Below are 56,161 nucleotides of genomic sequence, written 5' to 3'. Positions count from 1 at the left end.
CGCGACACGCGCTGCTCGACCGGCAACGCGCTCACGTCATCGCCGCGATAGCGGATTGTGCCGGCTGCATGGCCGTGCGTCGGCAATGCCCCCATCACCGCGTTGAGCAGCGTCGACTTGCCCGCACCATTCGGGCCAATCACTGTGACGATCTGCCCCGCTTCGACCTTCAGCGCCGCGCGATGCAGCGCCTCGACCTTGCCGTAACGCACCGACAAATCCCGCACCTCGAGAACCGGCGTCGTCGACTGATCCATCACTCCACCCCGCCGAGGTAAGCTTCCAGCACCGCCGGATCCTTCTGCACATCCTGCGGCAAGCCTTCTGCAATTCGTGCGCCGAACTCCATCACGACCAGCCGATCGGTCAGGTTCATCACGAAATCCATGTCGTGTTCGACGAGCAGCACGCTCATTCCCTCCGCCTTCAATTTGCGCAACAGCTCGGCCAACTGCTGTTTCTCCTGATAACGCAGGCCCGCTGCGGGCTCGTCGAGCAGCAATAGCGTCGGATCGCTGCACAGCGCGCGGGCGATCTCGAGAATCCGCTGCTGGCCGAGCGCGAGGCTGCCAGCCTCGTCATACATGTGCGCTTCAAGCCCGACGCGCCGGATCTGCTTCGCCGCTTCGGCCATCAGCCGCGCCTCCTCGTTCGCATTCAGTCTGACGATGCTGCGCCAGATGCCGGCCGTGCCGCGCAAGTGCGCACCGATCGCGACGTTCTCCAACGCCGTCATTCCAGGCAGCAGTTTTACGTGCTGGAATGTGCGGCCAATGCCCCTCTTCACGATTTCACGTGAAACAAGTTCGTCGATCCGCTCGCCGCGGAACGTGATCTCTCCGCTCGTCGGCCGTAGCACGCCCGTCACGAGGTTGAACGTCGTCGACTTGCCTGCGCCGTTCGGGCCGATCAAGCCGAGGATCTGCCCCGCCAGCACGTTGAAGCTCACGTCGTTCACCGCGACGAGCCCGCCGAACTGCTTGCGCACATTTTCGACGACGAGCAGCGCTTCGCCGGCCTGCGGCCGCGCGCGCTGCGGCAGCGGCTTCGCATGCTCCGGCGCCCGCGCGACCGGCTCGTGCGGAAAGCGCCGCGCAACGAAGGGCCAAACGCCGTGCCGCGCGTACTGCAGCAGCAACACCATCAGCACGCCGAACACGATGATCTCGAAGTTGCCTTCGACGCCGAGCAGCTTTGGCAGCAGCGTCTGCAGGTAGTCCTGCAACACGGTGACGATCACCGCGCCGATCACCGCGCCCCACACGTGCGCGACGCCACCGACCACCGCCATGAACAGGAACTCGATTCCGTGATTCAGCCCGAACGGCGTCGGATTCACCGCACGCTGCAGATGTGCATACAGAAAGCCCGAGATCGACGCGAGCACCGCCGCATAAACGAAGATCGCAACGCGCATCCATCCGGTGTTCACGCCCATCGCCTCAGCCATCACGCCGCCGCCGCGCAGCGCGCGGATCGCGCGTCCGGGTCGGCTATTAAGCAGATTCTGAACAGAGACGATCGCCGCGAGCACGACGATCCAGATCACGTAATAGAGGCTGCGGCCCGTATCGAGCGTTTGACCGAACACGGCGAGCGCGGGGATGCCGTTGATCCCGTCGTACTTGCCGAGCCAATCGAGATTGCCAAACAGGAAGAACAGCGCGAGCCCCCATGCGATCGTCCCGAGCGGCAGGAAATGACCGGACAGACGCATCGTGACGGCGCCCAGCACGAGCGCAACGAGCGCCGTCAGCGCGATGCCCGCAATCAGTCCGAGCCACGGCGACGCACCGTACGTCGTCGTCAGATACGCGGTCGCGTACGCGCCGATGCCGACGAACGCCGCCTGCCCAAAACTCGTCATTCCGCCGATCCCGGTCAGCATCACGAGCCCGATCGCGACGATCGCATAGAGCCCGATATAGTTCAGCAGCGTGATCCAATACTCAGGCACGCGCACCGCGCCGGGCAGCGCCGGCAGCACGAACAGCACGAACAGCACGACGAGAAACAACCAGAACGCCTTGTTGCGTAAGATCGCCTTCATCGCGTCACGCCTCCTCGTCTTCCGTTTGCGGCGCCGCAAGGCTGCGCCACAGCAGCACCGGCACGATCAACGTGAAAACGATCACTTCCTTGTACGCGCTCGCCCAGAACGACGAATACGATTCGAGCACGCCGACGAGCAGCGAGCCCGCAGCCGCAAGCGGATAGCTGACGAGCCCGCCGATGATCGCGCCGACGAAGCCCTTCAGGCCGATCAGGAAGCCCGAGTCGTAGTAGATCGTCGTCAGCGGCCCGACGAGCACGCCAGACAGCGCACCGAGCCCCGCCGCGAGCGTGAACGCGAGCCGCCCGGCCTCGGACGTGCCGATGCCGACGAGCCGCGCGCCGAGACGGTTCACCGACGTCGCGCGCAGCGCCTTGCCGGACAGCGTGCGCTCGAAATACAGATAGAGCGCGGCGATCAACACAAGCGCGGCACCGACCACCCAGACGCTCTGCCTCGAGACCGACAGGCTGCCGAGCCCGAACGATGCGTCGGAGAACGCGGTCGTACGCGAACCTTCCGCGCCGAACATCACGAGCCCGAGTCCGACCAACGCGAAATGCACGGCGACTGACACGATCAGCAGCAGCAGCGTCGTGCCTTCGGCGATCGGCTGATACACGAGCCGATAGATGAACGGTCCGAGCGGCACGACGATCGCGAGCGTGAGCGCGATCTGCGCAATCATCGGCAGCGGCTGCGCGGCGACGCTTCTCGTCACCGAGTAGATCGCGAGCGGCAGCAGCACGTAGCGGCTCGCGAGCGTCGTCAGCGTGCGGGCGACCTGGTGACGACGGGCGCGATATCGGATCAACCCGCCTACTTCGAGCATGAAGCACGCGATGCCCGCGACGAACAGCAGCCAGCAGGTCGCCGGAAACTTCTGAGCTTGCAGCGCCGCAAGCGTCAGCGCGCCGTAGGTGACGAATTCGCCCTGTGGGATGAAAATTACGCGCGTGACGGAGAAGACGAGCACGAGCGCGAGCGACAACAGCGCGTAGATCGCGCCCGTCGTGATGCCGTCCTGCGCGAGAATCGCCGCGATAGAGAAATCCATGTGGTCTCTTCGGTTGAGAATGCGTCGACGGAAAAAACGGAAATCCGGCCTGCACGACAGGCGCTGTCGCAAAGCGGCGCGACTCGCCGCCGTGCCGGACGACTTCCATCATCCGGCAAACGGACGGGGCGCGCCGCTCGCCCATATCGGAGCGACGTGAAACCAATGCAGCAGGACGCGATACGCCAAGCGAGGCCCATGAGCCCCCTCGCCGCCGCGCGTGCTGCCCTACGTCCCGCGCAGCACGCACGATGCGCCGCTCGCCACGCTACCCCGCAGCGGCAGCCGCAACCGCAATTTAATCAGCCTGCAGCTTCCACTTGTCGCCGACGATCTGCACGATCACGCGAGCTCGCGCATCGAAGCCGTTGTGATCGGCGGGCGTCGTGTTGATCACGCCGTGCGACACCGGCAAATCCTTGACGTTCTCGAGCGCCGCCCGCAACGCTTCGCGAAACGCCGGCGTCCCGGGCTGCGCCTTCTTCAGCGCGTCGGGAATCGCGCGCTGAAGCATCAAGCCTGCGTCCCACACGTGGCCGCCGAATGTCGACACCGCACCCGCGCCGTACGCCTTCTCATACGCGGCCTTGTACGCAAGCGCCGGCTGCTTCGCCGGATTCGAATCGGGCAGCTGGTCGGCGACGAGCACGGGCCCCGCCGGCAGCAGTTCGCCATCGCAATCCTTGCCGCATACGCGCAGGAAATCGTTGTTCGCGACGCCGTGGGTCTGATAAACCTTGCCCGTGTAGCCGCGCTCCTTCAGCGTCTTCGCGGGCAGCGCAGCCGGCGTGCCCGCGCCCGCGATCAGCACCGCGTCCGGACGCGCGCCCAGCGTCTTCAGCACCTGGCCCGTCACCGACGCGTCGGTGCGGTTGTAGCGCTCGTTCGCGACGATCTTGAGCCCGTTCGCCGCCGCGGCCGCGCTGAATACGCCATACCAGCCGTCGCCGTACGCATCGGCGAAGCCGATGAAGCCGACCGTCTTCACGCCGTGCTTCGCCATGTAGCCGGCGAGCGCGTCGGCCATCAAGCGGTCGTTTTGCGGTGTCTTGAACACCCATGCGCGCTTCGCGTCCATCGGCCCGATGATGTGCGCGCTCGCGGCAAGAGAAATCGTCGGCGTCTTGCCTTGCGCGACGACGTCGATCATCGCGAGCGCATTCGGCGTGATCGACGAGCCGACGATCGCGTCGACATGATCCTCGTCGATCAGCTTGCGCGTGTTCTGCACCGCGCGGCTCGTGTCCGACGCGTCGTCGAGCACGATGTACTCGATGCGCTTGCCGCCGATCTCCTTCGGCAGCAGCGCGACCGTGTTCTTTTCGGGAATGCCGAGCGACGCGGCGGCGCCCGTCGCCGACACCGTGACGCCGATCTTCACCTGCGCCGACGCGAGCGTGGCGGTACATAAGCAGCCGGCCGCAAACACGGCCTCGATCCATCGATTCATTTTCATTGTGTGTCTCCAAACGCTGCGCGAAACGCGATCGATCGCGCCGCTGCGACACGGCGCGCCGATCGAACCTGCACGCCACCGCGGCCGGTTTCACGTTCCACCGTGAATCGACGCGGGGCGCGTTCTGTTGCGCTCCCCTGCGCGCGCATATCGCACGCGCCCATCTGCTGCTACTGCGGCAATCGTCCGACGGATCCCGCCCGCCGCGCGCGGTTACAAAAAAGCGCGGCCGATCGCACGCGCCTTTCGCCGCCCTGTCCGCCGCGCAATGCCCCGCGCTCGGTTCCGGATGCGCTTTCACTGACCGCCGGCGATCTCGACCTTCACGCGCGCACGTTCGTCGAGACCGGCGTGGCCGGCGGCGCTCACGTCGAACACGCCGTGCGGGCCGGCGACGTCCTGTGCGTTCTCGCGCGCCATGCGCAGCGCGCTTCGAAATCCCGGCGTGCCGGGCTGGCCGCTCTCCAGCGCGATCGGAATCGCGCGCTGCAAAAGCAGCGCCGCGTCCCACGCGTGGCCGCCGAGCGTCGACACCGTGCCGTCGCCGTATGCGTTCTCGTACGCGCGCTCATACGCGAGCGTGGACGGCTTGACGGGATTCGAATCAGGAAACTGATCAGCGACGACGATCGGGCCGGCGGGCAGATACGTGCTTTCGCGGTCCTTGCCGCATACGTGCAGGAAATCGTTGTTCGCGACGCCATGCGTCTGATGGATCGCGTCCGTGTAGTCGCGTGCCTTCAGCGTCTTCTGCGACAGCGCGGCCGGCGTGTCCGCGCCCGCGATCAGCACCGCATCGGGCCACGTCGATAGCGCCTTCAGCACCGGCCCCGTCACCGACGTGTCAGTGTGCGCGAAACGCTCGGTCGCGACGAGCGCGGTCCGCTTCACGGCCGCGGCCTTGCCGAATTCCTTGAGCCAGCGCTCGCCGTATGCGTCGCCGAAACCGACGAACGCGACCGTCTTCGCGCCGCGCTTCGCCATGTGCCCGGCGATCGCGCTCGCCGTCAGGCTGTCGTTCTGCGGCGTCTCGAAGACCCGTGTGCGCTTCGCATCAAGCGGCTCGACGATCGACGCGGACGACGCCATCGAGATCGTCAGCGTCGATGTCTGCGCGGCGACGTCGGTCATCGCGAGCGCGTTCGGCACGATGGTCGAGCCGATCAGCGCGTCGACCTTGTCCTCGCTCGTAAGCTTGCGAGCGTTCTTCACAGCCTGCGTCGAATCGGTCGCATCGTCGAGAACGACGTAGCTCATTTTCTTCCCGCCGATTTCCTTCGGCAGCAGCGCGATCGTGTTCTTTTCGGGGATGTCGAGCAACGTGGCGGGGACGATGGCGGAGACAGTGCCGCCGATCTCGACGTCCGCGAACGCGGGGCCCACGACGGCCGCCCATGCGACTGCCGCGCCGAATCCCCAGAATCGCCACGCCTCTTTCATCGAGTTCGTCTCCGTGTCTTGCGCTCGGCCAGTCCCGACCGATGGGTCGGGGAACGGCGAGTGTAGCGGACGCGTTGCGCGCGCGGCAACCGGGTTAGCCCGCAGCGGCAGCGGCCATCCAGTGCTCGCGAACGGCCAGGGACGGCAACGGAATCGGCGTTATTTGGCGAAGACGAGGCTTCGGGCAACCGCGAACGCGCAAATAAAAAGCGCTGTTGGAACGAATCCAACAGCGCTTTGGGTCGGGCACTCAGTGCCTCGAATGTCTCCTCGTTCTCCACCTGCAAATTCGTTTCGCGGTGCATCAGAACTGAGACGAAGGTTAATGCAAGCCTGCACAGCGCGACAACCTAGCATTTACCCCTATGGTGCATCGCCGCACGAAATTGGGGCACGTCACAGCCAGGCTGGATCCGTGTTTGCCGTTCATATTAGATCGGATTCCAAACGATCGTTGCGCACCGCACGATCGCTCAGGACGCCCGCAGCGGCCGCACTCGAGCGATCACCTCGCCGACGATCCCGCGCCGGAACGCGAGCACGCACGCAATGAAGATGAGGCCCGTGACGATCGTTGCGGACTCGCCGAGGGAGCGGAACCAGTCGATGCCCGTCGCCGACGCGAGCCAGCCGCCGATGTCGCCGAGCCGATCCTCGAGCGCGACGATCAGCGCCGCGCCGACGAGCGGGCCGAACAGCGTGCCCATGCCGCCCACGAGCGTCATCAGCACGACGAGGCCCGACATCGTCCAGTATGCGTCGCTCAGCGTCTCGAAGCCGAGCACGACGACCTTCAGCGCGCCCGCGAGGCCCGCAAGCCCGGCCGACAGGATGAACGCGAGCAGCTTGAAGCGATCGGTATCGTAGCCGAGCGACGTCGCGCGGGGCTCGTTCTCCTTGATCGCGACGAGCACCTGCCCGAACGGCGAATGCACGATGCGCACGATGAAGAAACATGCGCACGCGATCACGACGAGCACGACGTAATAGAGCACGAGATCCGACGACAGATCGAGGAGTCCGAACAGTCGGCCGCGCGGCACGCCCTGCAGGCCGTCCTCGCCGTGCGTAAACGGCGCCTGCAGATAGACGAAGTACACCATCTGCGCGAACGCGAGCGTGATCATCGCGAAATAGATGCCCTGCCGCCGGATCGCGAACAGCCCGACGACGAGGCCGAGCAAGGTTGCCGCCGCGGTGCCCGCGAGCACGCCGAGCTCGGGCGTCGTGCCGAGCGACTGCATCGCGTAGCCCGTCACGTAGCCCGCGGTCGCGAGGAACATCGCGTGGCCGAACGACAGCAGGCCCGTGAAGCCGATCAGCAGATTGAACGCGGCCGCGAAGAGCGCGAAGCACAGCACCTTCATCACGAACAGCGGATACGCGCCGACGAACGGCGCGACGAGCAGGCCGATCAGCAGCAGCCCATAGAGCGCTTTTCTCTGCATCATCTTTCCTTGCCGAATAAACCCGCCGGACGGATCAGCAGCACGATCGCCATGATCACGAAGACGACCGTCGCCGACGCTTCCGGATAGAACACCCGCGTCAAACCCTCGATCACGCCGAGCATCAGGCCCGTCAGGATCGAGCCGAGAATCGAGCCCATCCCGCCGATCACGACGACCGCGAACACGGTGATGATCATCGGCTGCCCCATCAGCGGCGACACCTGGATCACCGGCGCGGCGAGCACGCCGGCGAATGCGGCGAGCGCGACGCCGAAGCCGTAGGTCAGCGTGACCATCATCGGCACGTTGACGCCGAACGCCTCGACGAGCTTCGGATTCTCGGTGCCCGCGCGCAGGTACGCGCCGAGCCGCGTCTTTTCGATGACGAACCACGTCGCCATGCACACCGCGAGCGACGCGACGACGACCCATGCACGATAGTTCGGCAGGAACATGAAGCCGAGATTCGTCGCGCCGGACAGGAGCTCGGGCACGTCGTACGGCTGCCCGGACGAGCCGTAGATCGCGCGGAACACGCCTTCGACGACGAGCGTGAGCCCGAACGTCAGCAGCAGGCCGTACAGGTGATCGAGCTTGTAGAGCCAGCGCAGCATCGAGCGTTCGATCAGGATGCCGAACAGCCCGACGATGACGGGCGCGAGCACGAGCATCGCCCAGTACGGCAGGCCGAGATACGTGAGCCCCATCCACGCGAGCATCGCGCCCAGCATGAAGAGCGCGCCGTGCGCGAAGTTGATCACGTTGAGCAGCCCGAAGATCACCGCGAGCCCGAGGCTCAGGATCGCGTAGAACGAGCCGTTGACGAGTCCGAGCAACAACTGGCTCAGCATCGCCGACATCGGAATGCCGAAGATGTCCATCGAATCTGCCGTCAGTCAGTCAGGTTTGAATCGTTGCGCATGCAACCAAATGGGCGCAACGGCCGCGTTGGAGCCGCCGTTGCGCGTGCGTTCGCCGCGCCGAAACGCGCGCGGCGAACGCGCCACATCACTTCCACAACGCGCAGCGCGTCTCCTGCTTCGTCGTGAACGCCTGCTCGCCCGGGATGGTCGCGACAACCTTGTAGTAGTCCCACGGCTCCTTCGACTCGGACGGCTTTTTCACTTCCATCAGATACATGTCGTGAATCATGCTGCCATCCGTGCGGATGTAGCCCTTCGCGTAGAAGTCGTCGATCTTCATCTTCTTGAGCTGCGCCATCACCTTGTCGGAATCGGTCGAGCCCGCCGCCTGCACCGCCTTCAGGTACGTCGTCACCGACGAATAGTCAGCCGCCTGCAGGCTCGACGGCATCTTCTTCATCTTCGCGAAGTAGCGCTGCGCCCATTGCCGCGACGCCTGATCGCGATTCCAGTACCAGCTGTCCGTCAGCACGAGACCCTGCGTCGTCTCGAGGCCGAGTGCGTGGACATCGTTGATGAACATCAGCAGCGCGGCCAGCTTCATCGTCTTCGTGATGCCGAACTCCTTCGCCGCCTTGATCGCGTTCACCGTATCGCCGCCCGCGTTCGCGAGGCCGAGGATCTGCGCTTTCGACGACTGCGCCTGCAACAGGAACGACGAGAAGTCCGACGCCGACAGCGGATGCCGCACTTCGCCGAGCACCTTGCCGCCGTTCGCCTTCACGACTTCCGCGGTGTTCTTCTCGAGCGCCTTGCCGAACGCGTAGTCGGCGGTCAGGAAGAACCACGTCTTGCCGCCCTGCTTCACCACGGCCGAGCCCGTGCCTTTCGCGAGCGCCATCGTATCGTACGCGTAGTGGACCGTGTACGGCGTGCACTGCTCGTTCGTCAGCGTATCCGCGCCCGCGCCGATGTTGATGTAGACCTTCTTCTTCTCGGCGGCGACCTGGTTCATCGACAGCGCCGTCGCCGAGTTCGTGCCGCCGACGAGCAGATCGAGCCCGCCGCGGTCCATCCATTCGCGCGCCTTCGACGCGGCGATGTCCGCCTTGTTCTGGTGATCGGCGTACACGACTTCGATCGGCTTGCCGTTGACCTTGCCGCCGAAATCGGCCACCGCCATCTTGATCGCCTCGAGGCCGCCCTGTCCGTCGATGTCCGCATAGAGGCCGGACATGTCGGTGATGAAGCCGATCTTCACGGTGTCCGCGGCCTGCGCGGCGCCCACCGACCACGCGGCGGCGACGGCGAGACATGCATGCGCGAGGGTCTTCGATTTCATTGACGTCTCCTGGTGTAGTGCGTTGTGGTTGTCAGGTTATGTACATCGGGGGACCGGCAAAGCGGCGCGCTAAACGCCGAGCAGATCGTGCAGCACAGGCATCTTTCCCTCGAGCTCGGTCGCGCCGAAATGCTCGACGATACGGCCGTGCTCCATTACGTAGAAGCGATCCGCGAGCGGCGCCGCGAAACGGAAGTTCTGCTCGACCATCACGATCGTGTAGCCGCGCGCCTTCAGCGTGACGATCATCTTCGCGAGCGTCTGCACGATCACGGGCGCGAGGCCTTCGGAGATCTCGTCGAGCAACAGCAGGTTCGCGCCCGTGCGAAGGATCCGCGCGACGGCGAGCATCTGCTGTTCGCCGCCCGACAGCCGCGTGCCCTGGCTGCTACGGCGCGACGCGAGGTTCGGGAACATCTCGTAGATGTCTTCGAGCGACATCGCACCCTGGCGATCGCCGAGCACGGGCGGCAGCAGCAGGTTCTCCTCGCACGACAGGCTCGAGAAGATCCCGCGCTCCTCCGGGCAATAGCCGATGCCGTAATGCGCGATCTTGTGCGTCGGCAGATCGATGGTCTCGTGGCCGGCGACCTTGATCGAGCCGCTGCGCCGGCCCGTGAGCCCCATGATCGCGCGCAGCATCGTCGTGCGGCCCGCGCCGTTGCGGCCGAGCAGCGTGACGACCTCGCCTCGGTGCACGGTCAGATCGACGCCGTGCAGGATATGCGATTCGCCGTACCACGCTTCGAGCCCCGCGAGCGCGAGCGCGGGCGTACCGCTTTCGACATTGTTCAACTCGCGCTCTTCCCGTTCGCTGTGGTTCATGCGTGCGCCCCCACGAGCGCCGCGTCGGCGCTGCCCATGTACGCCTCGACGACGAGCGGATTCTTCGACACCTCCGCATACGTGCCTTCCGCGAGCACTTCGCCGCGCTGCAGGACAGTGATCGTGTCGGAGATGCCCGCGATCACGTTCATGTTGTGCTCGACCATCAGGATCGTGCGGCCGCTCGCGACCTTCTTGATGAGCGCCGTCACGCGATCGACGTCCTCGTGGCCCATCCCCTGCGTCGGCTCGTCGAGCAGCATCAGCTCCGGCTCCATCGCGAGCGTCGTCGCGATCTCGAGCGCGCGCTTGCGGCCATACGCGAGCTCGACCGTCGGCACGTGCGCGAAATCGGTGAGGCCGACCTGTGTGAGCAGATCCATCGCGCGATCGTCGAGACGCTTCAGCGACCGTTCGCTACGCCAGAAATGGAATGCGGTGCCGAGCGGGCGCTGCAGGCCGATGCGCACGTTCTGCAACGCCGTCAGATGCGGAAACACCGCGGAAATCTGGAACGAACGGATCACGCCGCGCCGCGCGATCTGCGCGGGGCGCTCGTCGGTGATATCGATGCCGTTGTAGACGATCTGACCCGCGGTCGGCTTCAGGAATTTTGTCAGGAGATTGAAGCAAGTGGTCTTGCCAGCGCCGTTCGGCCCGATCAACGCATGGATCGAGCCGCGCCGCACGCGCAGGTTCACGCCGTTCACCGCGGTGAAGCCCTTGAATTCCTTTGTGAGTCCGCGTGTTTCGAGAATCGTGTCGCCGAGAATCATGTTCCCTTCCTACGAAGTGAGGCGAAGCGCTGGGAGATCTCGCGCAAGCGGCCACGATGCATTCAGCGGATGAGAGGCGGCCCCCGAGCTTTATGTCATTGCGTCGAGGCTGGTCTCCTCACACAAGTCGCAGATTCAGACTGCGTGTCATTGTCGCGCCGTTGGTGCAGTGCATTCATCGGGATTTGCACTTATAGGACGCGACGGCCATCAGCATTTTTACACGCTTTTTTTGTCGTGCAGATCAATGCGTTCGCGCATTGCCGCGCCGCCTGTCTGCTCGCGCGAAACCGTTTCCGACCTCACGCAAACCCTGACGACATGCGTATTTCTTCTACGCGCGGCGAAAAGTTCTTCGAAGAAAAAACGCGTTCCGGCACGAATCGAAACAAACGCCGCGATCGAGTACATGCAAGATGCTTCGTCGCGTTTTTTTGGGTTAACCCTCGGCCGCTTTTTTATTTCGATTCATTGCCGATTCTTTCAACGGATCGTGTCATTTTTACGTCGGCAGCACGGCTTCGGCGCGCGCAGCCGCGCCGCGCTCCGACGTGCCGCGACGATCCGCGCGAATCATGTCGCTCGCGCGCTCGGCGATCATCAGCGTCGGCGAGTTCGTGTTGCCCGACGTGATCGTCGGCATCACCGACGCGTCGACGACCCGCAGCCCCGTCACGCCGCGCACGCGCAGGCGACTATCGACGACCGCGTCCGGATCGTCCGCGCGCCCCATCTTGCACGTGCCGACCGGATGGAAGATGGTCGTGCCGACGGCGCCAGCCGCGGCGATCAATTCTTCTTCGCTCCGATACTGGACGCCCGGCAGGATTTCTTCAGGCGCATAGCGCGCGAGCGCGGATGCGGCGGCGATCCGGCGCGTCAGGCGCAGCGCGTTTGCCGCGACGTGGCGATCGTAATCGGTCGATAGATAGTTCGGCGCGATCGACGGCGCGCGCATCGGGTCCGGCGACCCCGCGTGAATGCTGCCGCGCGACGTCGGCCGCAGATGACAGACCGACGCGGTGAACGCATTGAAGCGATGCAGCGGCTCGCCGAAACGCTCGAGCGACAGCGGCTGCACGTGATATTCGAGATCGGGCCGCGTGAGCGCCGGATCGTTCGGGTCCGATTTCGCGAACGCGCCCAGTTGCGACGGCGCCATCGACATCGGCCCGCGCTGCATCAGCGCGTATTGCGCGCCGATCACCAGCTTGCCCCACCAGTGCGCGGACAACGTATTCAGCGTGCGCACGCCGCGCACGCGAAACGCCATCCGCAGTTGCAAGTGATCCTGAAGGTTTTCGCCGACGCCGCGCAGATCCACGACGACGCCGATGCCGAGCGCCTGCAACCGGCCGCCGCCGCCGATGCCGGACAGCTCGAGCAACTGCGGCGAATTCACGGCGCCCGACGCGAGCAGCACTTCGCCGCGCGCACGCGCGACGTAAGGCGCGCCGCCGCCGCGATACCCGACGCCCGCGCAGCGCTTGCCGTCGAACACGAGCCGCTCGGCCTGCGCGCCGGTGATCACGGTCAGGTTCGGCCGCGCGAGCGCGGGACGCAGGAACGCCTTCGATGCGTTCCAGCGGATGCCGCGCTTCTGGTTGACTTCGAAATAGCCGACGCCCGTGTTGTCGCCGCAGTTGAAATCGTCGGTCGACGGAATGCCCGTCTGCTGCGCGGCCTGCGAGAACGCCTCCAGGATCTCCCAGCGCAGCCGCTGCTTCTCGACGCGCCACATGCCGCCCGCGCCGTGCGCGTCGCTCGCGCCCGCGTGATGATCCTCGCTGCGCTTGAAGATCGGCAGCACCGCGTCCCACGACCAGCCGTCGTCGCCCGTCGCGCGCGCCCAATCGTCGTAATCGCCGCGCTGGCCGCGCATGTAGATCATGCCGTTGATCGACGACGAGCCGCCCAGCACGCGCCCGCGCGGATACGACAGCGCGCGGCCGTTCAGCCCGGCTTCGGGCTCGGTCTTGTAGAGCCAGTCGGTGCGCGGATTGCCGATGCAATACAGATAGCCGACCGGGATGTGGATCCAGTGATAGTCGTCCTTGCCGCCGGCTTCGAGCAGCAGCACGGTTACGTCGGGATCTTCGGTGAGCCGGTTCGCGAGCACGCAGCCGGCCGTGCCGGCCCCGACGATCACATAATCGAATTCGCCTTCGAGCATCCGTTCGGTAGCCACTGTCTCTGTCTCCTCGATTCTGGTGCGTCGGTCTTGCGCGGACCGTCGTCATGCGCCGCGGCGCAGGCCGCGCAACAAGCATCGATGCGCGCCGTTAAAGCATAGACCGCGCGGCCCCTTTGCGGGAGCCGCGCGGCGTCGTCAAAACAACGGTTGCGATTGCGTCACTTAGCGACGGGCATCGTGAACTCCGCCCCCTTCGCGATGCTGTCCGGCCAGCGCTGCATCACGCTCTTGTAGCGCGTGTAGAAGCGCACGCCCTCCTCGCCGTACGCATGGTGATCGCCGAACAGCGAGCGCTTCCAGCCGCCAAACGAATGCCACGCCATCGGCACCGGAATCGGTACGTTGATGCCGACCATCCCGACCTGAATCTGCCGCGCGAACGCGCGCGCGATGCCGCCGTCGGACGTGAAGCACGACACGCCGTTCGCAAATTCGTGCGCGTTGATGAGCTCGACCGCGCTCGCGAAATCCGGCACCCGCACGACGGCCAGTACCGGCCCGAAGATCTCCTCGCGGTAGATCGACATGTCGGTCGCGACGTCGTCGAACAGCGTGCCGCCGAGGAAGAAACCGTTCTCGTATCCGTCGACGACGTGATTGCGCCCGTCGACGACGAGCTTCGCGCCCGCCGCGACGCCCGCGTCGATGTACGCGGACACCTTCGCGCGATGCGCGGCCGTCACGAGCGGCCCCATTTCGACGTCGCCATCCATTCCGTTACCGATCTTCAACGTCTTCGCACGCTCGGCGAGCCGCTCGACGAGCGCGTCCGCGACGCCGCCCACGGCGACCGCGACGGAAATCGCCATGCAGCGCTCGCCGGCCGACCCGTACGCGGCGCCGATCAGCGCGTCGACGGCCTGATCGAGGTTCGCATCCGGCATCACGACGAGATGGTTCTTCGCGCCGCCCAGCGCCTGCACGCGCTTGCCGCGCCGCGCGGCTTCCGTGTGAATGTACTCGGCGATCGGCGTCGAGCCGACGAACGACAGCGCGGCGACGTCAGGATGCGCGATCAGCGCGTCGACGGCCGTCTTGTCGCCGTGCACGACGTTGAACACGCCGTCGGGCAGCCCCGCTTCCCTCAACAGCTCGGCGAGCCGGACCGACGCCGAAGGATCGCGCTCCGACGGCTTCAGCACGAACGTGTTGCCGCACGCGATCGCGACCGGGAACATCCAGCACGGCACCATCATCGGAAAGTTGAACGGTGTGATCCCGGCAACGACGCCGAGCGGCTGGCGCAGGTTCCAGTTGTCGATGCCGCCGCCGATCTGGTCGGTGAAACCGGTCTTCAGCAGGTTCGGAATGCCGCATGCGAACTCGACGACCTCGATCCCGCGCATCACTTCCCCCTTCGCGTCGGAGAACACCTTGCCGTGCTCGCGGGTGATCAGCTCGGCGAGCTCGTCGTGATGGCGATCGAGCAGTTCCTTGAACTTGAACATCACGCGGGCGCGCTTGAGCGGCGACATCTCGCTCCACGCGGGGAACGCCTCGGCCGCGGCTGCGACGGCCGCGTCGACTTCCGCGACCGTCGCGAGCGGCACGCGCGCCGTCACCTTGCCGAGCGCCGGGTCGAACACGTCGCCGTAGCGGTCGCTCGCGCCGTCGACCGCGCGGCCGCCGATGAAATGGGTCAGTGCGCGCACGCGCGAATCGTTCGAATGGGTATCGGTCATGTCGTCCTCCGTGTTTGCCGTTGCCGCTTTCCGCTTTCCGCTTTGCGTGTTGCACGCGAATCGCATGCTTCGGGGATGAAGCGTACCCGCGAGCCCCGTTCGCGATCCAATGAGTTATGCTCAATTGCGTTATAAGCCGCGCTAATATTGCTCGATGGACCTGACTCTGCTCCGCGCGTTCGTCGCGGTTGCGCGCGAGGGCAACCTCACGCGCGCGGCGACGCACCTGCATCTGACGCAGCCCGCCGTCAGTCTGCAGATCAAGAATCTGCAGGACCTGCTCGGCGTCGCGCTGTTCGTGCGCACGGCGCGCGGACTCGTGCTCACGCGCGACGGCCAGGCGCTGCTGCCGCATGCGGAGCGTGCGCTCGACGCGGCGGCAGACGTGAAGCGCGCGGCCGCCGCGCTGCGGCACGAAGTGCGCGGGCGGCTGCGGATCGGCACGATCCTCGATCCGGAATTCCTGCGGCTCGGCGGCTTCCTGAAGCGGCTCGTCGAGACCTATCCGCAGATCGAGACGGCGCTCCGGCACGGGATGTCCGGCTGGGTGCTCGACCAGGTCCGCGCGCGCGAGCTCGACGTCGGCTACTACATCGGCCGGCCGGAAGAGGACGATCCGCGCGACGCCGAGCGCTTCCACACGGTGACGCTCACGCAGTTCCGCTATCGCGTGCTCGCGCCCGCCGGCTGGAAGGAGCGCGTGCAGCGCGCGCGCACGTGGCGCGAGCTCGCCGCGCTGCCGTGGATCTGGACGCCCGCCGCGTCCGCGCACCAGCGGCTCTTGTCGCGCCGCTTCTCCGATGCCGGCGTGCAGCCCGTCAAGGTCGCCGAAGTCGATCAGGAGACGTCGATGCTCGATCTCGTCAAATCGGGCGTCGGCTTGACGCTCGCGCGTGACTCGGTCGCGCTGCGGGAAGCGCATGCGCATGCGCTCACGATCGTCGAGCACGTCTCGGCGCCTGCCGAGCTCACGTTCGTCACGCTCGCCGAGCGGCGCGACGAGCCGGCGATCGCCGCCGCGCTGCGCCTCATCGACGAGCAATGGGCAATATGAGCGCCGCTGATGATGATCGGCGCGGCGGCTTCGATATAAAGGGTTGGAGAATAACTCGCTGACGCCGCGTGCGTCGGCACGACGCTCGCGCATTCGCGCCGGATTCGAGCCGCACGGCTGCGGCTCAATGCCGCATCGGTGAAGGCCGCCGCGCTGCATCGCGCCGCCCCGCAGCTTTCGGCGGCACGCTGCATCGGCAACCGCCCATCCCGGCACCGCTCGCGCCGCGCGAACGCCCGCGGCACAACCGTATCCGCCGCGCGCGGCTCGCCGTCTTCCGCGTCGCGTCAAAGCGGCTCGTGCCCCGATAGAATGGGGGCTTCCGGATAGTTCGTCCGGACCCGCAAACGCTCTTCACAGGAGACCCCATGGCCCGCAACATCGAGATCAAAGCCCGCGCGCGCGAATTCGAACAACTGCGCGAACGGGCCGCCGAGCTGGCGACCGAGGCCCCCCTCTTCTATCGGCAGCAGGATTTCTTCTACGACGTGCCGCGCGGCCGCCTGAAGCTGCGCCGCTTCGAAGACGGCACGCCCGCCGAGCTGATCTTCTACCAGCGCGACGACCAGGACGGCCCGAAGGCGTCGTATTACACGCGCAGCCCGGTGACGAACCCGGACGCGATGCACGCGCTCCTCGCGACTGCGCTGACGACCCGCGGCATCGTGACGAAGGAGCGGCACGTCTACCTCGCGGGCCGCACGCGAATCCATCTCGACCGTGTCGACGGCCTCGGCGACTTCGTCGAGCTCGAAGTCGTGCTCGCGCCGGACGATGACGAGGAAGGCGGCCACGCGGAGGCGCAAGCGGTATTCACGAAGCTCGGCGTGCCGAGCGACGATCTCGTCGCGGTCGCGTACGTCGATCTGCTCAACGCGCAGGCCGAACCGGCCGCGTGAGACTCGTCGGCGCTCCAGGCCGGCCGTCGGGACCCGCGCGCCAACCGGCCATCGACGGCCGGCCTCCCGCCCGTCGCGTCACGCAGCGGGCGTGCCGGACGCCAGATGGCCGAGCGGCAGCGGCCCGTTGCGCTTGAACGTCGTGAGCACGATGTTCGATCGCACGCTGTCGACGCCCGGCACCCGCATCAGCTTTTTCATCACGAACGACGACAGCGCGTTCAGATCCGGCGCAACGATCCGCAGCAGATAATCGGCATCGCCGACCACCGCATGACATTCGAGCACTTCGGGCAGCACGTCGATCTGCTGCTGGAACTGCTCGATGATCGAATCGCCGTGATGCTTGAGCTTCAGGCTCGTGAACGCGGTGACGCCGAGCCCGAGCCGCTCGGGCCGCAGCACGACGCGGTAGCCGTCTATCACGCCCGCCGCCTCGAGCCGCTGCAGCCGCCGGCCGATCTGCGACGGCGACAACGGCACCTCTTCGCCCAGTTGCTGGTGCGTCGCGCGGCCGAAGCGCTGCAGCACATCGAGCAGCGCCAAATCGAAGTGATCGAGTTCCACCATGAAGATTCTCCGCGTAATTCTGCGTTGTGATGCTAGATTATCGCATTTATAACCAAATACTCGACAACTTCGCGCCCAATCCGCGTGGCACCCGCCCTACACTTGCATGCATCCCAACCGATGCGAAGCAAGCGTTCACCATGTCCATCGTCGTCACCGCGAAACTGAAGGAACAGTTCGACGCGGGTCTCGAAACCCGTGCCGATTTCACCATCGATCAGCCGCTCGCCCGCTACGGCGAAGTCGACCACGCGGTGTGGAAGCAGCTCTATACGCGCCAGGCGTCGTTGCTGCGCGGCCGCGCGTGCGATGCATTCGTCGACGGCCTCGCGCGCATCGACTTGTCGCCCGAGCGCGTGCCGTCGTTCGCCGACGTGAACCGGCAGCTCCAGCCCGCGACCGGCTGGCGGATCGTCGCCGTCCCGGGCCTCGTGCCGGACGCCGTGTTCTTCGAGCATCTCGCGAACCGGTGGTTTCCAGTCACCTGGTGGATGCGCCGGCCGGACCAGCTCGACTACCTGCAGGAGCCGGACTGCTTCCACGATCTGTTCGGCCACGTGCCGCTCTTGATCGATCCCGTCTTCGCCGACTACATGCACGCGTACGGCCGCGCGGCGCTCGCCGTCGCCGACGATCCGCGCGCGCTGGCGCTGCTCGCGCGCCTCTATTGGTATACCGTCGAATTCGGCCTGATCCGCGACGCGCGCCGGGAAAGCGAGCTGCGGATCTACGGCGCGGGCATCGTGTCAAGCAAGGGCGAGACGCTCTACAGCCTCGAAAGCGCCGCGCCGAACTGGATCGGCTTCGATCTCGAGCGCGTGATGCGGACCCGTTACCGGATCGACACGTTCCAGAAGACCTACTTCGTAATCGACGATTTCGCGCAGCTCTTTGCGCTCGCGCATGTCGACGCGCGCGCGCTCGCCGCCCGGCTCGCCGACGCGCCCGAGCACGCGGCGGGCGCGGTGCTGGACGGCGATCACGTGCTCACGCGCGGCACGGGCGAAGGCTGGGCAATCGATGAAGACGTTTGACGAACAAATATGAAAGAATGGCCGATACGGCACCTCGCCGCGCGAAGGCGCGCGGCCGCGCCGCTATCGGACGAGGTATGAAAATGATTCACAAGCTCACATCGGAAGAACGCAAGACGCAACTCGAAAGCCTGCCTCACTGGACGGCCGTGCCGGGCCGCGATGCCATCCAGCGCAGTTTTCGCTTCGCCGATTTCAACGAAGCGTTCGGCTTCATGACGCGCGTCGCGATCAAGGCCCAGGAAGCGAATCACCACCCCGAGTGGTTCAACGTCTATAACCGCGTCGACATCACGCTGTCGACGCACGACGCCGACGGTCTCACCGAGCGCGACATCAAGCTCGCGCATTTCATCGAGGAAGTGGGCAAGCACGCAAAGGCTGCGTAATTACCCTGATGGAGATTCGAAATCGGATCGTCAACGTATCGCTTTCAGTAAGCGTTTTCTATGCTGAATGAAGCGAAAGCCTTCAGCTTTCCAAGCCGTCGTTAAGTCGAACGTAAGCGTCCCATGCGTTGCGTGCCTTAGGGTCCAATCCTTCCAGTTGCAGTGCACTTTGGCGCTGTACAATCAGCAACGCATACGGTTTGGAAAGCGCGCTAGCCTCTTCGCAGAGTTCGAGTTCGTCGCCGCTCGCCGGCGAGCGGGCCCGCCAGAAATTGATCGCGGCTTCGAGTTCGTGGATCGAAATGTCGGACATGATCGAGATGTTCGTTGCTGGCCGTCCTGCTTGTCGCCGGGCATGCGACGTTTTCGTGGAAACGGCGTCGTGCTGTCCCGCGTGCCTGAACCGCCAACCCATTGTACTTGAGCGAATCTCATGCGACTCCTTCTGATCGAAGACGACCGCCCCATCGCACGCGGCATTCAAAGCAGCCTCGAACAGGCGGGCTTCACCGTCGACATGGTTCACGACGGCATCTTTGCCGAGCAGGCGCTCGCGCAAAACCGCCACGAACTCGTGATCCTCGACCTCGGCCTGCCCGGCATCGACGGCATGACGCTGCTGTCGCGCTTCCGCCAGACCAACCGCCATACGCCCGTCATCGTGCTGACCGCGCGCGACGAACTGAACGATCGCGTGCAGGGCCTCAACTCCGGCGCCGACGACTACATGCTGAAGCCGTTCGAGCCCGCCGAACTCGAAGCGCGGATCCGCGCGGTGATGCGTCGCAGCGGCCCGCACAGCGACATGCCGCGTCCGGAAGTGTCGCTCGGCGGCGTGCGCCTGTCGGGCGTCGATCGCCGCATCTTCAACGACGACAAGCCGCTCGAGCTGTCGCCGCGCGAATTCGCCGTGCTCGAGATGCTGCTGCTTCGCCACGGCCGCGTCGTCAGCAAGGCGCAACTGCAGGATCACCTGACGCATTTCGGCGGCGATCTCGGCGACACCGCGATCGAAGTCTACGTGCACCGGGTGCGCAAGAAGCTCGAGCAGTGCCGTGTCGAGATCGTCACGGTGCGCGGCTTCGGCTACCTGCTGCAGGAAATCCGCCAGACCGCGAGCGTCTGACGGTCTGACGCCGCGCGTGCGGCACGCTGCGGCCGCGCGCGCCGCGCGCCCTACCCGCGCCGCTTCGCGAAGCGGCGCTTATCCTATTCTTTCGCGCGATGTCCCTTGATCCGGCTGTGACCAGCCTGCGCCGCACGCTGCTGCGGCGCCTCGCCGCGCCGCTGTCGATGCTCGCGCTGATGAGCGGCCTCATTGCGTACTGGCTTGCGTGGCAATACACGCAGCACGTCGTCGACCGATCGCTCGCGGATCTCGCGTCGGCCATCTCGAAACAGATCCAGATCGCCGGCCCCGATGCGCCGTTCACGGTGCCGCCGCTTGCGCAGGCGATGTTCTCCGATCCCACCGAACAGCTGATCTACCGGATCAGCGACGGCGAGCACGAGCTCGCCGGCGATCCGAAGCTGCCGCTGCAAGGCACGAGCGTGCGCCGGATGCACGTTGCGTACGTGTTCGAGGCCGAATACGACAACCAGGCGGTGCGGGTCGCGCAAGTGCGCGTCGAGCAGACGGAAAGCGGCAATCCGATGATCGTCGAGGTCGCGCAGCCGGTGCGCTACCGCTACCGGATCGCAGCGGAATTCCTCGTCGCGATCATGATGCCGCTCCTCCTGTTGCTGCTCGCCGGCTGGGGGATCGTGTGGCGCGTCGTCAACCAGCAGCTCGGCCCGCTCACGCATCTCGCCGATTCGCTGAACCGGCAGACCCACACGTCGCTCGAGCCCGTCGACGAAACCGAAGTGCCGCTCGAAATCCGGCCGCTCACGAGCGCGATGAACGCGCTGCTCGGCCGCCTGAAGACCGCGCTCGACGCGCAGCGCAAGTTCATCGCCGACGCCGCGCACCAGTTGCGCACGCCGCTCACCGCGATCAAGCTGCATGCGGAGCAGGCGGCCATTGCGCGCGATCCGCAGCAGGCGCTGACCGCCGTGCGCGAACTGCGCTCGGCGGCTGACCGTGCGGTGCGGCTGTCGAATCAGTTGCTGTCGCTCGCGCGCGCGGAGCCTGGCGAGCAGGCCGCTCGCTTCGTCGACATCGACCTCGCCGGCCTCGCTTTCGAAACCGGCGCCGAATGGGTGCCGCGTGCGCTCGCCGCGCACGTCGATCTCGGCTTCCAGCGCGGCGACGGCTGCGCCGACGACGAGCCGCTCGTCGTGCGCGGCAATCCGGTGCTGTTGCGCGAGGTGATCGCAAATCTGCTCGACAACGCGCTGAAGTACGTGCCGCTTGCGCGACCGCAAGGCGCGCGGGTTACGATGGACGTGTCGCAGATCGCGCTCGACGACGGCAAGCAGGCGGTCGAGATCGTCGTCGAGGACAACGGCTCCGGCGTGCCGGCGGGGCAGCAGGCGGACCTCTTCAAGCGATTCTTCCGCGGCGACGCGCAAAGCGGCAGCGGCGTCGAGACAGGCGCGGGCCTTGGCCTCGCGATCGTCCACGACATCATCGCGATGCACGGCGGCACCGTGTCGTACGCAGACGCGCCCGAGGGCGGCTCGCGATTCGTCGTGCGAGTGCCACTCGCCGACAAGCCGTTCGCGCCGGCGCTCCGTTCATCCGAATCGCCGACCACGTCGGTCTGACAAGGTGGCGGCTCGAGCGCAGCCTGTGTCCGCACGAGCCGCGCACGAGCGATGTCCGCGGACGGGCGGCGCGGCTTGCCCGTTTACGCCGCGTCTGCGCAGCGAATCGATATCGTCGAATGATGACCGCTCATGCGGCCCGATCGAGACCGCGCCGAACAGCGTTCGCACGCGACGTTGCGCAACGCGTTCACGAATGCCCCATCGACGACACGACGCAAATGGCGCGCGCCGACCCTGCGAAGGATCGCAGCCACAGCCTGATTAGTTGGGATTGGAAAGCATCGGGACGGCCGTCTTCGATTCGGCCGCCCGTTCGAACCGGCGAAACCGCGACGTGCGCACAATGGCATCGTGCATCGCCGCGGCGGCGTCACTTCTTCTTATCCTTGCCGCCCTTCTTCGCCTTCTTCTTTTTCTTGCCCTCGTCTTTTTCCGACGTCGCGAGCAGCGTGCCCCGGCAAGTCGCCGCGCCGCAACGGCACGCGTATTCGCGCTTGAGCTTCTTCGTCAGGCGCGCGTCGATCACGAGGCCGTAGTCGTAAAACAGCTCTTCCTGCTCGCCGATGTCGCGCAACGCGTGGATGAACACGCGTCCGTCCACCTCCTCGGCTTCGCAATTCGGCGCACACGAGTGATTGATCCAGCGTGCGCTGTTGCCGTCGATCTTGCCGTCGATCACGCCGCCCTCTTCGAGCGCGAAATAGAACGTGTGATTCGGATCGTCCGGGTCGTGCGGATGGCGGCGCAGCGCCTCTTTCCACGAGATCCGCTCGCCCTTGTATTCGACTACGCGCTCTCCCGCTTTGATCGGTACCGCGGCGAATACGCCCTTGCCGTGAACGCCCGAGCGGCGCACCACGATCCTGCGTGAACTCATCGAACGAATCCTTTGAAGACGACTTGAAACTGAAACGAACGCGCGGCGCATGTTGCTCGCGCCGCTTCGTCGATCGCGGCGCAAGCGGCATTGCATGCCATGCGCCGGCCGAGTGCGAATCACCCGAATCCTACACGTTAGGGATTGCTTCGTTCAACATCGAACAGCCGCTCGACGCACGAAATCGAGTGAAATCACACGAAATCACGCGACGCCGATCGAATCGGCGCTCGGTTCGGCGCTCGCGCCGATCATCCGCCACGCGCCGCATATGCGACGCACACGCAGCGCTTAACGCTGGCCGAACGACACGTCGCCGAACAGCGCCTTGTGCTCGCGCGGCTGCGAACGCCAATACTGCGGCGGCGCACTGACCGTCGCGCCGAGCTTCGCGGCCGCGTGCCACGGCCAGCGCGGATCGTAGAGCATCGCGCGCGCCATCGCGACGAAGTCCGCATCGCCCGCTTCGATCAGGCGATTCGCGTGCTCGGGATCGGAGATGAGGCCGACGGCGACCGTCGGCATGTCGACCGCGCGCTTGACCGCCTGCGCGAACGGCACCTGATAGCCGGGCGACAGCGGAATCTTCTGTAGCGGCGACACGCCGCCAGACGACACGTCGATCCAGTCGCAGCCGCGCCGCTTCAGCGCGTGCGCGAAGGCGATCGTATCGTCGAGCTCCCAGCCGCCCGGCACCCAATCGGTCGCGGACACGCGCACGCCGACCGGACGATCGTCCGGAAACGCCGCACGCACCGCGTCGAATACTTCAAGCGGAAAGCGCATCCGGTTCTCGAGCGAGCCGCCGTACGCGTCGGTGCGATGATTCGCCAGCGGCGACAGGAATTGATGCAGCAGATAGCCGTGCGCCGCGTGGACTTCGAGCGCGTCGATGCCGAGACGCGCCGCACGCCTCGCCGATTCGACGAACGCATGACGAATGCGCTCGAGCCCGGCCGCGTCGAGCGCGAGCGGCGACGGTTCGTTTTCCCGATGCGGGACCGCGGACGGCGCGAACGGCTGCCAGCCGCCCTTGTCGACCGAAATCAATTGCCCGCCGCTCCACGGCACGTCGCTCGACGCCTTGCGGCCCGCGTGCGAAAGCTGCATCGCGACGCGAATCGGCGAATGCTTGCGAATCGCCGCGAGCACGGGTTCGAGCGCGGCTTCGGTCGCGTCGTTCCACAGGCCGAGGTCCGCGGGCGAAATGCGGCCATCGGGCTCGACCGCCGTCGCTTCGATGCAGAGAAGTCCCGCGCCCGACAGCGCAAGATGGCCGAGGTGGATCAGGTGCCATGCACGCGCCTCGCCGTTTTCGGCGGAGTACTGGCACATCGGCGAAATCACGATGCGATTGGGAAGCGTCACGCCACGCAGCGTGAACGGAGAAAACAACGCACTCATGGCAGCCGCTCTCGCGAAGAAAGTCGAGCGATCGAGGTTAGCACGCGGCGCGCAGGCTTGCCGCGAGCACGACGACTCACGCGATGGAACGAATATGGAAACGGCACTGGGATCGGTGACGAACCCGGAACCGTTTCGTTTCGAACGAACGCAATCGCAGCCGACCGGCCGCTACAACCCAACCGAATCGAGCCACTCGCCGAACATCTTGCGCGCGGCGCATTCGAGCGTCGGACCGAGCTGCGCGGTCTGCTCGCGCAATCGCTTCGCGTCGATCCCGGGCGTCGCCGCGATCTCGCCCGCATGGCCGATCAGCCAGGGCTCGAAGCGGTCGGCGCGGATCTCCGGATGGCATTGGAGCGCGAGCACGTGCGTGCCCCACGAGAAGGCCTGGTTGCGGCACGCCGGCGTCGACGCGAGATGGATCGCGCCCGCAGGCAGATCGAACGTGTCGCCGTGCCAGTGCATCATCGACGTGATCGCACCGTCGACGTATCGCAGCGGCGACGCGCGCCCCGCTTCCGTCAGCGTGAGCGGTATCCAGCCGAGCTCCTTCGCCGCCGCCGGATACACGCGCGCGCCGAGCGCACGCGCGATCAGCTGCGAGCCGAGGCAGATGCCGAGCGTCGGCAAGCCGGCTTCGATGCGCTTGCCGACGAGCGCCGCGAGCAGCGCCGTCGTCGGATACAGCTCATCGTCGTACGCGCTGATCGGCCCGCCGAGCACGACGAGCAGCGAAGGCTCGAGCGCGTCGAGCGCCTCGACGCGAGAACCGCCGACGTCGACATAGCGCACGCGCCGCCCGCGTTCGCCGAGCACCTGCTCGAAGCTCCCGAGGTCCTCGAAATGCACGTGGCGAATCGCAACGGCTTCAGCATTCATCGGCACCTCCGGCCCGGACGAGCCCCCGCTCGACGCGCATTACGCCTGCGCGAACAGTTTCCAGGTCTTCTTCTGCGTCAGGGCGTCCGCTTCCTCGTGCACCGTGCAGTCGAGACGCAGGTCGCTGTCCGCCATCGTCATGTCGAGCAACGAACAACGGTAGGTCGGCTTGCGCGCCGCCTTGCCCGGCTGGAAGTGCTTGCACGTCACGCACATCCGGTGCGGCGGAATGTCGCCCTTGACCTGCAGCTCGCGCAGCGTCTTCAGCAGCGCGCGATACAGCACGCCCTGCTCGTCGCCGCCGAGCGTGCCGACCGCTTTCGACAGGAAGTCCGGCCACTGCAGCGCCTTCTTCGCCGCCGTGCGGCCGCGCGCGCTCAAGCGCACCGCGAGCGCGCGGCCGTCGTCGAGCGCGCGACGCTTCTCGACAAGCCCCTTGTGCTCGAGCGTGCTCACCGCATCGCTCGTCGTCGCCGCGGTCAATTGCGTTTCGCGCGCAATCTCGCCCAGCCGCATCGGCCCCTTGCGTTGAAGCAGCAGCACGAGGATTTCACCCTGCGTCGGCGTCAACCCCGCGCCTTCCGCCCAATCCCATGCCTGGCTCCGCATAGCCGTGCTCAACCGCAACAGGCTGTGGGTCACTCGCCCCGCAGCCTGGTTCCCGTAAACACCTTCGCTCATAGTCTTTTCGCTGTTGCCGGCCATCTTTTGAAGGCGGCCGTTTGTGGGGAGATCAGGTCTCGATCTCTGTCTCAAAAGGGCGCACCCGGACGAGCGCGTCCGACATGTTCGCCGCGAGGCACACGCCGCGAACCTGCACGCGGTTTCAGCACCCCCGTCGGCGCTGACCACCGCGAAGCCGACATTCTAAGCGAGAGCGGAAAATCGCACAGCTAAGTTATCCCACCATACCTGTGGATAACGACTGAATAAGTACAGTAACGAACTGTGCGTCGTTTCTTGACAACTTGTGGCACAGGCTCGCCGAAAAATTTTCCGTCCCGAGCCGTCCGCCGGAATTCTCACTCGATTCGCATCGTTGTCAATGCCACAGGCCTTTGACTTTGTGGCGAAATATCAAGTTATCCACAGAATCGGCAGGGGCTTGTTAACTACTACTACGTTTACATACGTATACGTTGGGGTAAACCTAAACCCGCGCCCGTCAGATGCGACGATTTGAAAAACTATTTTTCATTCCCGCCAGCGCAGACACTGCTGGCGCACAGTTTCGTTCAGCGATTTTTCCTGCTTGAAGATCGTCCGGAGCCACGACGCGTCGTTGACGCGCGCCTTCGCGAGCGCGCCGATCTCGTCGAGCGCCGCACGCGAGCCGAGTGCTGCCGCATGCGGCGCAATGCGATCGAGCGTGTCGAGGATGTCCTCGGCGATCGTCCGGCGCTCACCCGTCTGCGGATTCACGCAAGTGCCCTCGAGCCCGAAGCGGCATGCCTCGAAACGGTTGAACGTGTAGACGAGGTAGTCGTCCTCCGACAGCGTCAGCGGTCGGTCGATCAGCAGATAGCGCGCGAGCGTCTGGATGTAGCACGCGATCGCGGCCGCGCGATCGACCGACAGCGGCGTATCCATCACGCGCACTTCGATCGTTCCGTAGCCGGGTTTCGGGCGGATGTCCCAGTAGAAATCCTTCATGCTGTTGACGACGCCCGTATTCACCATCTTAGTGAAGTACTCCTCGAAGCCGTTCCAGGTGAGCACGAACGGCGCGCGGCCCGACAGCGGAAACGCGAACACGGAATTGAGGCGTGCCGAATGAAAGCCGGTGTCGACGTTCTGCACGTACGGCGACGACGCCGACAGCGCGATGAAATGCGGAATGAAGCGCGACATCGAGTGCAGCAGGAACAGCGCGCTGTCGGCGTCCGGACAGCCGATGTGCACGTGCTGGCCGAACACCGTGAACTGTTTCGCGAGATAGCCGTACAACTCGGAAATGTACTGGAAGCGCGGCGCGTCGAAGATCTGCCGCTCGCTCCATTGCTGGAACGCGTGTGTGCCGCCGCCGCAGAGGCCGACGTTCAGCTGGTCGGCCGCGCTGACGAGCGTGTCGCGGATCGCGTGCAGTTCGCCCAATGCTTGATCGTGCGTCCTGCATATGCCCGTCGACAGCTCGATCATGCTTTCGGTGATCTCCGGCGTGATGTTGCCGGGAAATTTCGCATCCTTGATGAGCCGCATCAAATCGGACGACGCTTTCGTCAGATCGTAGTTGTGCGTATTGACGATCTGAATTTCGAGCTCGATGCCGAACGTGAACGGTTCGGAATTGACAAAGGTTTCGAGTGCCATGGCGTGGTTCCGGATAACGGGGCGGGAAGCGGCGAACGCGCGGATCAGTTGGCGTCGCGCCGTTCGCCGACAGCCGACAGGCTACGATAGACGATGAGCGGCCCGATCAGCTGCAGTACGACGATCGAGCACATGATGACCGCGCGCAGGCGCGGATCGAAATTCGGGTAAAGCTGGTACGTGTCGTCGACGAGCAGATACGCGAGCGCCGACATCGGCACGAGCGAGAAGCCGAGCGCGACGCCCTGCTTCACACCGAGGCCGCTCGGCTTCGCGAACACGAGCACGCCGACGAGCTTCGCGACGAAGCGCGTCGCAATCAGCGCGCCCGCGACGAGTCCGCCCGCGATGATGTCCTGCGAGGCGAACGACGTGAGCGTCAGCACGAACAGAATCACGGTGAGCAGCCACCCGGCGGTGCCGAAATGCTCGGGCCACAACTGCGGACGCGCTTCGAGATTCTTCACGATGATGCCGGCGAGCAGGAGCGTGAGCATCGTCGACAACTTGAGTACCTGCGCGACCGCGATCGCGAGCACGACGAGGCCGAACAGTGCGACGAACGAATGTTCGTCGCGCATCGTCGAGGCAACATGCCGGAACAGATAATTGCATGCGCGAGCGAACAGATACGCGACGATGAACGAGCCGGCGAGCAGATAGATCGGCTGCAGGATCGTCGCGAACACGTTGCCGTACGCTTCCTGATGCAACCAGCTCGTGACGAGCTTCGTCAGCACGACCGCGTAGACGCTGTTCAGCGCGGACAACGTGATGAGCCGCTGCGACACCTGCCCTTCCGCGCGCAATTCCGTCTTCAACTGGATCACCATCGCGGGCGACGTCGAGATCGCGATCGCCGCGAGCACGAGCGCGATCATTCCCGGCACCTTGAGCACCAGCAGCACCGCGAGCACGAGCACGAACGTGAGCGTCGCCTCGGCGAGACTCGACGCGATGAGCCAAGGATTGCGGCGGATCCAGCGTAAGTCGAGCCGGCTGCCGAGCTCGAACAGCAGCAGCCCGAGCGCGACGTTCACGAGGAGCCGCGACGTGTCGTCGGTGCTCGCGTCGATCACGCCGAAGCCGAACGAGCCGGCGATGAGCCCGATCACCGCATAGCCGGTGATCCGCGGCAGGCGCCACGCGCGATAGCAGAGCTCGCCGCAAAGACCAGCGGCGAAGAGTGCAAAGCCGGCCCAGAAAATCGCATCCGGGACGAGGGGCCAGTTGGGTAGAAACGAGAACGCTGACTTCATCGTGGTGACTTCTCCTTTGGAAGGCAACCTCCGGCGACGCGGATCGAGCGAGTCGAGCGAATGATGCGCGCTGGATGAGTGGTTGCCCCGTCGTTCGTTGTTCTGTACGACCAGTAGGACATGGGGTAAGCCCGCGTCGCCGAAAAGGGTGCGACGGTCAGTCGGGCTTGCGGCCGATCTGGGGTCAGCCTGGCGCGTGTGAATGGGCAGCGCGATCTCAAATCCTCAGATTCGAATTCGAGCTGACCGTTCCGTTGATGCACGCGTGGCGCAGCGCCATGACATGCGTGAAGGAAACCGATTGTGCCACAGCTATTCCGGACCGGACCGAATTCGGGCAAAGGGTTGGCCGATCGCCAAGGTTCGCCCGTTTACTCTGAGGTAAACCTGTATACATACATAGTAGAAGTTAACAAAGCGGCCGAATTTCTGTGGATAACCGGCATTTACGCCGATGGATCATGAACTTGCGCGTCGCATAACAGGATGTACAGCCTGTTTGCCCGCACAGGGTTTCGATGAGCAACTTTTTCGGATCTGTGCGGCTGTGTGAAGTTGCCCCGTTTACGTCCACATCGGTTGCACAGGGATTGCGCTGGGAATGCGTGCGGTTATCCACAGGGCTGAGTGGATAACTGATCGGCGATTCTGTGTGCGGCGTCCACGTTGGGTTTGAGAATGGCGCGGCGACACGCAAGAAAGGCAAGGCGCCGCCGCCCAGATGGTGGGTCGGCCGAGTGAGTCAGTCGACGCGCCCGTGCCGTAATGCGCGGACGAGAAAGCGGGCCGGGTCGATTGCTTCTGCGAGTTCGCGCTCGAGCGGCCACGGCTCCCCTTCGATCTGCGCGGCGATCAACTCGGCGCCGAGCGCCGCCCAGACCAGTCCGCGCGAGCCATAGCCGAATGCGCCGTACAGGCCCGCCGCGCGCGGAATGTCGCGCAGCTTGGCGCCCGTCAGTGCCGCCGCATTGCGGGCGGCCGCCGTCTCATCGCCCAGTTCGCCGACAAGCGGCAACCGGTCGCTCGCGACGCAGCGAAAGCCGACGCGGCCCGTCAGCAGCGTGCCTGCATCGAGCGTGGCCGCAGAAAATGCAGGCAGCAGCCGTTCGAGCCGTTCGAGGTTTTCGCGATGGCCCGCTTCGCGCAGTGTCGCGTCCGCATCGTCCGGCTCGTACGTCGCGCCCGTCAGCGTGACGCCGTTGGCAAGCGGTACGACGTAGCCGTCGCCGATCACGGGCACCGGCACGGCCGGCGCGCTGCCCGGCGGCAGCAGCGTGAGCTGGCCGCGCACGCGCTGCGTCGGCGCATGCCGCAGACCGGCGATGCGCGCGGCATCGGCCGCGTTCGCGACGACGACGACGCTCGCCTGCGCAAGCGTTGCGCCCGATGCGTCGAGCGCGCGCCAACGGCCGTCGTCGCCGCGCTCGAGCCGCGCGACTTCGATGCCGACGATGCGCGTGAGCTTTTCGCCGGCCGCCGCGCATTGCGAAGCCGCGAGCGCGGCGGGGCTGATCGAGCCGCCTTGAGGAAACAGCCATCCGCCGTACGCGACGTCCGTTCGCAACAGCGCTCGCGCTTCGTCGCGCGACAGCGTCGACGCGAGTTCGGCCGGCACGCCGAGCGTATCGATGCTCTCGCACATCCGCTCGAACTCGTCGTCCGATGTCGCGAGCTGCACGAGGCCTTGCGTGCTGCGCGCAAACGTGTGGCCCGCGCGCTCGAGCGCGCGCCAGCGGTTCAGCGCATGAAGGAAGCCGGCGCGCGACAGGCGGGCCGCGAGGTTGTCGTCGCGCGCGATCATCGGGTGGAACACGCCGGCGGGATTGCCTGATGCTTCGCTCGCGATCTCCGCGTGCCGCTCGATCAGCGTCACGCGCCAGCCGCGCGCGGCGAGCCGCTCGACGACGGCGCAGCCGGCGAGCCCCGCGCCGATCACGAGCGCATCGCGCGGCCCGAAGGCGCGCGCGCGCGGCGGCTCATGGCGCCGCACGCGCCAGCGCGGCGCGAATTCGCCGACGAGCATCGCGCGCTTGCCGGCGAAGCCTTCGGCTTTCCGATACGTGAAACCCGCTTCGTCGAGCGCACGCTTGACGGTGCCCGCGCTCGTGTAGGTCGCGAACGTCGCATGCTCGTCGGCGAGCTTCGCGAGCGACTTGAAGATCGCGGGCGACCACATGTCCGCGTTTTTCGACGGTGCGAAGCCGTCGAGATAGAACGCGTTTGCGCGCAGCACGAGATTCGGCAGCACGTCGAGCGCATCGCCGAACACGAGCGTGAGCGTCACGCGGCCGTCGTCGAATTCGAGACGGTGGACGCCCGGTGTGAGCGAGGGCCATGCGTTCGCGAGTTCGTCGACGAGCGGCTCAATAGTTGTATATGCAACGATATGCGCGGCAGCGCGACGCAGGTCGTCGTGCGCGAACGGGTGCTTTTCGACCGACACGAAGTGAAGCCGCTCGCCGTGCAACGGATCGGCGCGCCATGCGGCCCATGTCGCGAGAAAGTTGCAGCCGATGCCGAAACCCGTCTCGACGATCGTGAAAGTTCGCTTGTGCTGCCAGCGCCGCGGCAGGTCGTTGCCGCGGATGAACACGTGGTCGGCCTGGGCAAGCGCGCCTGCTGCGCTATGGTAGATGTCGCCGTAGAGGGGCGAGACGACGGTGCCGTCTTCGCGGAAGACGAGCGTCGCCGGAACGATTCGATCGGGCATGCGAAACAAAAAAGAAGGCGGCGAAATTGCGACGAACCGCCGCGCGAGCCCCGTCCCGCAAGGCGTTGGCAAAATCCAACAGAACGGTGCGCCGGCTTCGGACGCGCCGCGGCGAAGCCGGATCGCGCGGCTCGGAAACCGCACGGGAAGCATCTAACTCGACAAAATTCGCTCGAAAATCTTTGAAACCCTTGTCGTTATTGGGTTTGCGCTGCGCTATCATAGCAAGCGCCGTATCGCGGAGCTGCCAGGAGGCACACCCGGCGGTGCGTTGCGCGGCGCAATACTTTGCGCTGTGCCGTCGCCACACACTATAGACGGCACGGTTCGCGCACGTATAATCGGCGCGTTCGCGCTGTTCGTGTCAACCTAACCTGGAAAGGAACCTTAATGAACAAACAGGAACTGATCGACGCCGTCGCCGCCCAGACGGGCGCCAGCAAGGCTCAAACCGGCGAAACGCTGGACACGCTCCTCGAAGTGATCAAGAAGTCTGTGTCGAAAGGCGACTCAGTTCAACTGATCGGCTTCGGCAGCTTCGGTTCGGGCAAGCGCGCCGCGCGCACTGGCCGTAACCCCAAGACGGGCGAGACCATCAAGATTCCGGCAGCCAAGACGGTCAAGTTCACGGCTGGCAAGGCGTTCAAGGACGCAGTGAACAAGCGCTGAGACGAACTGTTCGCGAACGAAAAACCCGCTGATGCCAGCGGGTTTTTTTCTTTTCGGCGCGGCTTTTTTGCCACGCCGCATGGTCTTTTTCAATCTTTGACGATCAGTGGCGATGGACGATTTCGGCGTCGTCGCCGTGGTCATGATCGTGCTCATGTTCGTCGACGTCCCATGCCGGGAACGGATCCGCGTAGCGCGTCCAAGCGTTCTTGTCTTGCGCGTACTCGGCGTCGGTGAGCAGACACGCGTCGAACTTCGCGCGCCACGCGAGCGCGTCGAGCTCAATGCCGATCAGCACGAGCTCCTGCCGACGGTCGCCGATCGACGTATCGGCGAGGTCGCCGTGCCAGTCGGCGACGATCTCTTTGTACAGCTCGTCGCCCTCTTCCGGCCATTCCGAGCGGTCCTGCGCCGCCCACCAGTGCCCGGCCGGACCGTGCCGGCACACGCCGCCCGCCTGAGACAGCGAGCCGGCGATGTCGTCGCGCGTCGCGAGCCAGAAGAATCCCTTGCTGCGCAGCACGCCCTTCCACTCTTCGTGCAGCAACGCCCAGAGCCGCTCCGGATGAAACGGCCGGCGCGCGCGGTAGACGAAGTGGCCGATTCCGTATTCGTCGGCTTCGCTGTGCACGTGCGCATCGCCGGGGGCGTGCCCGTCGTCTTCGTTTTCGTCATGGCGATGCTCGAGCGACGCGAGCCAGCCCGGCGCGTTCGCGGCCGCTTCGAAATCGAAGAGCCCGGTGTCGATCACGTCGGCGAGCGGCACGTCGCCGAAGCGGCTGACGATTTGCCGCGCGCGCGGATTCAGATTCGCGAGGATGCGCTGCAGGCGCGCGAGCGCGTCGGCATCGACGAGATCCGCCTTGTTGATGACGAGCACGTCGCAGAATTCGATCTGCTCGATCAGCAGCTCGACGAGCGTGCGGTCGTCTTCTTCGGTCGCGGCGAGGCCGCGCTCGGCGAGCGCGTCGTCGCGGCCATAGTCTTGCAGGAAGTTGAACGCGTCGACGACCGTGACCATCGTGTCGAGGCGCGCGACGTCTGCGAGCGTCGAGCCGTCGTCGTCGACGAATGTGAAGGTCTCGGCAATCGGCATCGGCTCGGCGATGCCGGTCGATTCGATCAGGATCGCGTCGAAGCGGTTTTCGGCCGCGAGGCGGCGGATCTCGACGAGCAGGTCGTCGCGCAGCGTGCAGCAGATGCAGCCGTTCGACATTTCGACGAGACGCTCCTCGACGTGCGACAGCTCGGCCGCGTCGCGCACGAGCGTCGCGTCGACGTTGACGGCGGCGAGGTCGTTGACGATCACGGCGACCTTCAGGCCGGCGCGATTCGCGAGGATGTGATTGAGCAGCGTGGTCTTGCCGGCGCCGAGGAAGCCGGACAGCACAGTGACGGGCAACGGCTGGTTCATTGCGGTGCGCACCAACGAAAAAAAAGCGGGAAGCAAGCCGCCGTGCCCCGGAAAACGGGGCGGCACCGGCGAGCGGCCGGCGCGGACAAGCGGCGGGAAAGCCGCATTGTGCATCAAATATAGACAGACGGCCGTGCGCGACGGCGAGCCGTCGGCGATTTCATGATGCGTGCGGCGTGAACGAGATGGACGGAGGTGTTTGCACGCGGTGCGAGCGTTGGACTCGCACAAGCGCGGTCCGCCGATGTGCTCTTGCTATGTCTATATATGTTCCGCGGCCGGGCTTCTTTCGCGGCCGGGCCGCCGGCTAGCGTTGCGCGCTCTGCGCATCCTGTACAACCGGCGCCGGCATCAGCCTCCATCGAACGAGAATGTCGGCAATCTGCTTTGCGTACTTGTCGCGCAGCGACGGCGTCTCCGAATGGTAGGCGCCGACCGCCTGCCAGGTGTTGCCGTACTTGTCCATCTTGCGGCGCAGATGCCACGCGGCGATATAGACGCTCTTGCACGGCTCCATCAGCGTGTCCTTCGTGATCCCGTAGCGGGACAGCGTCGGCAGATGGATCGAGTTGATCTGCATGAGGCCGTAATCGGTCGAGCCGTTCGTATTCTTGTTGAGCGCCTCCGGCCGATTGTGCGATTCCTGCCAGGCGATCGCGCGCAGGATCAGCGGATTCACCTTCTGGTACTTCGCGGCTTCGTCGTAACAATCGGCGCGTGCAGGCGCGCTGGCGAACCAGGCGCCGGCGGCAAACGTCGCGACAATAACGAACCGCATCCTCATATGGAAGGAAATGAACCTGTGAATTGTTTTACGCTTTGCAGAAAACCGGGAAAACCCGCACGCGCTTTTCGCGCGAAGCCGCTCCGGCCGCCCGTATCATACCTGCACCCGAACGGTTCGCAATGCAGGGAGGCCGTTCGGTTGGTTCGGACTACGGCGTTTGCCAAGCACGTTTATACCGCATTATCGTGTTGGTTCTTCTCGAGATTTCGCATGGGAAAACTTACATGCGGCATACGCATTCAATTTTTTTATGGCGTATGTGAGACAGTTCTCAGTTCAATGTGATATTTCGGACATGAAAAACTGCTAATGTCTGCTTTTTTGACATCGACCTTACGTCATACCATCGGACACGGCCGCCGCCGGCATCGATCCATTACTCCATGACAAGAACTCGCTTTGCTTTGCGGCGCGTCGCAACGGCGCTCGTCGTCGCCGGAATCGTCGTCGCGCAGGCCGCTCACGCTCAGGTCACGCTCAATTTCGTCAATGCGGACATCGATCAGGTCGCGAAGGCGATCGGCGCCGCGACGGGCAAGACGATCATCGTCGACCCGCGCGTCAAGGGTCAGCTGAACCTCGTTTCGGAACGCCCCGTACCGGAAGATCAGGCGCTGAAGACGCTGCAGTCCGCGCTCCGGATGCAGGGTTTCGCGCTCGTCCAGGATCACGGCGTCCTGAAGGTCGTGCCGGAAGCCGACGCGAAACTGCAGGGCGTGCCGACTTACATCGGCAACACGCCGCAGGCGCGCGGCGACCAGGTCGTCACGCAAGTGTTCGAGCTGCGCAACGAATCGGCCAACAACTTGCTCCCGGTGCTGCGTCCGCTGATCTCGCCGAACAACACGATCACCGCGTATCCGGCCAACAACACGATCGTCGTCACCGACTACGCGGACAACGTGAGGCGGATCGCGCAGATCATCGCGGGCGTCGACAGCGCGGCGGGCTCGCAAGTCGCCGTCGTGCCGCTCAAGAACGCGAATGCGATCGACATTGCCGCGCAACTGACGAAGCTGCTCGATCCAGGCGCGATCGGCAACACCGACGCGACGCTGAAAGTCACCGTGCAGGCCGATCCGCGGACCAACGCGCTGCTGCTGCGCGCGTCGAACGCGCAGCGCCTCGCCGCGGCGAAGAAGATCGCGCAGCAGCTCGACGCGCCGAGCGGCGTGCCGGGCAACATGCACGTCGTGCCGCTGCGCAACGCCGATGCGGTGAAGCTCGCGAAGACGCTGCGCGGAATGCTCGGCAAGGGCGGCGGCGAAAGCGGCTCGTCGGCGACCTCGAACGATGCGAATGCGTTCAATCAGGGCGGCTCGCAGAGCGGCTCGAGCTTCTCGACGGGCACGTCGGGCACGCCGCCGCTGCCGTCCGGATTGTCGTCGTCGAGTTCGTCGGGCGGCACGGGCGGCACGATGGGCGGCGGCGGTCTCGGCACGGGCGGTCTCCTCGGCGGCGACAAGGACAAGAGCGACGAGAACCAGCCGGGCGGCATGATCCAGGCCGACGCGGCGACGAACTCGCTCATCATCACCGCGTCGGACCCGGTGTACCGGAACCTGCGCGCGGTCATCGATCAACTCGATGCGCGCCGCGCTCAGGTCTACATCGAGGCGCTGATCGTCGAACTGAACTCGAATACGGCCGGCAACCTCGGGATTCAGTGGCAGGTCGCGAACAATGCCCTCTATGCGGGCACCAATCTGGCGAGCACGGCGGGCAGTGTGGCCGCCAACAGCATCACCAATCTGACGGCCAACGCGACGAACCCGCTTAACGTGCTGAATGCGCTCACGCCGGGACTCAACATCGGCTGGCTGCACGACATGTTCGGCGTCAAGGGACTCGGCGGGTTGCTACAGTATTTCGCCGGCGTGAGCGATGCGAACGTGCTGTCGACGCCTAACCTCGTGACGCTCGACAACGAAGAAGCGAAGATCGTCGTTGGCCAGAATGTGCCGATCGCGACGGGCTCGTATTCGAACCTGACGGGCGGCACCTCGAACACGTCGGCGTTCAACACATACGACCGCCGCGACGTCGGCCTCACGCTGCACGTGAAGCCGCAGATCACCGACGGCGGGATTCTGAAGCTGCAGCTTTATACCGAGGATTCGTCGGTCGTCAGTGGCACGACGAACACGACGTCGAACCCGGCTGGCCCGACGTTCAACAAGCGCTCGCTCCAGTCGACGGTGCTCGCCGACAACGGCGAGATCATCGTGCTGGGCGGCCTGATGCAGGATAACTACCAGGTGTCGAACCAGAAGGTGCCGCTGCTGGGCGACATCCCGTGGATCGGCCAGCTGTTCCGCTCCGAGACGAAGCAGCGTCAGAAAACCAACCTGATGGTGTTCCTGCGCCCCGTCATCATCGGCGATCGCGAGACCGCGCAAGCGGTGACGTCCAACCGCTACGACTACATCCAGGGCGTGACGGGCGCGTACAAGTCGGACAACAACATCATGCGCGACAAGGACGACCCCATCGTCCCGCCGATGCCGCTCGGCCCGAGCCAGGGCGGTTCGCCTGCGATGAACCTGTTCGACATCGACAAGATGCGGCGTCAGCAGGCCGCTCCGCCCGCGCCCGCCAGCGCACCCGCGCCCGCGGCGGCGAGCGATGCCGGCGCCGCGTCGCCAGGAGCCCGTCCGTGACGCAAGCGCTCGCGCAAGCCACCCAGGACCAGCCGGCGGGCGGCGCGCCGTCGCCGCTCGCCGCGCGGCTCTTGCCGTACGGGTTTGCGAAAACCGGCCAGATCCTGATCGCGCACCAGCACGCGGACACGCTCGAAGTGTGGATCAGCGAGCGCACGAATGCGGCTGCGCTGGCCGAAGTCGCGCGCAATTTCGGCGCGATCTCGGTGCAGCGCGTATCGGCCGACGAGCTCGCGCAGGCGATCAACCAGGCCTATGCGCGCCAGGACGGCAGCGCGGCGCAGATCGTCGGCGAGGTCGAAGGCGAAGTCGACCTGTCGCGGCTGATGCAGGACATCCCCGAAGTCGAGGATCTGCTCGAGTCCGAAGACGACGCGCCGATCATCCGGATGATCAACGCGCTCCTCACGCAAGCGGCGCGCGAGCAGGCGTCCGACATTCACATCGAGCCGTTCGAGAACGCGTCGGTCGTGCGCTTTCGCGTCGACGGCACGCTGCGCGACGTCGTGCGCCCGAAGAAGGCGCTGCACGGCGCGCTGATCTCGCGGATCAAGATCATGGCGCAGCTCGACATCGCCGAGAAGCGTCTGCCGCAGGACGGCCGGATCACGCTGCGCGTCGGCGGCCGGCCCGTCGACGTGCGGGTGTCGACGCTGCCGACCGGGCACGGCGAGCGCGCGGTGCTGCGTCTCCTCGAAAAGGACGCGCAGCGCCTGAACCTCGAAGCGCTCGGGATGGGCCGCGACACGCTCGTGAAATTCGACAAGCTGATCTCGCGCCCGCACGGCATCGTGCTCGTCACGGGCCCGACCGGCTCGGGCAAGACGACGACGCTGTACGCGTCGATGTCGCGTCTCGAGACCGCGACGACCAACATCATGACGGTCGAGGATCCGATCGAATACGACCTATCCGGCATCGGCCAGACGCAGGTGAACGAGCGGATCGGGATGACGTTCGCGCGCGCGCTGCGCTCGATCCTGCGGCAGGATCCGGACATCATCATGATCGGCGAAATCCGTGATCTCGAAACCGCGCAGATTGCGGTGCAGGCGTCGCTGACGGGTCACCTGGTGCTCGCGACGCTGCACACGAACGACGCCGCGTCGGCCGTCACGCGTCTGACCGACATGGGCGTCGAGCCGTATCTGCTCGCATCGTCGCTGCTCGGCGTGCTCGCGCAGCGGCTCGTGCGCCAGCTCTGCCCGGCGTGCAAGGAAGAGCGGCACGAGGATGGCCGCACCGTCTGGCATCCGGTCGGCTGCGACAAGTGTGGGCATTCGGGCTACACCGGCCGGCGCGGCGTCTACGAGTTGCTCATGGTTGACGATCCGATCCGCTCGCTGATCCACCGTAACGCGGCGGACGCCGAGATCCTCGCGACCGGCCGCGCGAACGGGATGCGCACGCTGCGCGACGACGCCGAGCGCTGGCTCGCGGCGGGCGCGACGTCGCTCGAGGAAGTGCTGCGCGTGACGGGAGGCGCATAGCGTCATGCCGGCCTTCCGTTTCGAAGCGATCGACTCAGCGGGGCGCGCGCAAAAGGGCGTCATCGAGGCCGACAGCGCGCGCAATGCGCGCGGCCACCTGCGCACGCAAGGGCTCACGCCGCTCGTCGTCGAACCGGCGGCGAGCCGCAAGCGCGGCGAACGCAGCCAGCGCCTCGCGCTCGGCCGCAAGCTGTCGCAGCGCGAGCAGGCGATCCTGACGCGCCAGCTCGCGAGCCTCTTGATCGCCGGGCTGCCGCTCGACGAGGCGCTCTCGGTGCTGACCGAGCAGGCGGAGCGCGACTACATCCGCGAGCTGATGGCGGCGATTCGCGCCGAGGTGCTGGGCGGACACTCGCTCGCGGTCGCGCTCGCCGAGCACCCGCGCGATTTCCCGGAAATTTATCGCGCGCTCGTCGCGGCGGGCGAGCACACCGGCAAGCTCGGGATCGTGCTGTCGCGGCTCGCTGACTACATCGAGGAGCGCAACGCGCTCAAGCAGAAGATCGTGCTCGCGTTCACGTATCCGGCGATCGTCACGGTGATCGCGTTCGGCATCGTCACGTTCCTGTTGAGCTACGTGGTGCCGCAGGTCGTCAACGTGTTCGCGAGCACGAAACAGCAACTGCCGATGTTGACGATCGTGATGATGGCGCTGTCCGATTTTGTCCGGCACTGGTGGTGGGCGATCCTGATCGGGATCGCGGTCGTCGTCTATCTGGTGAAGGCGACGCTGTCGCGCGACGGCCCGCGTCTCGCATTCGACCGGTGGCTCCTGACCGCCCCGCTCGCGGGCAAGCTCGTGCGCGGCTACAACACGGTGCGCTTCGCAAGCACGCTCGCCATCCTGACCGCGGCGGGCGTGCCGATCCTGCGCGCGCTGCAGGCGGCGGGCGAGACGCTGTCGAACCGCGCGATGCGCGGCAACATCGAGGACGCGATCGTGCGCGTGCGCGAAGGCTCGGCGCTGTCGCGCGCGCTCAACAACGTGAAGACGTTTCCGCCCGTGCTCGTGCACCTGATCCGTTCGGGCGAGGCGACGGGCGACGTGACGACGATGCTCGACCGCGCGTCGGAAGGCGAATCGCGCGAGCTCGAGCGGCGTACGATGTTCCTGACGAGCCTGCTTGAGCCGCTGTTGATTCTCGCGATGGGCGGCATCGTGCTCGTGATCGTGCTCGCGGTGATGCTGCCGATCATCGAGCTCAACAACATGGTGCAGTGACGGAAGATCGGCGCGGCCCGCGGTGGCGGGCCGCCCGAGACGAGGCGGCCCGCTCGGCGGCGCGGCGCTTCTAGCGGACGTAGATGGCGGGAGACGGCGTGTTGGCGGGCAGGAAGATCTCGGAGCGCGCGCCGTTGCGCTCGACGACGATCGAGCGGTCGCGCACTTCGGCGAGCTTCGCGCCCTGCGCGATCTCGCCGCCGAGCGACACCGCGTGCGGTGCGTCGCCGCCGATGCCGACGATGGCCGCCGCGCCGCGCTGCAGCGCGAGGATGCCGAACAGGTGGATGTCCTGTATCGGATTGCGGGTCAACTGCCCGCCGAAGAGCGCGGCGGCGTCCTCCGTGCGCACCGGCGTGTGGGCGGCGGCGGCAGGTAGCGGAGCCTGATGCGCGGACAGCGTGACGAACCAATAGGTGGTCGTCGCGCAGAGCACCGCGAAGAGGGCGAGGGAAAGGAGCCGGATCGATAGCGCGTTCATGCGCGTTATTGTACGGAGGAATATGAAATTTGCGTTGAGTGGAAGCCCGAAGCGAGTCGCGCCTTACAATGCGGCTTCACGCAGCGGACGCCGAGCGGCTTGCGCCGCGCGCGTCACTCACTCACCGCTCATTTTTGAAGAAGAGGTAGTCACTCATGCAAACGTGGATCACTCGCCGTTCTCAGGCAGCACGCCGTCAACGCGGCTTCACGCTGATCGAGATCATGGTCGTGGTGGCGATTCTCGGCATTCTCGCGGCGCTCATCGTGCCGAAGATCATGAGCCGTCCCGATGAAGCGCGCCGGATCGCAGCGAAGCAGGACATCGGCACGATCATGCAGGCGCTCAAGCTGTATCGCCTCGACAACGGCCGCTATCCGACCCAGGATCAGGGCCTGACCGCGCTGATCCAGAAGCCGTCCACCGATCCGATCCCGAACAACTGGAAGGACGGCGGCTATCTCGAGCGCCTGCCGAACGATCCGTGGGGCAACGCGTACAAGTACCTGAACCCGGGCGTGCACGGCGAGATCGACGTGTTCAGCTACGGCGCCGACGGCAAGGAAGGCGGCGACGGCAACGATTCCGACATCGGCTCATGGCAATGAGCCGCTGACGCCACTCTCACGCGCGACGCACGCACGCTTCGATGTACGCACTGCCCGGCACGTCTTCCGTTTTCGGTACGCGGCGTCACGCGGGGGGTTCCCGCGGTCGATTCGCGGGGGCTTTTCTCGGGATTTCCGTAGAGGCTTCCTTCGGTCGCTCGACGGGGACTTCGTTCGGGCATGCCACGGGGGCTTCCTCCGATCGCCGCACGGTGACTTCCTTCGGGCGCCGCGCGCGGGGCTTCACGCTGCTCGAAATGCTCGTCGTGCTCGTGATCGCGGGCATCCTCGTGTCGGTCGCGTCGCTGACGCTCAGGCGCAACCCGCGCACCGATCTGCGCGAGGAAGCGCAGCGCGTCGCGCTCCTGTTCGAGACGGCGGGCGACGAGGCGCAGGTGCGCGCGCGCCCGATCGCGTGGCGCGCCACCGATCACGGCTTTCGCTTCGACATCCGCACAGGCGACGGCTGGCGTCCGCTGCGTGACGACGTACTGCGCGCGCGCAACTGGGACGGCGGCGTGACGGGCGCCGCGATCGACTATCCCGGCTCCGACACGCACACCGACGCCGTCGTGTTCGGCACCGAAAGCATCGACGTGCCGGTGCGCGTCACGCTCTATTCCGCGGTCGGCAGCGCGACGATCGTCGGCACCGGCAACGGCCGCTACGAGGTGCGCTGACGATGCGCGCCCACGCTTTCCCCCGCTCGCCCGTGCGTTCGCGCGGCTTCACGATGATCGAGGTGCTCGTCGCGCTCGCGATCATCGCGGTCGCGCTCGCGGCATCGATCCGCGCGGTCGGCTCGATGGCGACGGGCGCATCCGATCTTCACACGCGCCTCCTGGCCGGCTGGAGCGCGGACAACGCGCTCGCGCAGCTGCGCCTCGCGCACGCGTGGCCCGACATCGGCACGCAGACGTTCGACTGCTCGCAGGGCAACGTCGCGCTCACCTGCACGCAGCGCGTGAGTTCGACGCCGAATCCGGTGTTCCGGCGCGTCGAGATCGCGGTGTCGATGAACGGCCGCGCCGGCGTGCTCGCGCAGATGGTCACGGTGGTCGCGAATGAAACCAGCCGTTCGCTCTGAGCGCCGCGCGCCCCGCGGGCGGCCTCCTCAGGGGAGGCGGCGCGCATTCCTAGGGGGCGCGCCTCGGGACGTCCGCGGCTTCACGCTGATCGAAATGATGATCGCGATCACGATCCTCGCGGTGATCGCGATCCTGTCGTGGCGCGGGCTCGACCAGATCATCCGCGGCCGCGAGAAGGTGTCGGCCGCGATGGAGGACGAGCGCGTGTTCTCGCAGATGTTCGACCAGATGCGCATCGACGCGCGCCGCGCCGCGACCGACGACGAAGCGGGCCAGCCCGCCGTGCGCGTCGCGGGCGACACGCTGCAGATCGTGCGCGAGCTCGACGCGCCGGGCGCGGCGCCGCGTCTGCAGGTCGTGCGCTACCGGATCTCGAACGGCCGCGTCGTGCGCTATGCGTCGCCGCCGATCGGCGACGTCAACGCGTTGCGCGACGCGGTGCGCGGCGGCGACACCGAAGGCTGGAGCTCGGTGCCGCTGATGCGCGGCGTCGGCATGATCAACGCGCGCCTGTACGTACCGAAGGTCGGCTGGACGACCAGCATGCCCGACGCCGACAGCGCGCTCGAGCAGAACAACAACGCGCTCAAGGTGCCGCTCCTCGGCAATGCGCCGCCGCCGCGTGCGGTGACGGGGCTCGAGGTCAGCATCGGCGCGACGTCGCTGCGCGTGCCGATCACGCGCATCTTTCTGATCGGGGAGTGACATGCGCGCGTCCGCCCTCCTCGCTCGTCTTGCTTCGCTTCGCCGCGCGCGCGCGCCGCGCGCGGCGCATACCGCGTGCACGTCGCGCGCGCCACGGTTGCCGAGCGGCGCGGGTGTCCGAGCGGGCAAGCGCACCCGCGCAGGCAACCGCGCCGGCGCCCGCCGCGAGCGCGGCGTCGCGATCATCAACGCGCTTCTGGTCGTCGCGCTGTCGGCGATCCTCGTGTCCGGGATGCTGTGGCGCCAGCAGGTGCAGGTGCGCCGGATCGAGAACCAGCGGCTGCTCGCGCAGGCGCAATGGGTCGCGCGCGGCGCGCTCGACTGGACCCGGATGGTGCTGCGCTCCGAAGGCGACACCGCGCCCGGCATCACCTATCTCGGCGGGATCTGGGCTGTGCCGATCGCGAAGACGAAGCTGTCGGATTTTCTCGGCCGCATCGGCGTGACCGACGCGGCCGAAGGCGCGGACACCTATCTGTCCGGCTCGATCGAGGACGCGCAGGCGAAGTTCAATCTGCGCAACCTCGTGTCGTCGCCCGCGCCCGGCGCGTTGCAATTGAACGCGGCGCAGGTGCAGACGTTCCAGCGCCTTCTGTCGACGCTCGGGCTCGACCAGCAGCTCGCGAAGATCGTCGCGCGCCACGTGCGCGCGGGGCTCAAGCAATCCGCGACGCGCTTCCAGGCGGCCCAACTGCCGGGCGCCGCGAGCGGCGTGCCCATTCCGCTGCCGGACGGCGGCACCGAGAGCGGCGGCAATTTCACCGATGAGCCGGGCCTCGCGGGCGGCGAAGGCCGCGGGCCCGCGCCGCTGATGATGACGAGCGTCGATTCGCTGCTCGACGTCGAAGGCTTCACGCCGGAAATGGTCGAGCGGCTGCGCCCGTTCGTCACCGTGCTGCCGACGGTGACGCCCGTCAATCTGAACACCGCGCCCGCCGAGGTGATCGCGGCGCTCGTGCCGGGGATGTCGGTGTCGTCCGCGCAGGCGCTCGTGTCGCGGCGCGAGACCGTGTTTTTCCGCAATGTCGGCGATGTGCAGCTCGCGCTGCGCGGCGCCGGCGCGCCGAATGTGAGTCTCGAATCGAGCCAGATCGACGTCACGTCCAGCTATTTCATCGTGCATGGCCGGATCGAGCACGATCGTGCAGTCGTCGATCGCACGTCGCTCGTGTATCGTGATCCGACCACGCACACGACGCGCATCGTGCGCATTCGCGATCAGCTATAACAACGCCATTCGGGAGAGGAGCTCTTGAGCACGTTGATTGTCCTATTGCCGCCGCGCGAGCCGGCCGTGCCGTTGCAGGAATGGCAATGGCCCGAGCTGCCGTTCGCGCTCGTCGACAAGAGCGGCCACACGCAGCGCGCGGGCCGCGCGTCGCTGTCGCTGCTGCCGCAGGCGGCGACGACGGTGCTCGTCGTCGCCGCGCGCGACCTACTGATGCTCGAGCAGACCGTGCCGCCCCTGAAGGGGCCGAGACTGAAGCAGGCGCTGCCGAACATCATCGAGGATCAGTTGATCCAGGATCCGCAGGGCTGCCACATCGCCGTCGACCCGGCGGCGCTCGACGGCGGACGCCGCGTGCTCGCCGTGATCGATCGCGCGTGGTTCAAGTTCATCGTCGACGCGTTCACCGCGGCGGGACATCGCCATCTGCGCGCGGTGCCCGTCACGCGCTGCCTGCCGCTGCCGACGCGGCGCGAAGCGGCGGAGGTCGTGGCCGAAGCCGAGATCGCGCACGAGCTGCAAGCGGGGCATGAAGCTGCCGCCGGCAAGGCGAGCGACGGCCACGCAGCCGCCAAAGGCGCGGCGGCGGACGCCGTGAAGCCGCCCGAATCGATCGTCGCGGTCGCGCTCGGTCTTGCCGCGACGGCGAGCGCGCCGTCGCTCGCCGAAGAATCGGCGACGCTGCTGCCGGAAACGGCCGCCGCGCCGCGCGTCGAGCTCGCGCTCGCGCTCGCCCGCGGCGCGCTCGGCGAGGGCTTCGCCGCGCCGGTGTCGACCGCGGTGATGACGCTCGAGGCGCTCGCGAACGGCACGCCGCTCGAGCTCTACGAGTTGGGCGAGCCGGGCGCCGAGCCGCAACTCGCGTCGGTGCGGCCGCTCGACGACAAGCGTCTGTTGCCGGGCGCCGCGATCTGGCCGTTCGACGCGCTCGTGCGCCGCGCGCTCGATGCGCGCTTCGACCTTTGCCAGTTCGAATTCGAGTTCGCGCCGTGGCGCTTCGACCGCGCGACCCTCACGCGCGTGCGCGTGCCGCTCGCGCTCGCGGCGGTATCGCTCGCGGTCGCGGTGATCGGGATGAACGCGCACTGGTGGAAGCTTGCGCGCGAACGCGACGCGCTGTCCGCGCAGATCACCGAGACGCTCTTGTCAGCGTTCCCGAAGACGACGACGGTGCTCGATCCGGCCGCGCAGATGACGCGCCAGCTCGACCGGCTGCGGATCGCGGCGGGCGAGCTGTCGCCGAACGATTTCCTGTCGCTCGCGAGCGGCCTCGCGCGCTCGCTCGGGCCGCTGCCGCCGAACGGCATCGCATCGCTCGATTATCACGATCGCCGGCTCGACGTCGGCTTCAAGCCCGAGATCAAGGTCGATCCGGACTTCGCCCAGCGCCTCGCGCGCAACGGCCTGTCAGGCGAGATCGACAGCAGCACGGGCAAGTGGACCATTCGGAGCCGCTCATGAAAACGGAATTGAACGAAACGCTGACGCAGTTCTGGGAGGGCCGCACCGCGCGCGAGAAGCTGCTGCTCGGCTGGGGCGGAGCGGTGCTCGTCGTCGTGATCGCGTATTCGGCGCTGTGGTCGCCCGCGCAGGAAGGCCGCGCGCAGATCCAGCGCCAACTGCCGACGATGCGCCACGAGCTCGCGGAGATGACCGCGCAGGCGAACGAGGCGCGCTCGCTCGCGGCCGCCGCGCAGGGCGTCGCGCCGACGGGCATCGCGCTGAAGGATGCGCTCGCCGCGTCGCTGTCCGATCACGGGCTCGCCGCGGCGGCGCCGCAGATCGTCGGCGGCGGCGTGCAGATCCAGCTGAAGAACGCGTCGTTCCCCGCGTGGACGCAGTGGCTCGACGACGTGCGCCGCCAGTTCAAGGCGCAGGTCGTCGAAGCGCACGTGACCGGGCTCAAGGAAGACGGCCAGGTCGATCTGACGGCGGTGCTGCAGCCGGCGTCGGTCAAGTGAGCGACGTCGATGCCCGATATGGCCGACAAGGCGGAGTGCGGATGCCGATGACCTGGCCGATGCGCATTCGGCGCCTCGTGCCGTGGGCCGTCGTCGGCGGCCTCGCGATTTTCGTCACGCTCGTCGCGCTGCTGCCCGCGTCGTGGGTCACGCCGCGGTTCGCCCGGGCGACGGGCGGCCACGTCAATCTCGTCGACCCGGACGGCTCGCTCTGGCACGGCTCGGCGACACTCGTCCTCGCGCCCGGCGCGGATCGCAGCGCATCGACACTGCTGCCGGGGCGCGTCGAATGGCGCACGCAGTTCTGGCCGCTCTTCACGGGGCGCGTGCGGATGCGGCTGCGCCAGACCGATGCGATGCCCGACGCGGTCACGCTCGACGCGACGCTGCGCGGCGCGGTGCTGTCGTCGGGCTCGATGGCGGTGCCGGCGTCGCTGCTCGCGGGCCTCGGCACGCCGTTCAACACGCTCGATTTGCAAGGCAGCGTGCGGATCGACTGGACCGACTGGCGGCTCTTCGGCAACGACGCGTTCGGCCAGTTGACCGTGACGATCACCGACATGAGCTCGCGCGTGTCGCGCGTGAAGCCGCTCGGGTCGTACCGCGCGGTGATCGAGGCGCGCGGCGCGAATTCGGCGCTCGATCTGTCGACGTTGAAGGGGCCGCTGATGATGTCGGGGCAAGGGAATTTCGGCGCGATGGGCGCGTCGTTCCGCGGCACCGCGAGCGCCACGCCCGAGCAACGCGACAACCTCGCGGGTCTCTTGAATCTGCTCGGCCACCCGATCGGCGACGGCGCGGTGTCGTTGATCTATGGCGACGCGTCGCGCTGAGCGCGCGGTCTAGGCTGCGTCGAGTCGCGCGTCGTCATGGGCGCGGGCGATGCGGCGAAGCGAGCGGGTCGGGTCGCTTGATTTCGAGCGGCGGTTCCGGCAACGCACTGAAGCTGCGGTCGATGCCGGGCGGCCGCGACGCGAGATCGATCCGGCGGCGCCGGCCGTTTCGCCGGCGTGCCGACGGCAACCGTCGCGCCGGATGCGACGAGGCCGAGATCGTGACCGCGAGCGTCGCGGGCCGTCGGCAGGCGCCATCGCGTTTCAGGGTTGCGCGGCCGTCGTCGTCGGACCGCCGCCGGTTGCGGCCTGCGCAGCGGCAGCCGCTGCCGGTTGCGTCGCCGCTGGCGTCGGCGCTCCCGCAGGCGCGGACGCCGGCACCGGCGCGGGCGCTTGCATGCCGCCCGTCTCGCGCGCGATCTGCGCGACGTCCCAGCCCCCGCCCAGCGCCTTCACGAGCCCGACTGACGACACCATCCGCTGCCCGGAGATCGTCGCGAGCTTTTGCCGCGCGCTGAACGCGGTCGTCTGTGCGGTCAGCACGTTCAGATAGCCGACCGTGCCCGCCTTGTACTGATTGAGCGTGATGTCGAGCGCGTGCTGCGCGGACTCGACCGCCTGTCGCTGCACGCCGATCTCCTGTTCGAGGATCCGCTGCGACGCGAGGTTGTCCTCGACGTCCTGGAACGCGGACAGCACGGCGGCCCGATACGTGGCGACGTCCTGATCGTAGGTCGCGCGCGCGGCCTCCGTCTGCGCGGCGCGCAGGCCCGCGTCGAACAGCGTCGCGGCGAGCTGCGGGCCGACCGACCAGAAGCGCGCCGGCAGCGTGAAGAGCTGTGACCACACCGAGCTCTGGAAGCCGCCCGACGCCGACAGCGTGAGCGTCGGGAAGAACGCGGCGATCGCGACGCCGATCTGCTCATTCGCGGCGGCCGCGCGCCGTTCGGCGGCGGAGACGTCGGGCCGCCGCTCGAGGATCGCCGACGGCACGTCGATCGGCATCGCGGGCGGCTCGGCCGTGAGCGGCATCGGCGACAGCGAGAACGTTGATGCGGGCTCGCCGACGAGCGTCGCGATCGCGTGCTCGTATTGCGCGCGCGCGATTCCGTTGTCGATCGCGGATGCCTGCGCCGATTGGAGCTGCGTCTGCGCCTGGATCACGTCCGAGCGCGCGGCGACGCCCTGCGCATACTGATTCTGCGTCAGTTGCAGCGATTTCTGGTACGACGCGACGGTGTCGTCGAGGAGCTTTTGTGTCGCGTCGGCGGCGCGCAGCTGGAAATAGGTCTGTGCAAGCGTCGCCTGCGCGGACAGCCGCGCGTTCGCGAGATCGGCGGCGGCCGCCGCTTCGCCCGCCTTCTGCGCGCCGACCGTGCGGCTCACCTTGCCCCACAGGTCCGGCTCCCACGACGCGTCGAGGCCGACGCTATACGTGTTGCCGATCGTGCGCGTCGTGCTGCGCGACGCCGAGCTGCTCGACGACAGCGCGCTCGACGCGCGCGATTCGCTCGCCGTCAGCCCGAGCGTCGGGAAATACGACGCGCGCGCCTCGGCGACGAGCGCGCGCGCCTGCCGATACGCGGCCGCGTATTGCGCGACGGTCTGGTTCGACGTGTTGAGCTTGTCGATCAGCGCATTCAGTTGCGGATCTTCGTAGATCGTCCACCACGGGCCGCGATCCGCGCGGTCGGCCGGTTGCGCGACCTTCCAGCCGGGCGGCGCTTCCTTGTATGCGGCGGGAATCGCCGCGTCGGGACGGTGATAGTCGGGCCCGACCGCGCAGCCGGCGAGCAGCGCGGCGGCCGCGACGGCGACGGCGGTGCTCAGCGCGCGGCGTGCGCGCGGGTGTGGGACTTGCGACATGTTCTGGATTCCTGTCGAAGGAGGCGGCCGCCCGTGGACCGGGCGAGCAGGCGATGCGGCCGAAACGCCGAAGGCGTGGCCGAAATGGTAACTGACGGATGCGGGAATGCGCAGACGTTAGGTTAAAGCGCGGACGGGGCCGGATGTGTTACCGGCGTGGAGCGCCGGTTTACCGTGTGTTACGCACCGATGCTGCGTGCCGGCGGTTTGTTACGAGCAGCGGACGGGATCGCCCTGCGGGGCGGCGAGGCATAGCTGCCGCGCCGAAGGCTCCTGAGCCGACGTGGTCCGGCCGCCGCCGTTGCGCGCGGCGCGGCGCCGCCGCTGATCGAACCATGCGAACCCGAGTACCGCGAGCGAGCCGCCCGGCACGATCAGCAGCGCGGCATACAGCGCGATCTTCCAGCCGCGATGCGGACCGGAAAACGTGTGGCGAGCGGTATCGTACAGGTTGCGGCGCAGTGCGCCGGCAGCATGTTTCAGGAACGGCATGGGAAATCCTCGGGACGCACGCCGAACGGACGCGGCTGCGTGGGCAAAGCGGTCTGGGTCAGAACATCGTCTCTGGCGGCGCATTAAGCGCAGAACTCATTGCCTGAAATAATATTGACTATGCAATAAATATTCAAGATACTGGCGGCGTTTTTCCTGGAATGCACTGTTGCGGTTCGTGCAATCGAACGGACAGCTAGACGATGAGCGGCCTTTACGACCCCGAGCACATCGAGCTCGAATCGAGCCTCGGCTATTACCTGACGAAGGCGCGGCAGGCGCTCGTCGAGCGGCTGGATCGCGCGCTCGGCCCGCTCGACCTGACCGCGCAGCAGATCGGCGTGATCCTGCTGCTCGCGCGCGGCTTTGCGCGCACGCCGTTCGAGCTGTCGCGCAAGATGTCGTACGACAGTGGCTCGATGACGCGGATGCTCGACCGGCTCGAGAAGAAGGGTTTCGTCGTGCGCGCGCGCAGCGAATCGGACCGCCGCGTGATCGAGCTCGCGCTGACCGAGCGCGGCGCGCACGCCGCGCAGGCGCTGCCGGGCTTGATCGCGACCGAGCTGAACGCGCAGCTCGTTGGCTTTTCGCCCAGCGAGCTCGCGCTCCTGACGGACCTGCTACGGCGCTTCATCGCGAATGCGCCGGGCGCGGCCGACACCGCGTGCGCGGCGGCGTTGCGGTCGGACGACGATTGACCGGGAATGACATTGGGTAGCCACTGGATCGCGACTCGTAGGTCGCGTATTTATCTGTCTGGGCAGAGGCTGACAAGTCACTTACTGTCGGTCGATGTCGATGCATAAAAGGATGTCGGGGCAACTGTCGCCCCTTAGGAGAGACGCATGGCTGCGACGGCCCCCGCTTCCGCTTCCCCTTCCGCCGAACCGGCGCCGCTGTCGGGCGGCGTGCTCGCGCTGCTGACGGTCGGGCTCGCGCTCGGCACGTTCATGGAGGTGCTCGACACGTCGATCGCGAACGTCGCCGTGCCGACGATTTCCGGCAGTCTCGGCGTCGCGACGAGCGAAGGCACCTGGGTGATCTCGTCGTACTCGGTCGCGTCCGCGATCGCGGTGCCGCTGACCGGCTGGCTCGCGCGGCGGGTCGGCGAGGTCCGGCTCTTCACGCTGTCGGTGCTCGCGTTCACGATCGCGTCCGCGCTCTGCGGCCTCGCGGAAAACTTCGAATCGCTGATCGCGTTCCGGCTGTTGCAGGGCCTCGTGTCCGGCCCGATGGTGCCGCTGTCGCAGACGATCCTGATGCGCAGCTATCCGCCCGCGAAGCGCGGGCTCGCGCTCGGCCTATGGGCGATGACGGTGATCGTCGCGCCGATCTTCGGCCCGGTGATGGGCGGCTGGATCACCGACAACTACACGTGGCCGTGGATCTTCTACATCAATCTGCCGATCGGGATCTTCTCCGCCGTGTGCGCGTTCTTCCTGTTGCGCGGTCGCGAGACGAAGACGACCAAGCAGCGGATCGACGCGATCGGGCTCGCGCTCCTCGTGATCGGCGTGTCGTGCCTGCAGATGATGCTCGACCTCGGCAAGGACCGCGACTGGTTCAATTCCACGTTCATCACCGCGCTCGCGCTGATCGCCGTCGTGTCGCTCGCATTCATGCTCGTTTGGGAGTCGACTGAGACGGAGCCGGTCGTCGATCTGTCGCTTTTCAAGGACCGCAACTTCGCGCTCGGCGCGATGATCATCTCGTTCGGATTCATGGCGTTCTTCGGCTCGGTCGTGATTTTCCCGCTGTGGCTGCAGACCGTGATGGGCTACACGGCGGGCCTGGCCGGCCTCGCAACCGCGCCCGTCGGCTTCCTCGCGCTCGTGCTGTCGCCGCTCATCGGCCGCAACATGCACCGGCTCGACCTGCGGATGGTCGCGAGCTTCGCATTCGTCGTATTCGCCGTCGTGTCGATCTGGAATTCGACGTTCACGCTCGACGTGCCGTTCAACCACGTGATCCTGCCGCGGCTCGTGCAGGGGATCGGCGTCGCGTGCTTCTTCGTGCCGATGACGACGATCACGCTCTCCAGCATCTCCGACGAGCGGCTCGCGAGCGCGTCGGGGCTGTCGAACTTCCTGCGGACGCTGTCGGGCGCGATCGGCACTGCGGTCAGCTCGACGTTTTGGGAAAACGATGCGATCTATCACCACGCGCGCCTCGCGGAATCGGTGAACGTCTATGCGCAGAGCACGGTCGACTACCAGGGCGCGCTCGCGCAGCTCGGCATCGCCGGCCAGGTTTCGACCGCGCAGATCAACCAGATCGTCACGCAGCAGGGCTTCATGATGGCGACCAACGATTTCTTCTACATTTCGGCGCTCGCGTTCGTCGTGCTCGCGGCGCTCGTGTGGGTGACGAAGCCGAAGAAAGGCGCCGGGCCCGCGATGGGGCATTGAGCGGGCGGCTGCGCACGCCTCGCGGCGGACGGTTGCGGGCGGCGGCCGAGACCGGGCGGAGCCGGGCGCCGGGTGTCGACGGCGCGGCGCTCGACCGCCGCTTCAGCGCGCGCGCAGGCTGCCGAACGCGAGGTCGTCGCCCGGATCGACGGGGCCCGTCTCGCGTGCGACGTCGAGCCACGCGCGCGCCGCGTGCGACAGGTAGCCCTTCTTCAGCCAGCCGATCGCGACCGCCCACGTGATCTCCGGCTCGACGATCGGCCGGCACGTGAACTGCGTGGTGTCGAGCCGCCGGCAATAAGGCTCGGGCAGCAGCGCGATGCCGACGCCCGCATGCACGAGCGCCGCCATGAAATCCCAGTGGCCGCTGCGGCTCACGATCTGCGGCGTGAAGCCGACCTTCCGGCACGCGTCGAGCACCGCGTCGTGCAGCGCGAGGCTTTCCGCGTAGAACACGAACGGCTCGTCGGCAAGGTCGGCAAGCGGCACGGTTTCGTTGCCGCCCCAGCGAGAACCGTGGCGCGCGACGAGCCAGAGCGGCGCGCGCACCATCGGCAGCACGTCGAACACAGCCGGATCGACGGGCTCGAGCACCCCGCCCAGCTCCAGCTCGCCCGTGACGAGCGCCTCTTCGATCATCCGCGCCCCCTGCTCGAACAGCTTCAGCTCGATCTTCGGATAGCGCTGCTTGAACGCGGCGATCGCCGGCGTGAACAGCGAGCCGCCGAGCGGCGGGATGCCGATCGCGAGCTCGCCGCGCCCGAGCGTGCCGAGATCGTTCAGCTCGGCCTGAAGCTGCGCCTGCGCGGCGAGCACGTCCTGGCCGCGCTGGTAGACGATCCGGCCGGCGTCCGTCAGCACCATCTGGCGACCGTCGCGCAGCAGGAGCGGCGAGCCGATTTCGTCCTCGAGCGCCTTCACCATCTTGCTGATCGTCGGCTGCGTGACGTGCATCTGCTCGGCCGCGACGGTAAAGCTCTGCTGCCTGACCACCTCGACGAAATAACGCAACGCGCGCAGCTCCATCGGCGCCTCCTTCAGTGAGCGAGTCGGTGAAGATTCCTAAACGGAATGATTTTTATAGAAGCAAGTCATTTTATTTATGATCGCGTGAATCCTATACTGCCTCCATTCAGTAAAGCAAGGCATTTCGGGGCATCCATGACCAAACTCTCGGCAACGGCCACGGCGGCAGCGGCGACCTGCCCGGCAGCGCTGCATGCGCGCGCCGGCCGCGCGGCGCGCATCGTGCTGCAAACTGCCGCGCTCGGCGCGCTGTGGGCGACGATCGACTGGGCGGTGCGCGCGCTCGGCGTGCCCGTGCCGTCCGGCGTGGTCGGCCTCGCAGTGCTGCTCGTGCTGCTGCTGTCGGGCGGCGTCGCGCCCGGCTGGGTGAAGGACGGCGCGAACTGGCTGCTGTCCGACATGCTGCTCTTCTTCATCCCGGCGACCGTCGCGGCGGTCCAGTACGGCGGGCTCTTCAAGGAGGACGGCTGGCGGCTCGCGCTCGTCGTCGTCGCCGGGACGACCTGCGTGATGCTCGCGGTCGCCGTCGCGGTCGACGTGGCGGCAGGCTTCGAACGGCGTCTCGCGGTGATGCGCGTGCGCGCCGGCCGCCGCCGCGCGCGGGCCTGACGCCGACCGCCGCCGCGCCCGTCTTTCTTCCATTTGTTGGTGGCACCGGTTCCATCTAGAGCACCATGACGACGCCCGATCCTTCGTTTCTTTCCGCGCCCGCGAGCGCCGCGATTTCCGCCAGCTGCTTCGCACTGACGATCGCGCTCTATTTCACATCGAAGCGTCTCTACGCGTACCGCAAGACGCTGCTCTTCTCGCCGCTCGTGCTCGTGCCGGCCGTTCTCGTCGCGTTCGTCGCGCTGACGGGCATCCCGTACGCGGTCTACTTCCACGACACGCGCTGGCTGATGTGGCTGCTCGGCCCGGCGACGATCGCGTTCGCCGTGCCGATCTACGAGTACCGCGCGCTGATGAAGCGCCACTGGTTCTCGCTGACGGTCGGCGTCGTCGTCGGGATCACGGTCGCGATCTGCGGATCGCTGCTGCTGTCGAAGCTGCTGCACCTGTCGCCCGAGCTGCAGCGCAGCCTCGTCACGCGCTCGGTGTCGACGCCGTTCGCGCTCGCCGTGTCCGACAAGATCCACGCGCCGCGCGACCTCACCGCGCTCTTCGTGATCGCGACCGGGATTTGCGGGATGCTCGTCGGCGAGTTCGTGCTCGCGCTCGTGCCGCTGCGCTCGCGGCTCGCGCGCGGTGCGCTCTTCGGCGCGGCCGCGCATGCGGTCGGCACGGCGAAGGCGCGCGAGATCGGCAGCGAGGAAGGCGTCGTGTCGAGTCTCACGATGATGATTGCGGGCGTCGCGATGGTGCTGATCGCGCCGTTGCTGACGCTGCTGCCGATCTGACTTGCCGGTCCGGCCGGGCGCGCCCGCGACGCGCGCCAGATCGCCTTGTCGTTCTGCCTTCGGCTTTCGCCATGCGCGCCCGACGGGCGTCGGACCACCCGATTCGTCCGGCCCGCGCCGGCGGCCGGCCTCCAGCGCCGCCCCGCCCGCCGCTTCCGCGCCTCCGGCTCTGATGACGCGCCCGCTCGCGGCTTCCGCCCGCCTCCGCCTCCGCCGTCCGCATCGCCCCGTTCCGCCCGCGCCCGTTCGACCCGATCGCGTCCCGTCCGGCCCGCCCGAGCGACAAACAAACGGCTGAGATAGCCGCAAATCCCCCTTCTATTCCGCCCATCGCGCCCGGCTCGGATGCCGAACAATGCAGGCTACCTAGAGTCTTTTCGCATGCACGCCATGGCTACCACGACCGCAAACCCGACCGTCGACAAACCGGCCTCGTCCGGCAAGCTCAAGCGCCTCGTCCTTTTCCTGCTGATCGGGCTCGTCGCCGCTGCCGCCGCGGCAGGCGGCACGTATTTCGTGCTGGCGAAGGAAGGCGTGCGCGGCGCGGCGCCGAGCGCGCCCGCACCGCTCGCGGTGCCCGTCTTCTTCGCGCTCGAGCCGCTCACCGTGAATCTGCAGTCGGACGACGGCATCCAGCACTACCTGCGCGTCGGCCTGTCGCTGAAGCTCACCGATGCGAAGGCGCAGGAATACCTGACCCAGCACATGCCGGAGCTGCGCAGCCGGATCCTGCTCGCGCTGTCGAACAAGCATCCCGAGCAGCTCGCGACGCTCGAAGGCAAGCGCGCGCTCGCCGACGAGCTGAAGACGCTGATCGAGCAGCCGACCCAGCCCGGCAATCGGAGCGCACGCATCGACGACGTGCTGTTTACCGAGTTCGTCGTTCAATAACGCCGCCGGCAAAGGAACGAACGCGCATGGGCCACGAAGAATTCATGTCCCAGGAGGAGGTCGATGCACTCCTCAAGGGCGTCACGGGCGAAGACGACTCGGCCGACGAACCGACCGAAGCGTCCGGCGTTCGCCCGTACAACATCGCGACGCAGGAGCGGATCGTCCGCGGCCGGATGCCGGGCCTCGAGATCATCAACGACCGCTTCGCGCGTCTGCTGCGGATCGGCATCTTCAATTTCATGCGGCGCACGGCGGAAATCTCCGTGAGCCAGGTGAAGGTGCAGAAGTACAGCGAGTTCACCCGCAACCTGCCGATTCCGACCAATCTGAACCTCGTGCACGTGAAGCCGCTGCGCGGCACGTCGCTGTTCGTGTTCGATCCGAACCTCGTGTTCTTCGTCGTCGACAACCTGTTCGGCGGCGACGGGCGCTTCCACACGCGCGTCGAGGGCCGCGACTTCACGGCGACCGAGCAGCGGATCATCGGCAAGCTGCTCAACCTCGTGTTCGAGCACTACGCGGTCGCGTGGAAGAGCGTGCGGCCGCTGCAGTTCGAATTCGTCCGCTCGGAGATGCATACGCAGTTCGCGAACGTCGCGACGCCGAACGAGATCGTGATCGTCACGCAGTTCTCGATCGAGTTCGGGCCGACGGGCGGCACGTTGCATATCTGCATGCCGTACTCGATGATCGAGCCGATCCGCGACGTGCTGAGCTCGCCGATCCAGGGCGAGGCGCTCGAGGTGGACCGCCGCTGGGTGCGCGTGCTGTCGCAGCAGGTGCAGTCGGCCGAGGTGGAATTGGTTGCGGATCTTGCCGAGATTCCGACGACGTTCGAGAAGATTCTCAACCTGCGCGCCGGCGACGTGCTGCCGCTCGACATCGTGGAGACGCTCACCGCGAAGGTCGACGGCGTGCCGGTGATGGAGTGCGGATACGGCATTTTCAATGGTCAGTACGCGTTGCGCGTGCAGAAAATGGTCAGCGCAAGCGACACGATGAAGGAAGGTGGATATGACTGAGTTGAATTCGACCCCCGAGACCGACGGCGTCGACGAACAGGCGTTCGCGGACGCCGCGATGCGCGCCGCCGCGGCCGACAAGGCGCCCGCCGACGTGCAGCAGGAAGACGCCGGCATGGACGACTGGGCGGCCGCGCTCGCGGAGCAGAACCAGTTGCCGATCGAGCCGGGCGCGACGGGCGCGGGCGTGTTCCGGCCGCTGTCGAAGGCTGCGGCCGCGTCGACGCACAACGACATCGACCTGATCCTCGATATCCCGGTCAAGATGACGGTCGAGCTCGGCCGCACGAAGATCGCGATCCGCAACCTGCTGCAGCTCGCGCAGGGGTCGGTCGTCGAGCTCGACGGGCTCGCCGGCGAGCCGATGGACGTGCTCGTCAACGGCTGCCTGATCGCGCAGGGCGAAGTGGTCGTCGTCAACGACAAGTTCGGCATTCGGCTCACCGACATCATCACGCCGTCCGAACGCATCCGGAAGCTCAACCGATGAAACCGCGCGTCGCGCCGCTCGTTTCGCCGCGCCGGCCGGCCTTGCGCGTCGCGCGCCCGCTCGCGGCGTCGCCGCGCGGCGTGGAGCGCGCGCTCGCCGGGCTCGCCGCGTTCGCGATCGGCGCGGCGGCGCTGCCCGCATCGGCCGCCGACATGAACGCGGTGAATCACGCGGCGTCGAT

The 56,161-nt window shown here is 66.6% G+C and carries 55 protein-coding genes (2 of these 55 only partly in view); 27 read left to right on the top strand and 28 right to left on the bottom strand.

The genetic code is table 11. The features are described 5' to 3' along the window. The 13 genes from WS70_RS00575 to WS70_RS00510 form a co-directional block, all read right to left on the bottom strand. Positions 1 to 257: the 5' portion of an ABC transporter ATP-binding protein gene (locus WS70_RS00575; protein WP_059473449.1), read on the bottom strand. The gene continues 499 nt to the left of window position 1, outside the view; only the first 257 of its 756 coding nucleotides appear in the window; the start codon lies at positions 255 to 257; the stop codon falls past the left edge of the window. Further along, positions 257 to 2,050 (bottom strand): branched-chain amino acid ABC transporter ATP-binding protein/permease, encoded by a 1,794-nt coding sequence (locus WS70_RS00570; RefSeq protein ID WP_059597925.1) that lies wholly within the window; start codon positions 2,048 to 2,050, stop codon positions 257 to 259. The genes WS70_RS00575 and WS70_RS00570 overlap by 1 nt, the downstream gene beginning before the upstream one ends. Before the next feature lie 4 nt (positions 2,051 to 2,054). Then, positions 2,055 to 3,110 carry a branched-chain amino acid ABC transporter permease gene (locus tag WS70_RS00565; RefSeq protein ID WP_059473451.1) on the bottom strand — a complete coding sequence of 352 codons (1,056 nt, stop codon included), beginning with the start codon at positions 3,108 to 3,110 and terminating at the stop codon, positions 2,055 to 2,057. Between the two features lie 298 nt (positions 3,111 to 3,408). Then, positions 3,409 to 4,566, bottom strand: a complete 1,158-nt coding sequence (locus WS70_RS00560; protein ID WP_059597926.1) for an ABC transporter substrate-binding protein — start codon at positions 4,564 to 4,566, stop codon at positions 3,409 to 3,411. A 297-nt stretch (positions 4,567 to 4,863) separates the two neighbouring features. Further along, positions 4,864 to 6,006 (bottom strand): ABC transporter substrate-binding protein, encoded by a 1,143-nt coding sequence (locus tag WS70_RS00555; RefSeq protein WP_059473453.1) that lies wholly within the window; start codon positions 6,004 to 6,006, stop codon positions 4,864 to 4,866. A 473-nt stretch (positions 6,007 to 6,479) separates the two neighbouring features. Next, positions 6,480 to 7,454: a branched-chain amino acid ABC transporter permease gene (locus WS70_RS00545; protein WP_059473576.1), complete on the bottom strand. Its 975-nt coding sequence runs from the start codon at positions 7,452 to 7,454 to the stop codon at positions 6,480 to 6,482. After that, on the bottom strand, positions 7,454 to 8,338 hold the full coding sequence (locus WS70_RS00540; protein ID WP_059473454.1) for a branched-chain amino acid ABC transporter permease: 885 nt from the start codon (positions 8,336 to 8,338) through the stop codon (positions 7,454 to 7,456). Before WS70_RS00540 ends, WS70_RS00545 begins: the two co-directional genes overlap by 1 nt. 127 nt (positions 8,339 to 8,465) lie before the next feature. Continuing rightward, a complete protein-coding gene (locus WS70_RS00535; protein WP_059473455.1) occupies positions 8,466 to 9,662 on the bottom strand; it encodes a beta-hydroxybutyrate-binding protein in 1,197 nt (398 codons plus the stop codon). 69 nt (positions 9,663 to 9,731) lie between these two features. Next, on the bottom strand, positions 9,732 to 10,487 hold the full coding sequence (locus WS70_RS00530) for an ABC transporter ATP-binding protein (protein ID WP_059473456.1): 756 nt from the start codon (positions 10,485 to 10,487) through the stop codon (positions 9,732 to 9,734). Further along, positions 10,484 to 11,263, bottom strand: coding sequence for an ABC transporter ATP-binding protein (locus WS70_RS00525; protein ID WP_059473457.1), 780 nt, complete (start codon positions 11,261 to 11,263; stop codon positions 10,484 to 10,486). Before WS70_RS00525 ends, WS70_RS00530 begins: the two co-directional genes overlap by 4 nt. A 219-nt stretch (positions 11,264 to 11,482) precedes the next feature. Beyond that, positions 11,483 to 11,674 (bottom strand): hypothetical protein, encoded by a 192-nt coding sequence (locus WS70_RS31305; protein ID WP_156438401.1) that lies wholly within the window; start codon positions 11,672 to 11,674, stop codon positions 11,483 to 11,485. 91 nt (positions 11,675 to 11,765) lie between these two features. After that, the gene (locus tag WS70_RS00515; protein ID WP_059597927.1) at positions 11,766 to 13,451 is read right to left on the bottom strand and encodes a GMC family oxidoreductase; all 1,686 of its coding nucleotides are present in this window, start codon (positions 13,449 to 13,451) and stop codon (positions 11,766 to 11,768) included. A gap of 164 nt (positions 13,452 to 13,615) precedes the next feature. Further along, entirely contained in the window at positions 13,616 to 15,139 is a 1,524-nt protein-coding gene (locus WS70_RS00510; RefSeq protein ID WP_059473577.1) for a CoA-acylating methylmalonate-semialdehyde dehydrogenase, read from the bottom strand. 154 nt (positions 15,140 to 15,293) lie between these two features. Between WS70_RS00510 and WS70_RS00505 the strand changes: the two genes are divergently transcribed. Further along, a complete protein-coding gene (locus WS70_RS00505; RefSeq protein ID WP_059473459.1) occupies positions 15,294 to 16,193 on the top strand; it encodes a LysR family transcriptional regulator in 900 nt (299 codons plus the stop codon). 368 nt (positions 16,194 to 16,561) lie between these two features. Beyond that, positions 16,562 to 17,092, top strand: coding sequence for a class IV adenylate cyclase (locus WS70_RS00495; RefSeq protein ID WP_059597928.1), 531 nt, complete (start codon positions 16,562 to 16,564; stop codon positions 17,090 to 17,092). A gap of 78 nt (positions 17,093 to 17,170) precedes the next feature. Here the strand turns inward: WS70_RS00495 and WS70_RS00490 are convergent, their stop codons facing one another. Then, positions 17,171 to 17,662 carry an Lrp/AsnC family transcriptional regulator gene (locus tag WS70_RS00490; protein ID WP_010107250.1) on the bottom strand — a complete coding sequence of 164 codons (492 nt, stop codon included), beginning with the start codon at positions 17,660 to 17,662 and terminating at the stop codon, positions 17,171 to 17,173. Between the two features lie 140 nt (positions 17,663 to 17,802). On the opposite strand from WS70_RS00490, the gene phhA reads away from it, so the two are divergent. Both phhA and WS70_RS00480 read left to right on the top strand, forming a co-directional pair. Further along, positions 17,803 to 18,696, top strand: coding sequence for a phenylalanine 4-monooxygenase (gene phhA / locus WS70_RS00485; protein WP_059597929.1), 894 nt, complete (start codon positions 17,803 to 17,805; stop codon positions 18,694 to 18,696). An 83-nt stretch (positions 18,697 to 18,779) separates the two neighbouring features. Then, positions 18,780 to 19,085: a 4a-hydroxytetrahydrobiopterin dehydratase gene (locus tag WS70_RS00480; RefSeq protein ID WP_010107252.1), complete on the top strand. Its 306-nt coding sequence runs from the start codon at positions 18,780 to 18,782 to the stop codon at positions 19,083 to 19,085. An 82-nt stretch (positions 19,086 to 19,167) separates the two neighbouring features. Here the strand turns inward: WS70_RS00480 and WS70_RS00475 are convergent, their stop codons facing one another. Then, positions 19,168 to 19,398 (bottom strand): DUF3717 domain-containing protein, encoded by a 231-nt coding sequence (locus tag WS70_RS00475; RefSeq protein ID WP_059473578.1) that lies wholly within the window; start codon positions 19,396 to 19,398, stop codon positions 19,168 to 19,170. Positions 19,399 to 19,518: 120 nt separating this feature from the next. On the opposite strand from WS70_RS00475, the gene WS70_RS00470 reads away from it, so the two are divergent. Then, the gene (locus WS70_RS00470; RefSeq protein ID WP_004195796.1) at positions 19,519 to 20,211 is read left to right on the top strand and encodes a response regulator transcription factor; all 693 of its coding nucleotides are present in this window, start codon (positions 19,519 to 19,521) and stop codon (positions 20,209 to 20,211) included. Between the two features lie 116 nt (positions 20,212 to 20,327). After that, positions 20,328 to 21,794 carry a sensor histidine kinase gene (locus WS70_RS00465; protein WP_059597930.1) on the top strand — a complete coding sequence of 489 codons (1,467 nt, stop codon included), beginning with the start codon at positions 20,328 to 20,330 and terminating at the stop codon, positions 21,792 to 21,794. A gap of 373 nt (positions 21,795 to 22,167) precedes the next feature. Here WS70_RS00465 and WS70_RS00460 read toward each other — a convergent pair whose 3' ends face one another. The 4 genes from WS70_RS00460 to WS70_RS00440 form a co-directional block, all read right to left on the bottom strand. Then, entirely contained in the window at positions 22,168 to 22,674 is a 507-nt protein-coding gene (locus tag WS70_RS00460; protein WP_059473464.1) for an SET domain-containing protein, read from the bottom strand. Between the two features lie 291 nt (positions 22,675 to 22,965). Beyond that, a complete protein-coding gene (locus tag WS70_RS00450) occupies positions 22,966 to 24,078 on the bottom strand; it encodes an NADH:flavin oxidoreductase/NADH oxidase (RefSeq protein ID WP_059473465.1) in 1,113 nt (370 codons plus the stop codon). A 171-nt stretch (positions 24,079 to 24,249) separates the two neighbouring features. Beyond that, the gene (locus WS70_RS00445) at positions 24,250 to 24,960 is read right to left on the bottom strand and encodes a glutamine amidotransferase (RefSeq protein ID WP_059473466.1); all 711 of its coding nucleotides are present in this window, start codon (positions 24,958 to 24,960) and stop codon (positions 24,250 to 24,252) included. Between the two features lie 39 nt (positions 24,961 to 24,999). Continuing rightward, complete coding sequence (locus tag WS70_RS00440) at positions 25,000 to 25,641, bottom strand: MarR family winged helix-turn-helix transcriptional regulator (protein WP_059473579.1); 642 nt, start codon at positions 25,639 to 25,641, stop codon at positions 25,000 to 25,002. Here WS70_RS00440 and WS70_RS00435 point away from each other — a divergent pair. Then, entirely contained in the window at positions 25,594 to 25,857 is a 264-nt protein-coding gene (locus WS70_RS00435; RefSeq protein ID WP_082716480.1) for a diguanylate cyclase, read from the top strand. The genes WS70_RS00440 and WS70_RS00435 overlap by 48 nt on opposite strands. A gap of 297 nt (positions 25,858 to 26,154) precedes the next feature. Here WS70_RS00435 and WS70_RS00430 read toward each other — a convergent pair whose 3' ends face one another. The 3 genes from WS70_RS00430 to mnmC form a co-directional block, all read right to left on the bottom strand. Further along, positions 26,155 to 27,270: a YbdK family carboxylate-amine ligase gene (locus WS70_RS00430; protein WP_059473467.1), complete on the bottom strand. Its 1,116-nt coding sequence runs from the start codon at positions 27,268 to 27,270 to the stop codon at positions 26,155 to 26,157. A 44-nt stretch (positions 27,271 to 27,314) separates the two neighbouring features. Next, positions 27,315 to 28,529, bottom strand: a complete 1,215-nt coding sequence (locus WS70_RS00425; RefSeq protein ID WP_059473468.1) for a cation:proton antiporter — start codon at positions 28,527 to 28,529, stop codon at positions 27,315 to 27,317. Positions 28,530 to 29,271: 742 nt separating this feature from the next. Next, complete coding sequence (mnmC, locus tag WS70_RS00410; protein WP_059473469.1) at positions 29,272 to 31,239, bottom strand: bifunctional tRNA (5-methylaminomethyl-2-thiouridine)(34)-methyltransferase MnmC2/FAD-dependent 5-carboxymethylaminomethyl-2-thiouridine(34) oxidoreductase MnmC1; 1,968 nt, start codon at positions 31,237 to 31,239, stop codon at positions 29,272 to 29,274. A gap of 390 nt (positions 31,240 to 31,629) precedes the next feature. Here mnmC and WS70_RS00405 point away from each other — a divergent pair, with 390 nt between their 5' ends. Continuing rightward, positions 31,630 to 31,908, top strand: a complete 279-nt coding sequence (locus WS70_RS00405) for an HU family DNA-binding protein (protein WP_010100512.1) — start codon at positions 31,630 to 31,632, stop codon at positions 31,906 to 31,908. A 103-nt stretch (positions 31,909 to 32,011) separates the two neighbouring features. Here the strand turns inward: WS70_RS00405 and WS70_RS00400 are convergent, their stop codons facing one another. After that, on the bottom strand, positions 32,012 to 33,322 hold the full coding sequence (locus tag WS70_RS00400; protein WP_059473470.1) for a GTP-binding protein: 1,311 nt from the start codon (positions 33,320 to 33,322) through the stop codon (positions 32,012 to 32,014). Positions 33,323 to 33,629: 307 nt separating this feature from the next. Next, a complete protein-coding gene (locus WS70_RS00390; RefSeq protein WP_059473471.1) occupies positions 33,630 to 34,106 on the bottom strand; it encodes a lytic transglycosylase domain-containing protein in 477 nt (158 codons plus the stop codon). 386 nt (positions 34,107 to 34,492) lie between these two features. Here WS70_RS00390 and gspD point away from each other — a divergent pair, with 386 nt between their 5' ends. From gspD to gspF, 3 genes are read left to right on the top strand one after another with little or no spacing between them, the layout of a single operon-like run. Further along, on the top strand, positions 34,493 to 36,769 hold the full coding sequence (gene gspD, locus WS70_RS00385) for a type II secretion system secretin GspD (RefSeq protein ID WP_059473472.1): 2,277 nt from the start codon (positions 34,493 to 34,495) through the stop codon (positions 36,767 to 36,769). Then, positions 36,766 to 38,259 (top strand): type II secretion system ATPase GspE, encoded by a 1,494-nt coding sequence (gene gspE / locus WS70_RS00380; protein WP_059597931.1) that lies wholly within the window; start codon positions 36,766 to 36,768, stop codon positions 38,257 to 38,259. The genes gspD and gspE overlap by 4 nt, the downstream gene beginning before the upstream one ends. Before the next feature lie 4 nt (positions 38,260 to 38,263). Next, positions 38,264 to 39,481, top strand: coding sequence for a type II secretion system inner membrane protein GspF (gene gspF / locus WS70_RS00375; protein ID WP_059473474.1), 1,218 nt, complete (start codon positions 38,264 to 38,266; stop codon positions 39,479 to 39,481). A gap of 70 nt (positions 39,482 to 39,551) precedes the next feature. Here the strand turns inward: gspF and WS70_RS00370 are convergent, their stop codons facing one another. Further along, positions 39,552 to 39,962: a hypothetical protein gene (locus WS70_RS00370; protein ID WP_059597932.1), complete on the bottom strand. Its 411-nt coding sequence runs from the start codon at positions 39,960 to 39,962 to the stop codon at positions 39,552 to 39,554. Positions 39,963 to 40,117: 155 nt separating this feature from the next. On the opposite strand from WS70_RS00370, the gene gspG reads away from it, so the two are divergent. From gspG to WS70_RS00325, 8 genes are read left to right on the top strand one after another with little or no spacing between them, the layout of a single operon-like run. After that, on the top strand, positions 40,118 to 40,570 hold the full coding sequence (gene gspG / locus WS70_RS00360) for a type II secretion system major pseudopilin GspG (RefSeq protein WP_059473476.1): 453 nt from the start codon (positions 40,118 to 40,120) through the stop codon (positions 40,568 to 40,570). 41 nt (positions 40,571 to 40,611) lie between these two features. After that, positions 40,612 to 41,250, top strand: a complete 639-nt coding sequence (locus WS70_RS00355) for a GspH/FimT family pseudopilin (RefSeq protein ID WP_059473477.1) — start codon at positions 40,612 to 40,614, stop codon at positions 41,248 to 41,250. Next, positions 41,247 to 41,657, top strand: coding sequence for a type II secretion system minor pseudopilin GspI (gene gspI / locus WS70_RS00350; RefSeq protein ID WP_162498973.1), 411 nt, complete (start codon positions 41,247 to 41,249; stop codon positions 41,655 to 41,657). The genes WS70_RS00355 and gspI overlap by 4 nt, the downstream gene beginning before the upstream one ends. Further along, entirely contained in the window at positions 41,635 to 42,363 is a 729-nt protein-coding gene (locus WS70_RS00345) for a PulJ/GspJ family protein (RefSeq protein ID WP_059597934.1), read from the top strand. Before gspI ends, WS70_RS00345 begins: the two co-directional genes overlap by 23 nt. Position 42,364: 1 nt before the next feature. After that, positions 42,365 to 43,591, top strand: coding sequence for a type II secretion system minor pseudopilin GspK (gene gspK / locus WS70_RS00340; RefSeq protein ID WP_059473480.1), 1,227 nt, complete (start codon positions 42,365 to 42,367; stop codon positions 43,589 to 43,591). A gap of 24 nt (positions 43,592 to 43,615) precedes the next feature. Beyond that, on the top strand, positions 43,616 to 45,052 hold the full coding sequence (gene gspL / locus WS70_RS00335) for a type II secretion system protein GspL (protein WP_059597935.1): 1,437 nt from the start codon (positions 43,616 to 43,618) through the stop codon (positions 45,050 to 45,052). Continuing rightward, the gene (gspM, locus tag WS70_RS00330; protein ID WP_059597962.1) at positions 45,049 to 45,552 is read left to right on the top strand and encodes a type II secretion system protein GspM; all 504 of its coding nucleotides are present in this window, start codon (positions 45,049 to 45,051) and stop codon (positions 45,550 to 45,552) included. Before gspL ends, gspM begins: the two co-directional genes overlap by 4 nt. A gap of 41 nt (positions 45,553 to 45,593) precedes the next feature. After that, a complete protein-coding gene (locus tag WS70_RS00325; protein ID WP_059473482.1) occupies positions 45,594 to 46,385 on the top strand; it encodes a type II secretion system protein N in 792 nt (263 codons plus the stop codon). Between the two features lie 264 nt (positions 46,386 to 46,649). Here the strand turns inward: WS70_RS00325 and WS70_RS00320 are convergent, their stop codons facing one another. Continuing rightward, positions 46,650 to 48,251, bottom strand: coding sequence for an efflux transporter outer membrane subunit (locus WS70_RS00320; protein ID WP_059597936.1), 1,602 nt, complete (start codon positions 48,249 to 48,251; stop codon positions 46,650 to 46,652). 210 nt (positions 48,252 to 48,461) lie between these two features. Continuing rightward, positions 48,462 to 48,743, bottom strand: coding sequence for a hypothetical protein (locus WS70_RS00315; RefSeq protein ID WP_059473484.1), 282 nt, complete (start codon positions 48,741 to 48,743; stop codon positions 48,462 to 48,464). A 203-nt stretch (positions 48,744 to 48,946) separates the two neighbouring features. Between WS70_RS00315 and WS70_RS00310 the strand changes: the two genes are divergently transcribed. Together WS70_RS00310 and WS70_RS00305 are read left to right on the top strand one after the other, a co-directional pair. Then, positions 48,947 to 49,441: a MarR family winged helix-turn-helix transcriptional regulator gene (locus tag WS70_RS00310; RefSeq protein ID WP_059473485.1), complete on the top strand. Its 495-nt coding sequence runs from the start codon at positions 48,947 to 48,949 to the stop codon at positions 49,439 to 49,441. 147 nt (positions 49,442 to 49,588) lie between these two features. Continuing rightward, a complete protein-coding gene (locus WS70_RS00305; RefSeq protein WP_059473486.1) occupies positions 49,589 to 51,151 on the top strand; it encodes a DHA2 family efflux MFS transporter permease subunit in 1,563 nt (520 codons plus the stop codon). A 102-nt stretch (positions 51,152 to 51,253) separates the two neighbouring features. On the opposite strand, the gene WS70_RS00300 is transcribed toward WS70_RS00305, so the two are convergent. Continuing rightward, positions 51,254 to 52,177, bottom strand: coding sequence for a LysR family transcriptional regulator (locus WS70_RS00300; RefSeq protein ID WP_059473487.1), 924 nt, complete (start codon positions 52,175 to 52,177; stop codon positions 51,254 to 51,256). Positions 52,178 to 52,312: 135 nt separating this feature from the next. Between WS70_RS00300 and WS70_RS00295 the strand changes: the two genes are divergently transcribed. From WS70_RS00295 to fliO, 6 genes are all read left to right on the top strand, one after another. Beyond that, positions 52,313 to 52,786, top strand: coding sequence for a CidA/LrgA family protein (locus WS70_RS00295; RefSeq protein ID WP_059473488.1), 474 nt, complete (start codon positions 52,313 to 52,315; stop codon positions 52,784 to 52,786). A 65-nt stretch (positions 52,787 to 52,851) separates the two neighbouring features. After that, complete coding sequence (locus tag WS70_RS00290) at positions 52,852 to 53,574, top strand: LrgB family protein (protein WP_059597937.1); 723 nt, start codon at positions 52,852 to 52,854, stop codon at positions 53,572 to 53,574. A gap of 390 nt (positions 53,575 to 53,964) precedes the next feature. Then, positions 53,965 to 54,465, top strand: a complete 501-nt coding sequence (gene fliL, locus WS70_RS00285) for a flagellar basal body-associated protein FliL (RefSeq protein WP_059473490.1) — start codon at positions 53,965 to 53,967, stop codon at positions 54,463 to 54,465. Positions 54,466 to 54,491: 26 nt separating this feature from the next. Continuing rightward, on the top strand, positions 54,492 to 55,490 hold the full coding sequence (gene fliM, locus WS70_RS00280) for a flagellar motor switch protein FliM (protein ID WP_059473491.1): 999 nt from the start codon (positions 54,492 to 54,494) through the stop codon (positions 55,488 to 55,490). Continuing rightward, positions 55,483 to 55,980: a flagellar motor switch protein FliN gene (gene fliN / locus WS70_RS00275; protein WP_059473492.1), complete on the top strand. Its 498-nt coding sequence runs from the start codon at positions 55,483 to 55,485 to the stop codon at positions 55,978 to 55,980. Before fliM ends, fliN begins: the two co-directional genes overlap by 8 nt. Then, positions 55,977 to 56,161, top strand: the 5' end (the start) of a protein-coding gene (fliO, locus tag WS70_RS00270) for a flagellar biosynthetic protein FliO (RefSeq protein ID WP_059597938.1). 430 nt of this gene lie beyond the right edge of the window; 185 of the gene's 615 nt are visible here — the first part of the coding sequence; its start codon is at positions 55,977 to 55,979; its stop codon lies off the right edge, out of view. Before fliN ends, fliO begins: the two co-directional genes overlap by 4 nt.

This window comes from Burkholderia mayonis (genome assembly GCF_001523745.2).
Taxonomy (GTDB): Bacteria; Pseudomonadota; Gammaproteobacteria; order Burkholderiales; family Burkholderiaceae; genus Burkholderia; species Burkholderia mayonis.
Note: the sequence above shows the minus strand (reverse complement) of the source record. Positions and strands in the feature narration are given on the sequence as shown.

Excerpts from the sequence above, each read along its gene's own strand:
- WS70_RS00370 (WP_059597932.1), bottom strand. The coding sequence starts at position 39,962 with ATGAACGCGCTATCGATCCGGCTCCTTTCCCTCGCCCTCTTCGCGGTG.
- WS70_RS00535 (WP_059473455.1), bottom strand. The coding sequence starts at position 9,662 with ATGAAATCGAAGACCCTCGCGCATGCATGTCTCGCCGTCGCCGCCGCG.
- fliN (WP_059473492.1), top strand. The coding sequence starts at position 55,483 with ATGACTGAGTTGAATTCGACCCCCGAGACCGACGGCGTCGACGAACAG.
- WS70_RS00565 (WP_059473451.1), bottom strand. The coding sequence starts at position 3,110 with ATGGATTTCTCTATCGCGGCGATTCTCGCGCAGGACGGCATCACGACG.
- WS70_RS00490 (WP_010107250.1), bottom strand. The coding sequence starts at position 17,662 with ATGGTGGAACTCGATCACTTCGATTTGGCGCTGCTCGATGTGCTGCAG.
- WS70_RS00505 (WP_059473459.1), top strand. The coding sequence starts at position 15,294 with ATGGACCTGACTCTGCTCCGCGCGTTCGTCGCGGTTGCGCGCGAGGGC.
- WS70_RS00345 (WP_059597934.1), top strand. The coding sequence starts at position 41,635 with ATGAAACCAGCCGTTCGCTCTGAGCGCCGCGCGCCCCGCGGGCGGCCT.
- WS70_RS00405 (WP_010100512.1), top strand. The coding sequence starts at position 31,630 with ATGAACAAACAGGAACTGATCGACGCCGTCGCCGCCCAGACGGGCGCC.
- fliM (WP_059473491.1), top strand. The coding sequence starts at position 54,492 with ATGGGCCACGAAGAATTCATGTCCCAGGAGGAGGTCGATGCACTCCTC.
- fliL (WP_059473490.1), top strand. The coding sequence starts at position 53,965 with ATGGCTACCACGACCGCAAACCCGACCGTCGACAAACCGGCCTCGTCC.
- WS70_RS00525 (WP_059473457.1), bottom strand. The coding sequence starts at position 11,263 with ATGATTCTCGGCGACACGATTCTCGAAACACGCGGACTCACAAAGGAA.
- WS70_RS00570 (WP_059597925.1), bottom strand. The coding sequence starts at position 2,050 with ATGAAGGCGATCTTACGCAACAAGGCGTTCTGGTTGTTTCTCGTCGTG.
- WS70_RS00450 (WP_059473465.1), bottom strand. The coding sequence starts at position 24,078 with ATGAGTGCGTTGTTTTCTCCGTTCACGCTGCGTGGCGTGACGCTTCCC.
- mnmC (WP_059473469.1), bottom strand. The coding sequence starts at position 31,239 with ATGCCCGATCGAATCGTTCCGGCGACGCTCGTCTTCCGCGAAGACGGC.
- WS70_RS00320 (WP_059597936.1), bottom strand. The coding sequence starts at position 48,251 with ATGTCGCAAGTCCCACACCCGCGCGCACGCCGCGCGCTGAGCACCGCC.
- WS70_RS00325 (WP_059473482.1), top strand. The coding sequence starts at position 45,594 with ATGCCGATGACCTGGCCGATGCGCATTCGGCGCCTCGTGCCGTGGGCC.
- WS70_RS00475 (WP_059473578.1), bottom strand. The coding sequence starts at position 19,398 with ATGTCCGACATTTCGATCCACGAACTCGAAGCCGCGATCAATTTCTGG.
- WS70_RS00530 (WP_059473456.1), bottom strand. The coding sequence starts at position 10,487 with ATGAACCACAGCGAACGGGAAGAGCGCGAGTTGAACAATGTCGAAAGC.
- WS70_RS00425 (WP_059473468.1), bottom strand. The coding sequence starts at position 28,529 with ATGAAGTCAGCGTTCTCGTTTCTACCCAACTGGCCCCTCGTCCCGGAT.
- WS70_RS00480 (WP_010107252.1), top strand. The coding sequence starts at position 18,780 with ATGATTCACAAGCTCACATCGGAAGAACGCAAGACGCAACTCGAAAGC.
- phhA (WP_059597929.1), top strand. The coding sequence starts at position 17,803 with ATGTCCATCGTCGTCACCGCGAAACTGAAGGAACAGTTCGACGCGGGT.
- gspG (WP_059473476.1), top strand. The coding sequence starts at position 40,118 with ATGCAAACGTGGATCACTCGCCGTTCTCAGGCAGCACGCCGTCAACGC.
- WS70_RS00470 (WP_004195796.1), top strand. The coding sequence starts at position 19,519 with ATGCGACTCCTTCTGATCGAAGACGACCGCCCCATCGCACGCGGCATT.
- WS70_RS00560 (WP_059597926.1), bottom strand. The coding sequence starts at position 4,566 with ATGAAAATGAATCGATGGATCGAGGCCGTGTTTGCGGCCGGCTGCTTA.
- WS70_RS00315 (WP_059473484.1), bottom strand. The coding sequence starts at position 48,743 with ATGCCGTTCCTGAAACATGCTGCCGGCGCACTGCGCCGCAACCTGTAC.
- WS70_RS00305 (WP_059473486.1), top strand. The coding sequence starts at position 49,589 with ATGGCTGCGACGGCCCCCGCTTCCGCTTCCCCTTCCGCCGAACCGGCG.
- WS70_RS00310 (WP_059473485.1), top strand. The coding sequence starts at position 48,947 with ATGAGCGGCCTTTACGACCCCGAGCACATCGAGCTCGAATCGAGCCTC.
- WS70_RS00430 (WP_059473467.1), bottom strand. The coding sequence starts at position 27,270 with ATGGCACTCGAAACCTTTGTCAATTCCGAACCGTTCACGTTCGGCATC.
- WS70_RS00390 (WP_059473471.1), bottom strand. The coding sequence starts at position 34,106 with ATGAGGATGCGGTTCGTTATTGTCGCGACGTTTGCCGCCGGCGCCTGG.
- WS70_RS00400 (WP_059473470.1), bottom strand. The coding sequence starts at position 33,322 with ATGAACCAGCCGTTGCCCGTCACTGTGCTGTCCGGCTTCCTCGGCGCC.
- WS70_RS31305 (WP_156438401.1), bottom strand. The coding sequence starts at position 11,674 with ATGTACTCGATCGCGGCGTTTGTTTCGATTCGTGCCGGAACGCGTTTT.
- gspF (WP_059473474.1), top strand. The coding sequence starts at position 38,264 with ATGCCGGCCTTCCGTTTCGAAGCGATCGACTCAGCGGGGCGCGCGCAA.
- WS70_RS00495 (WP_059597928.1), top strand. The coding sequence starts at position 16,562 with ATGGCCCGCAACATCGAGATCAAAGCCCGCGCGCGCGAATTCGAACAA.
- WS70_RS00555 (WP_059473453.1), bottom strand. The coding sequence starts at position 6,006 with ATGAAAGAGGCGTGGCGATTCTGGGGATTCGGCGCGGCAGTCGCATGG.
- WS70_RS00355 (WP_059473477.1), top strand. The coding sequence starts at position 40,612 with ATGTACGCACTGCCCGGCACGTCTTCCGTTTTCGGTACGCGGCGTCAC.
- gspM (WP_059597962.1), top strand. The coding sequence starts at position 45,049 with ATGAAAACGGAATTGAACGAAACGCTGACGCAGTTCTGGGAGGGCCGC.
- WS70_RS00290 (WP_059597937.1), top strand. The coding sequence starts at position 52,852 with ATGACGACGCCCGATCCTTCGTTTCTTTCCGCGCCCGCGAGCGCCGCG.
- WS70_RS00540 (WP_059473454.1), bottom strand. The coding sequence starts at position 8,338 with ATGGACATCTTCGGCATTCCGATGTCGGCGATGCTGAGCCAGTTGTTG.
- WS70_RS00460 (WP_059473464.1), bottom strand. The coding sequence starts at position 22,674 with ATGAGTTCACGCAGGATCGTGGTGCGCCGCTCGGGCGTTCACGGCAAG.
- WS70_RS00300 (WP_059473487.1), bottom strand. The coding sequence starts at position 52,177 with ATGGAGCTGCGCGCGTTGCGTTATTTCGTCGAGGTGGTCAGGCAGCAG.
- WS70_RS00545 (WP_059473576.1), bottom strand. The coding sequence starts at position 7,454 with ATGCAGAGAAAAGCGCTCTATGGGCTGCTGCTGATCGGCCTGCTCGTC.
- gspK (WP_059473480.1), top strand. The coding sequence starts at position 42,365 with ATGCGCGCGTCCGCCCTCCTCGCTCGTCTTGCTTCGCTTCGCCGCGCG.
- WS70_RS00510 (WP_059473577.1), bottom strand. The coding sequence starts at position 15,139 with ATGACCGATACCCATTCGAACGATTCGCGCGTGCGCGCACTGACCCAT.
- WS70_RS00295 (WP_059473488.1), top strand. The coding sequence starts at position 52,313 with ATGACCAAACTCTCGGCAACGGCCACGGCGGCAGCGGCGACCTGCCCG.
- WS70_RS00440 (WP_059473579.1), bottom strand. The coding sequence starts at position 25,641 with ATGAGCGAAGGTGTTTACGGGAACCAGGCTGCGGGGCGAGTGACCCAC.
- WS70_RS00445 (WP_059473466.1), bottom strand. The coding sequence starts at position 24,960 with ATGAATGCTGAAGCCGTTGCGATTCGCCACGTGCATTTCGAGGACCTC.
- gspD (WP_059473472.1), top strand. The coding sequence starts at position 34,493 with ATGACAAGAACTCGCTTTGCTTTGCGGCGCGTCGCAACGGCGCTCGTC.